Here is a 56334-nt window from a genome sequence, read left to right on the forward strand (position 1 = left end):
GTTCGGGCTGGGGTTTTCAGCGCTGATCGGGCAGGGCTATGTCGGCGTCAAGCCGCCCGCCCTGGCGAAGCCGGATCTGGGTCCGCTGGCCGATATTCCGGTGCTGGGCCGTGTCCTGTTCTCGCATGACCTGATCGTCTATCTCGGCCTTGCGCTGGTGGTCGCGGTCTGGGCCTTCCTGCGCTTCACGCGCCCCGGGCTGATCCTGCGTGCGGTGGGCGAGAACCACGATGCCGCGCATGCGCTGGGCTACAAGGTCGTGCGCATCCGGCTGGCCGCCATCGCCTTTGGCGGCGCCTGTGCGGGTCTGGGGGGGGCCTATCTCAGCCTGATGCGCGTGCCGCAATGGACCGAGGGCATGACCGCGGGCGCGGGCTGGATCGCGCTGGCGATCGTGGTCTTCGCCAGTTGGCGGGCAGGACGGGTGCTGCTGGGTGCCTATCTTTTCGGCGGCGTCGCGGTGCTGCAACTGAACCTTCAGGCTGCCGGGCTTGCCGTGCCGGTCGAGCTCTTGTCGGCCTCGCCCTATCTGGTAACGATCCTCGTGCTCGTCATCATCTCGGCCGACCGGGGCCGCGCAGCGCTGAACGCGCCCGCCTCGCTGGGACGGGTTTTCCACGCCTCGAGTTGAGGCGCCGCCAACCGGGGGGCCGATGGCCGCCCGCCACTACGGGAGAGAAAGATCCATGAACCGCAGAACATTGCTTGCCTCTGCCGCCTTCGCTTTGGGCCTTGCCGGGGCCGCCGCGGCCCAGGACCGGGTCAAGGTCGGCTTCGTCTATGTCGGCCCGATCGGCGATGGCGGCTGGACCTATGAACATGACAAGGGGCGCCTGGCCGTCGAGGCGCATTTCGGCGATGCGGTGGAAACGGTCTACCAGGAAAGCGTGCCCGAAGGCGCCGATGCGGAACGGGTGATGACGCAGATGGCGCTGTCGGGCGCTGATCTGATCTTTGCCACCTCGTTCGGGTTCATGGATCCGGTGATCAACGTCGCGCAGAAATTCCCCGATGTGAAGTTCGAGCATGCCACCGGCTACAAGCGCGCGGACAATGTCAGCACCTATTCCGCCCGCTTCTACGAAGGCCGCGCTGTGCAGGGACTGATCGCCGGGCACATGACGGAATCGAACATCATCGGCTATATCGCCTCCTACCCGATCCCCGAGGTCGTCCGCGGCATCAACTCGGCCTTCATCCATGCCAGGAAGGTGAATCCGGACGTCCAGTTCAAGGTGATCTGGGCCTATACATGGTTCGACCCTGCCAAGGAGGCCGACGCGGCAACCGCCCTCATCGAACAGGGGGCGGATGTGATCCTGCAGCACACAGACTCGACCGCGCCGCAGGCCGCAGCCGAGCGGGCGGGCAATGTCTATACCTTCGGGCAGGCCTCCGACATGATCGAATACGCGCCGAAGCCTCGAATCTCCTCGATCATCGACAATTGGGCACCCTATTACATCGAGCGGGTGCAGGCTGTGATCGACGGCACCTGGGAAAGCGTGGACACATGGGACGGCATCGCCCCGGGCATGGTCGGGATCGGCGAGATCACGGAGGCGGTGCCTGCCGAGGTCAAGGCCGAGGCCGAAGCGCTGATCGCGGCGATGGCGAGCGGAGAGTACCATCCCTTTACCGGCCCGCTGAACCGGCAGGACGGCACGCCCTGGCTGGCCGAGGGCGAGGTGGCGGATGATGGCACGCTTCTGGGCATGAACTTCTATGTCGAGGGGCTGACGGGCACGGTTCCGCAATAGGGCGGGCCGGGTCGGGGGCGCTGCCCCCGCCGCCGCTGGCGCGGCGGCTCCCCCGGGATATTTCGGGCCAGAAGAAGACGCGCGGCGGGGCTTTGGCTTTGCCGCGCGCTTGCGTTATGTGGGGGGCATGGACACGGATTTCATCGTGATCGGCGGCGGGATCGCCGGGGTGTCGGTCGGCGCGCGGCTGTCCGAACTGGGGCGCGTGGCGCTGGCCGAGGCCGAGGCGGGGCTGGGTTATCACGCCTCAGGGCGGTCGGCGGCGCTGTTCGACATGTGCCTGGGCGCGCCGCCCATCGTGGCGCTGAACCGGGCGAGCCATGCCGAGCATGCCGCAATGGGCGGCCTGTCCGGGCGCGGCCTGATGGTTGTCGGCCGCGCCGAGGATGCCGCAGCCTTCGCGCGCGATGAGGCGCATATGGCGCTGGAGCGCCTGTCGCCGGAGGAGGCGCGGGCGCGCATGCCGGTGCTGAACCCCGAGACCGTGGCCTTTGCCGGGTTCAACGCCGAGGCCTGGGATCTGGACACCGACCGGCTGATCCAGGCTCAGGCCCGCGAGATCCAGGGCAATGGCGGCACGGTCACCACCGGGGCGCGGGTTACGGCGATTGCGCGGGTTGCGACGGGCTGGCGGGTCGAGACCGCCAAGGGGCCGGTCGAGGGGCGCGTTCTGGTCAATGCCGCGGGCGCCTGGGTGGACGCGGTGGCGCGGATGGCGGGGGTGGCGCCCCTGGGGTTCACTCCCATGCGCCGGTCGATGGCGCGGCTGCCTGCACCGGGGGGCCATGATCTGCGCGGCTGGCCGATGGTGGTGGGCGCGGGCGAGCGGTGGTATTGCAAGCCCGATGCCGGGAAGTTGCTGGTCTCGCCTGCCGAGGAGGATCCGATGGCGCCCCATGACGCCTTTGCCGATGACATGGTGCTGGCCGAAGGTCTGGCGCGCTACGAGGAGATGGTGACAGAACCCGTCACCCGGGTCGAGACGAACTGGGCCGGGCTGCGAACCTTTGCGCCCGACCGGCTATTGGTGATCGGCTTCGATCCGGCCGAGCCCGCGTTTTTCTGGCAGGCGGGTCAGGGCGGCGTCGGGTTCCAGACCGCGCCTGCGGCCAGCCGCCTGGCGGCCGATCAGGTGGCCGGGCGCGCGCCCGGGATCGGGGCGGAGCTTGCCGCCGCCTTCAGCCCCGGGCGGTTCGCACGATGAGCCGGCGGTTGGACCTGCCCGACAGCGCCTCGATGGCGCGGCCCGGCGCGGATGGGCGGATGCACGCGCCGTCCGCCGCGCGCAATGCCGAGGCGATCTGCGCGGTGATCGCCGCGCGGGGGCCGCAGGCGGGCCGCGCGCTGGAGATCGCCTCCGGCACGGGCGAGCATGCGGCGCGGATCGCGGCGGCGCTGCCCGGGCTGCACTGGCAGCCCACGGAGATCGACCCCGCGCGGCGGGCCAGCATCGACGCCTGGGCCGCCCATGCGGGGCTGGCGAACATCCGGCCCGCCATCGCGCTGGATGCCTGTGCGCCGGGCTGGGGGGCGGAGCAGGCGGGGCAGGACCTGATCTTTGCCAGCAACATCCTGCATCTGATAGGCCATGCCGAGGCCGAGACTCTGGTGCGCGAGGCGGGCGCCGCGCTGGCGCCGGGGGGGGTGCTGATGATCTACGGCCCGTTCCGCCGCGACGACGGGTTCGCCAGCGCGGGGGATGCGGCCTTTCACGCCAGCCTCGTCGCGCAGGATCCGGCCATCGGCTACAAGTCGGTCGCCGAGGTCCTTGGCTGGATGCGGGCGGCGGGCCTGGAGGTCGAAGCGCCCGTCGAGATGCCTGCGAACAACCTGACCCTGATCGCCGCAAGGCCCCCCGCGGTTTGACCCGGGTCAAGGCGGGGCCGCGGGAAACCTGGTGTGAGGGACATGATTTTTGAACCCAAGGAGACAGGCATGGACTGGACTGCGAAACGCGACACGACCAAGGATCAGCTCAAGCGGCTGAACAAGGCGATCCCCGAGGCGACCAAGGCGTTCGGGGCGCTGGGCAAGGCGGTGAAGGAGGGCGGCGAGCTCGATTTCAAGACCAAGGAATTCATTGCGCTGGGAATCGCCATCGGGCTGCGCTGCGAGGCCTGCATCGTGCTTCACATGGAGGCGCTCGTGCGCGTAGGTGCAAGCCGCGAGGAAGTCGGCGACGTGCTGGCCATGGCGATCCAGATGGGCGGTGGGCCGGCGATGATGTATGCGGCCGCGGCCATGGAATGCTATGACCAGTTGATCGAGGAGAAGGCGCAGGCGGCCGAATAGGCCGCCTGTCGGCCTCCCGGCTGGCCCGGCCGGGAGGCTGCACCGTCGCTGTTGCCTGAACCGCGGGTTGGGCATACCCTTTCGCTGTCCGCAGCCCGAAGGGAACCATGCCCATGCCCCGCCTTGTCCCGACCGCCCTGCTTTTCGCTCTGGTCGCCGGGGCGGCGGGGGCGGCCGGTCATTACAGCCTTGAAGGCCGCTTTGTCGCCGGGTGGGACGGAAACGGCGATGGCGTCGTGACGCTGGCCGAGATCATGCGGATCCCGCTCGCGGTGTTCGCCCGGTTCGACCTGGACGGCAACGGCGTTCTGGACCCGCGCGAGACCGCGCGCTTCGACGCCGCAAGACAGGCCGATCTGCGGGCTGTCGGCGGCCGCACCGGCCCCGAGATCGCGCGCCTTGCCGCCGGGCTGAGGCTGAAGCGCAATGACATCGACGGCAATGGCCGGATCAGCCGGGACGAGTTCCGGCTGGGCGGTGCGGACTGGCTGGCGCTGCTGGACCGCAATGGCGACGGGGTGGTCAGCGCGGCCGATTTCGTCCCGCGCTGACCCGTCAGCCATCGGCGCGGATACGCGCGTTCGCGGGATCGTGCGGGCTATCCTCGACGATCTCGGCGGGCCAGAGGCTGTCGAACATGCGGACCTGCAACCGGGTGCCTGGCACCGCCAGATCGGGGCGCACATAGCCCATGCCGATCGACTTGCCGAAGGCCACGGAATACCCGCCCGAGGTCAGCCGCCCGACCCGCGCCGCGCCGTGATACAGCGCCTCGCGGCCCCAGGGGTCGGCATCGTCGGGTCCGTCGATCAGGAGGGTCACGCATTTGCTGCGGATGCCCGTGGCGGCCATCGCCGCCTTGCCGTGGAAGTCCTTGGACAGGTCCACGAAGCGGTCGAGCCCGGCTTCCAGCGGGGTTGCGTCGCGGCCAAGCTCGGTGCCGAAGGCGCGGTAGGATTTTTCCTGCCTCAGCCAGTTCTGCGCCCGCGCGCCGACCGGCGCCATGCCGTGCCTTTCGCCCGCCTCCATCAGCAGATCCCACAGATAGGTCTGCATCTCTATTGGGTGATGCAGCTCCCAGCCAAGCTCGCCGGTATAGGCCACCCGCAGCGCGCGGACCGGGCACATGCCCAGTTCGATATCGCGCGCGGACAGCCACGGGAAACGCCTGTTCGACAGGACCGTGGCGGGGTCGGCATCGCGCACGACATCGTTCAGGATCGCCCGTGCATTCGGCCCCGCCAGCGCGAAGACGCCCCATTGGGTCGAGACGTCGTGAATGTCGATCCAGCCGAAGTCGGCGCGCTTGTCCTCGGCGGCCTTGACCAGGAAATCGTGGTCATAGGCCTGCCACGCCCCGGCGGAGACGAGGTAGTATTCGTGCTCGGACAGCCGCACGATGGTATACTCTGTCCGCACCGTCCCCGCCGAACTCAGCGCGTAGGTCAGGTTGACCCGGCCCACCCTGGACAGGGCGTTGCAGGTGAACCAGTCGAGGAACGCGGTCGCGCCGGGGCCGCGCACCAGATGCTTGGTGAAGGCGGTGGCATCGATCAGCCCGGCGCGTTCGCGGATCGCCTTGGCCTCATAGGCGGCATGGGTCCACCAGCCGCCCCGGCGGAAGCTGCGGGCATCGTGGTCGAATGTCGCGGGCGCGTCCTCGGGGCCGTAATAATTGGGCCGCTCCCAGCCGTTGACCTGCCCGAACTGCGCGCCAAGGCGTTTCTGCCGGTCATAGGCGGGCGAGGTGCGCAGCGGACGGCAGGCGGGCCGTTCCTCGTCGGGATGGTGCAGGATGAAGACATGCTCATACGCCTCTTCGTTCTTGCGGGCGGCGTATTCGGTCGTCATCCAGCCACCGAAGCGGCGGGGGTCGAGCGCGCCCATGTCGATCTCGGCCTCGCCCTCGATCATCAGTTGCGCAAGGTAATGCCCCGCCCCACCGGCCGCGGTGATGCCGAAGCTGAAGCCTTCGGCCAGCCACATGTTGCGCAGGCCCGGCGCGGGGCCGAGCAGCGGGTTGCCATCGGGCGTGTAACAGATCGGGCCGTTGAAATCGTCCTTCAGCCCGACATGCTCGGAGGACGGGATCCGGTGGATCATCGACATGTATTCCGCCTCGATCCGTTCCAGATCCAGCGGGAACAGGTCGGCGCGGAAGCTGTCGGGGCAGCCATATTCGAACCGCGCAGGCGCGCCGCGTTCATAGGGGCCGAGAATCCAGCCGCCGCGCTCCTCGCGTACATACCATTTCGCATCGGCATCGCGCAGGACCGGGTGCTGGGGATTGCCCGCCTCGCGCCAGGCGACCAGCGCGGGGTCGGGCTCGGTCACGATGAACTGATGCTCGACCGGGATCGCGGGCGTCTTGATGCCCAGAAGCCGGGCGGTGCGCTGGGCATGGTTGCCGGTGGCGGTGACGACATGCTCGGCACTGATGACCGCCTGTTCGTCGGTCGCGACAAGGTTCCCGCCCTTCTCGGCCATCCGCGTGACGGTGACCCGCCATTCCGAGCCGGTCCATACATAGCCGTCCACCTGCCACTTGCGCTCGATCACGGCGCCGAACTGGCGCGCGCCCTTGGCCATGGCCTGCGTGACATCGGCGGGGTTGATGTAGCCGTCCGTGGGATGGAACAGCGCGCCCACCAGATCGTCCGTGCGCACCAGCGGCCAGCGCGCCTTGATCTGATCGGGTGTCAGCCATTCATAGGGCACGCCGCAGGTTTCGGCGGTGGTGGCGTAGAGCATGTATTCGTCCATGCGCGCGTCGGTCTGCGCCATGCGCAAATTGCCCACCACGAAGAAACCCGGGTTCAGGCCCGTCTCGGCCTCGAGTCCCTTGTAGAACCGGATCGAGTAGTCGTGGATATGGGTCGTGGCATAGGACATGTTGAAATAGGGCAGAAGGCCCGCCGCATGCCAGGTGCTGCCCGAGGTCAACTCGTCGCGTTCCAGCAGCATCGTGTCCCAGCCCGCCCGGGCCAGATGATAGGCGACCGAGGCACCGACGGCACCGCCGCCGACGACAAGGGCTTTGACATGGGTCGTCATGGGCCGCGACTCCGCTTGCAGCATCCGCATTGCGCCCAGTTACGCAAAATCCCAGACCTGCGGCGAGGTTCATCCGACTTCATGGGGCGCGAAAGCGACGTTGCACCGCAAGGTTCCGCCGAGCGTTCGTCGCGCCGGAGGTCACGACGACGCTCAGGCAAGGGCCGCGGTCAGCCCCCGGGACGCTATCCCTGGCTTTGGATTGGCAACGGGCTCCGACCTGCCGGTGGCAGGAAACAGGAGAACAACAGAACGGGTTCTTTTTTTGAACGGTCAAGGGGTCTTCACGACAGGCGGGGTCTGGACCAGTACGAATCGGATCGGCAGGAGGTCGTCCGAACTGCGATAAGGCAGTTCGAGTGAGCCTTGGGCCTGGATCTGCTGATCCATATTGGCAGGCCACCCCGCAAGTGCCAACCCCGCCTCCAGGCTCGGCGGCACATTCTCGCGCATCAGGAACAGGACCGTCTCGCCACCGAACTGCTGCGACGCATGGCCCAGATAGGGTGCGATACGCCAATCGGGCCGGGCCCGCGCGAGATTTCCGGCGGTGTAGAACTCGGCGACGATGGGCGTTCCGGGCATCGGCGCGATCGTGGCGATCATCTCCGGCAAGGCCGCGAAATCGACATCGCGCCGGGCGCCGGGCTTGAACCGATCAAAGACAAGGCCGGTGAAGACCAGCGCCGCGATCAGGCCCAGCACAATGTAGACGCGCCCGATCGCGCGCATGCTGACCCGCCCGAAGAGCCAGACGAACAGCCCCGGAACCGCGAGGAACGCCATCGGCAGCAACCAGCGGCCGGTGACATGGCCCATTCCGGATGCCCAGACACCGGCGAACATTGCGAGCGCGACAAAGAACGCCGCGCGCAGCAGCAGGGCGACCAAGGGGCGCCCATTCGCCTCGACCTTGTCGCGGCCGCGGCCGCGGCCGAAGACCAGCAGCAGCGCAGCCACAAGCAAGGGCAATGCCAGGATCGTCGCCATCGCCACGGCCAGAAGCGGCACGCCTTCCGGCAGGCCGGACGTGACCGGTGGCAACTCGTCAAGCTGCAACTTGCGCACGGAAGAAAAGGCAAGGTCCGGATTTCGCAGCATCCACGCATAGGGCGCCGCGACGACAGCCGCGGCAAGGGCCGGCACGATCAGGGCGCGGGCGCTGACGATCCGCGCGCGCATCGGCGCAATCGTCAGTCCCGCCGCGAAAAGTCCCAATGGCACCAGCCAGTAATTGTACTTGGCCAGTCCGCCAAGCCCCACCGCGAGACCCAGCGCGATCCAGGCCGCCCAGCCGCCGCTTCGCACCGCCCAGAGGAAGGCCGCCAGCGTCGCCGCCGAGGTGGCAAGCAGCATGTTGGAATGCGTGGTGGCGCGCTGCGCCTCCCAGGCAATGTCGGGAAGCAGAAAAAGCGACAGCGCCCCGAATGCCGCGGCACCTGCGGGCACCCAGAGGCGAAGCCCCAGGAAGACAAGAAGGAAGGACAGGAAAAGCAGGCCGTTCTTGAGAATCGACAGCGCCAGAAGCGACCGTCCGAAAAGTTCGAAAAGCCCGATCTGCAGCCAGTTGTAGAGCGGCAGTTGCGGCCCGTAGCCGAGCCGGAGATCGGGTGTCATCACCATCATCTCGGCCTCGTCCGTCTCGAACGCGCCACCGAGCAGGAGCCTGAGCGCCACATGGGCCGCGAAAAAGCTGCCCAGCGCAAGCAGGAACCACAGCGTCGCCCGCGATGCGCGCTGCAGGCCGTCTTCGGTCATGTCGGTCATGGTCACGCAGCACCTTCACATCATCGACGGCAACACAAGATCGGGCGGGCGGTGGCCGTCGGCGAAGGTCCTGATGTTGATGATGACCTTCTCGCCCATCTCGATCCGCCCCTCGACGGTCGCGGATCCCATATGCGGCAGGAGCACGACGTTCGGCAACTCGCGCAGGCGCGGGTTGATCTCGTGGCCATGCTCGAACACGTCGAGCCCCGCGCCGCCCAGATCGCCCGTGCGCAGCATCCGCGTCAGCGCGTTCTCGTCGATCACCTCGCCGCGCGAGGTGTTCACGATCACCGCATCCTTCTTCATCAGCTTGAGCCGCCGGGCGTTCAGCAGATGAAAGGTCGAGGGCGTGTGCGGGCAGTTGATCGACAGCACGTCGACCCGGCTGACCATCTGGTCGAGGCTGTCCCACCAGGTTGCTTCCAGCTCGTCCTCGATCTCGGGGCGCAGCCGCTTGCGGTTGTGATAATGGACCTGCATCCCGAAGGCGCGCGCGCGTCGCGCCACCGCCTGCCCGATCCGGCCCATCCCCAGGATCCCCAGCCGCCGCCCGCCGATCCGCCCGCCCATGAAGGCGGTCGGCGCCCAGCCTTGCCACGCACCGGCCTGCATCACCGCCAGCCCCTCGGGGATGCGCCGGGCGACCGCCAACATCAGCGCGATGGTCATGTCGGCGGTGTCCTCGGTCACCACATCGGGCGTGTTCGACACGAGGATTCCCCGCTGCCGCGCGGTCTGGATGTCCAGATGGTCGATTCCCGCCCCGTAATTCGCGATCAGCTTCAGCCGGTCGCCCGCTGCGGCCAGCATCGCCTGGTCGATCCGGTCGGTCACGCAGGGCACCAGCACATCGGCGCGTCGCATCGCCTCGACCAGCTCGTCACGGGACATCCTGGCATCGGTCTCGTTCAGCGTGACGTCGAACAATTCCTTCATCCGGGTCTCGACCGGCGCGGGCAGGCGTCGCGTCACGACAACACTCAGGCGCTGAGCGGGCATCCCCGGGGTTCCTCCTGCTTTCCAAGCCGCGGCGTCAGTGGCAAACTGTCCGAGTTCGGGGCGCGGCACAAGACCCCGGGGCAGGAACGGACAGGACAGACATGGCGCAGCGCGCAACCGGGCGGATCGCGGGATCGGCCCTCGTTATATTGTTTTGCATGATGGCTCTCGTGGCCCCCGTCCATGGCGCCGAGCGTGGGCCGGTCACCAACCTGCCGCTGCCACGCTATGTCTCGCTCAAGGCCGGCGAAAGCAATGTCCGGCGCGGACCCAGCCTCAGCCACCGGGTCGACTGGGTCTACAAACGGCGCGGCATGCCATTGCAGATCACCGCCGAATACGGCCATTGGCGTCGGGTGCAGGACCGCGACGGGGCGGGCGGCTGGATGCATTATTCGCTGTTGTCGGGCGTGCGCACCGTCCTGGTCGACGAGGACATGGTGCCGATGCGCCGGACCCCGCAGGCGGACGCCCCGGTACTGGCCCAGGCCGAACGCGGCGTCATCGCGCGGCTGGGCGCCTGTCGGCCCGACTGGTGCCGGATCTCGGCCGAGGGCAGGTCGGGCTGGGTGCCCAAGAGCACGCTCTGGGGCGTCGAGACGGACGAGATCCGCGACTAGGCTTGCGGCCCCGTGGGCAAGCTTGCTAGCAGGGGCTGAGCCCGCGCCACGGACACCGCCGATGCCGACAGCTGCCCGCCTGAACCTGTCCGCCGGGATCGCCTCGGTGATCACCGCGCTTGCGCTTGTCGCGATCAAGCTCTGGGCGCTGGGGGCGACGCAGTCGCTCTCGGTCGCTGCCTCGCTCGCGGACAGCGCGCTGGACCTGATGATGTCGCTGGGCGCACTGGCCGCGATCCTCTATGCAGCGCGCCCGCCCGACGAGGACCACGCCTTCGGCCATTCCTCGGCCGAGGATCTGGCCGCCCTTGGCCAGGCGGTGTTCATCCTCGCCTCGGCCGGTGTGATCGCCTTCGCCGCCATCGGCCGCCTGATCGCGCCCGTGCCGGTGTCGCTGAGTTCGGAAACCCGAGGCATCGTCGCGATGGTCGTCTCGATCGTGCTGACGCTGGCGCTGGTGCTCTGGCAGCGCCGGGTCGCCGCGCGCACCGGCAACCGGGTGGTCAAGGCCGACTCGCTGCATTACCTGGGCGATCTTCTGCCCAATATCGGGGCGATCCTCGCGCTCTGGGCCTCGGCCCAGTTCGGCTTCGTGCGCCTGGATGCGGCCATCGCGCTGGCCGCCGCCGCCATGCTGGCCGTGGGCGCGCTGGGCATCGGCAAGGGGGCATGGGACGCGCTGATGGACCGCGCCGCCGATCCTCACGTGATCGCCCGGATCGAGACCCTGGCCCGCACCCAGCCCGGCGTGCACGGATTTCACGATCTCAAGACCCGCCGCGCGGGCTCGCGGCTCTTCGTCAACCTGCATCTGGAACTCGATGGCGACCAGAGCCTGAACGCCGCCCATTCGATAGGCGCCGCCCTGAAACACGCCATCCTCGCCGAGTTTCCCGGCACCGATATCATCATCCATTTCGACCCGGCCCGGAAAACCGCGCCCTGAGCCTTCTTCTGGCCGGAAATATCCCCGCCGGAGGCATCCGCCGTCAGGCGGACCCGCCGCCGCAGACCGCGCAGCCCGGTCGCCGCTTCAACGCGATGATCCGCGTCTCGCCCTGAAGCGCGTCATAGATCAGCATCCGCCCGCGCAGCCCCTCGCCCGCGCCGGTCAGCGCCTTGACCGCCTCCAGCGCCATCATCGCCCCCATCACGCCCGGCAAGGGCCCCAGAACCCCCGCCTCGGCGCACGAAGGCGCCAGCCCCGGCGCGGGCGCCTGCGGAAAGACACAGGCATAGCAGGGCGTGCCGCGCGCCGGATCGTAAAGGCTGATCTGGCCCTCCCACTGGCTCATCGCCGCGGCGATCAGCGGCTTGCCCAGCTCTGCCGCGACACGGTTCACCAGATAGCGCGTCTCGAAATTGTCCGACCCGTCCAGAATCAGGTCATGTTCGGCAAACAGCGCCCGCGCCGTCTGCTCGTCCAGCCGCCGGTTATAGGGCCTCAGCGTGACAAAGGGGTTCTGAGCGGCGATCGCCTCGGCGGCGGAAAAGACCTTGGGCATCCCGATCCGGCCATCGGTATGGATCACCTGCCGCTGAAGGTTCGAGTTCGACACGATGTCGTCGTCGATCACCCCCAGATTGCCCACCCCCGCCGCGCCCAGATACAGAAGCGCGGGCGAGCCAAGCCCCCCTGCCCCGATCACCAGAACGCGCGCCTGTTTCAGCCGCTTCTGCCCCGGCCCGCCGATCTCGCGCAACACGATATGGCGGGCATAGCGGTCCAGTTCGGCGGGGCGGAACGTCCCCGGCTGGCTCGGCTCGGGCGCGGGCCGCCGCGCCCTGCGGCGCAGCGCGCCAAGCCCCGCGCGATAGGCCAGCACCACCGCCACCGCAACGCCCAGCGCGGCCCAGCCCTGCGGCGTGCCGCCCAGCGCCGCGCGCAGCGGATGCGCGGGGGGCATCGCCACCTGCACCGCCAGCACGCCCACATAAAGCGCCGCGATCATCCCCCAGCGCGCCCGGGTCGAGACCTTCATCAGCGCGCCCAGCCCCCAGAGCACCGCCGCCAGCCCGAGGACCAGCCCCATCAGCCCCGCCCCGTCGAGCCGAAGCCGCCCTCGCCCCGCGCGGTCCCGTCCAGATCGGTGACCACCGCGAACGCGGCCTGCACCACGGGGGCCACGATCATCTGCGCGATCCGGTCACCATGATGGATCGTGTAGGGCGCATCGCCGAGGTTCACCAGCAGCACGCCCAGCGGCCCGCGATAGTCGCTGTCGATGGTGCCGGGCGTGTTCGGCAGCGTGATCCCGTGCTTCAGCGCAAGGCCGGAGCGCGGGCGGATCTGCACCTCGAACCCCGGCGGAAAGGCCATGCGAAAGCCGGTGGGCGCGATCCGGCGCTCCATCGGTTGCAGGGTGACCCCCTCGGCCCGGATGTCGGGCGGCAGGTTGGCGCGGATATCGGCGCCGGCCGCGCCCGCGGTCTCATAGGAGGGCAAGGGCAGGTCGCGGTCGGCCCAGTCCTCCCACAGGATGCGCAGGGTGGGAATCATGCCAGCGCCTCGGCGATCCGCTGCGCGAGACGCTGGGCAACCTCGTCCTTGGCCAGCCGCGGCCAGGTCTCGGCGCCCTCGGGCGTGATCAGCGTCACCTCGTTCTCGGCGCCCCCCATGATGCCCGTGGCGGGGGAAACATCGTTGGCCACGATCCAGTCGCAGCCCTTGCGCGCGCGCTTGGCGCGGGCATGGGCCTCGACATCATGGGTTTCGGCGGCGAAGCCCACGACAAGCCGCGGCCGCCCCTGCCCCATGCCCGCGACATTGGCCAGGATGTCGGGGTTTTCCGAGAATTCCAGCGCGGGCGGGCGGCCCGACCCGTCCTTCTTCATCTTCTGCGGGGCCGCGTTCGTCACCCGCCAGTCGGCCACGGCCGCGGCGAAGATCGCCGCATCGGCGGGCAGCGCGGCCTGAACGGCGACCAGCATCTCGGCGGCGGTCTCGACGCGGATCACCTCGACCCCCGCGGGGGGCGGCACGGATGCAGGACCGGTGACGAACACGACCTCGGCCCCCAGCCCCGCCAGCGCGCGCGCCAGCGCCGTCCCCTGCGCGCCGGACGAGCGGTTGGCGATGTAGCGCACCGGGTCAATCGGCTCATGCGTCGGCCCCGAGGTCACGACGATGCGCCGCCCCCTGAGCGGCCCATCGGCCAGCGCGCTCTCGATGGCGGCGATGATCTCGGGCACCTCGGCCATCCGGCCCGGCCCGTATTCGCCGCAGGCCATGTCGCCCTCGTTCGGCCCGACAAGGCGCACACCATCGCTGCGCAGCGTTTCCACATTGCGCCGGGTCGCCGGGTGCTGCCACATCCGCACGTTCATCGCGGGCGCGACCAGAACCGGCGTATCGGTCGCCAGCAAGAGCGTGGACGCAAGGTCGTCCGCATGCCCCCCCGCCATCTTCGCCATCAGGTTGGCGGTGGCAGGCGCCACCACCACCAGATCGGCCGAGCGCGAAAGCTGGATATGGCCCATCTCGGCCTCGTCGGTCAGGTCGAACAGTTCGCGGTAGACGCGCGCGCCCGCCAGCGCCGACAGCGACAGGGGGGTGACGAATTCGGCCGCCGCCCGCGTCATCACCGGGCTGACCGCGATGCCGCGCTCGCGCAAGCGGCGGACCAGATCCAGCACCTTGTAGGCGGCGATCCCGCCCGAGACGATCAGAAGAATGCGTTTGTCCGCCAGCATGGACCCCGACCCCGGTTTCGCGCCTGCCCGAATGTCTAGGCCGCACCCCGGGCCGAGACAAGCTTACTCGCTGCGGAACACGGCGCAGGGGTCGGGCCGCTCGGCCGGCGGGGTGACCAGCCACAGGTCGAAGGGCGGGGCCTCTGCGGGCGGGGATTCGAACTGGCCGATGGCGATCACATGGGCTTCGGGGGCCACACGGGCCAGCGCCCGGCCCATGCCCCAATCGGTGCGCGCATGCCCGTTGCCGGTGATGACCGCGACCGGGCCCCCGGTCTCGGACAGCGCCTGTTGCGTGGCCCGGGCCAAAACGGCATCGCGCAGGCGCTGCGCCTCGACCATGCCGCCCATCATCTCGGCGGGCATGGCGTTGCAATGGGCCTCCATCTGCCCGGCCTCGCGGATGGCCTGCTCGTCCGCGGGCAGGGGCTCGGCCAGGCCATAGGCCGCGGCCTCGTCGCCAAAGACCGGCGCCGCGCCTTCGCCGACCGCGCGGCGCACCTCGTCGCGGGGAAGCGCGGCACCATAAATGGCGGCCTCGGGGGCGGCGGTGAAGATCGGGTGATACATCGCGAAATCGGGCCAGCCCGATTCGGCCCAACCCAGCACCGCCCCCAATGCCGCCGCATCGCCGCGCAGGTCGGGAACGACGCGCGCAGCCTGGTCGGGGGTCAGCATCTCGAAGACCAGCGCGGCGGGCTGAATTGCGGCCACGGCCACGGTCTGGTTGGCGTGGTGCCACGGATTGTCATGGGTCTCGCCCAGGATGACCACATCGGCGGACGGCAAAGACACCAACGCCTCCGGCGGGATTTCCCCGGCCCCGGCGGCGGTGGCGATGGCAAGGGCGGTCAGGGCGCCAGAAAGGAAAAGCTGTCTCACGAGAGGAAGTGATGCACCTCTGTGGATTGCGCTTCAAGGCTCTTGCGCATCTTGCCGAAGGCCGCGGCCTCGAGCTGGCGCACGCGTTCCTTGGAAAGACCCAGTTCGTTGCCGAGGCTTTCCAGCGTTCGTGGTTCCTCGCGCAGCTTGCGCTCCTGCACGATGAACCGCTCGCGTTCGTTCAGTTCCGACAGGGCGGTGACCAGCCAGTCGCGCAGCTGCGCGCGGTCGCGCCCGGCCTCGACGATGTCGGAGGCCTGTGCCGCGTCGTCCTCGATCGTCTCGATCCACTCGCGGCCGTCCTCATCGGTCGACTGCGTTGCGTTCAGCGAGAAATCCGAGCCCGACAGCCGCCCCTCCATCATCTCGACATCGGCCAGCGGAACGCCCACCTCGGTCGCGATCATCTGGCGCAACTGGTGGCGGTCGAGGAACTCGCCCCGGGCACTGGCCTCGCGTTCCAGCCGCGCCTGAACGCGGCGCATGTTGAAGAACAACGATTTCTGGCTGGAGGTCGAGCCGGTGCGCACCATCGACCAGTTGCGCATGACGTAATCCTGGATCGACGCCTTGATCCACCAGACCGCATAGGTCGAAAAGCGCACGCCGCGGTCGGGGTCGAACTTGTCCGCCGCCTTCATCAGCCCAAGGCTGGCCTCCTGGATCAGGTCGTTCATCGGCGCGCCATAGCGACGGAACTTGGACGCCATCGAGATCGCAAGCCGCATATAGGCCGTGATCAGGCGATGCAGCGCCGCCTCGTCGCGCTGGTCGCGCCAGGCATAGGCAAGCTGCAACTCGGTCTCGGCATCCAGCAGTTCGGCCTTCATCGCCCGGCGCGACAAGGCGGTCGCGTCATATCCATCCAGAGCCATCCGTAACCCCCCGGTTCTTGACGTTGCGTTTTTCCGGTTCCCAAAGCTTCTTTTTGATTTCTTTACGATGCTTGTCGGTGATTGGATCACATGCAATCTCGAATGGCTCAAAGCTGACACGCAAAAATTGTGTGCAGACGCACACACGATTGCGTGAGGTCGTGTCGTGCGGACCGAAACGCACAAGGCTTGGGCAGCCAGCGCCAGGTCCGGTCCGTCCGCGGCAAAACGGCCGACAGGATGATTTCTTGCGCGCGGCGGCCTGTGTTAACCCTTCGGTAACCAAGCGGGCGTAGCCGTTAACCATTCCTGAGCGCGGGAGCACAGAATGGTTGCGCGGGCCTTCACCGTGGCCTTCGAGGGCGTCGAGGCCCGGATCGTCGAGGTTCAATGCGCGGTCGCGCCCGGCCTGCCGGCCTTCTCCGTCGTCGGACTGCCCGACAAGGCGGTGAGCGAGGCGCGCGACCGGTTGCGCGCGGCCCTCGTGGCGATGGGGGTGGCGCTGCCCTCGAAACGGATCACGGTGAACCTTTCGCCCGCCGACCTGCCCAAGGAAGGCTCGCATTTCGACCTGCCGATCGCGGTGGCGCTGCTGGCCGCGCTTGACGTGATCCCGCGCGATGCGGCCGAGGGCTGCGTCGCGCTGGGCGAGTTGTCGCTGGACGGGCGGCTGGTGCCGGTCGTGGGCGCGCTGCCCGCGGCGATGGCCGCCGCCGAGGAGGACCGCGCGCTGCTTTGCCCGCGCGCCTGCGGGGCCGAGGCCGCCTGGGTCGGCGGCACGCAGGTTCTGGCCGCGCCCGATCTGGCCGCGGTGGTGCGCCATTTCACCGGGCAGGCGCCGCTGGCCCCGGCCGAACCGGGCGAGGTGGTCGAGACGGCCCTGTTCCGCGACCTTTCGGACGTCAAGGGACAGGAGCGGGCAAAGCGCGCCCTCGAAATCGCCGCGGCCGGGCGGCACCACATGCTGATGGTCGGCTCGCCCGGGTCGGGCAAGTCGATGCTGGCCGCGCGGATGCCCGGCATCCTGCCCCCGCTGTCGCCGGTCGAGGCGCTGGAAACCTCGATGATCCATTCGCTTGCGGGGCTGCTGGACGAGGGCGGCATCTCGCGCCACCGTCCGTTCCGCGAGCCGCATCACACCGCGTCGATGGCCGCCATCGTCGGCGGCGGGCGCGGCGCCAAGCCGGGAGAGATCAGCCTGGCCCATAACGGCGTGCTGTTCATGGACGAGTTCCCCGAATTTCCCCGCGCCGTGCTGGAAACCCTGCGCCAGCCGATCGAGACCGGCGAGGTGGTGGTGGCGCGGGCCAATGCCCATATGCGCTATCCCTGCCGCTTCCTGCTGGTGGCAGCTGCGAATCCCTGCAAATGCGGCTACCTGGCGGATCCCGCGCGCGCCTGCGCCCGCGTGCCCCAATGCGGCGAGGATTACCTCGGCCGTATCTCGGGGCCGCTGATGGACCGGTTCGACCTGCGCGTCGAGGTGCCGCCCGTGGCCTATGCCGATCTCGACCTGCCGGCGACCGGCGAACGCTCGGCCGCGGTCGCCGCCCGCGTCGCCGCCGCCCGCGGCCGGCAGACCGCGCGGTTCGACGGCCATCCCAGCGTCCGCGTCAATTCCGAGGCCGAGGGCGCCCTGCTCGAGGAAATCGCTACCCCCGACCCCGAAGGCCGGGAACTGCTGGCGAAGGTGGCCGAACGCTTCGGGCTGTCGGCGCGGGGCTATCACCGGGTGATCCGCGTCGCGCGCACCATCGCCGATCTCGACGGCGCCGAGACGGTGGGCCGAAACCACGTGGCCGAGGCGGTCAGCTTCCGGCTTTCGGTGGGGGAGACGTGAAGCCCGGGCCTTGGGCCTGCCGGCATCGCAAACAATCGCCCCGAAAACGGCCTATTGGTGCCACGAACGCGGGTCAGCGGGGTGGGGTCTTCGAAAGCCGGACCGGATGCCTCAACATACAGACGATATTCGACCGCGCCGCTGGCGGAGACTCATCGGAGTCGTCCTGCTGCTCTGCATCGCCAATTATGTGATGCGGCTCTTCTCGCTGTCGTTTCTGGACCATTCGGCGCTCCTGCCGGACGGAGGTGCGGGGCTCTCGGCAGAGGAGGCGGCATGGTTCGAATATGCTTGGACCACTCTGGCCCAGATCGCCCTCTCGCTGATCCTCTACGCGGTGGTGGCGTTACGCAAGGTCATGCGGCTGACCCGGTTCGGAACAGGCGGCCTGAGGCTGTCCTTCTTCAGCCACGCGGTGCTGCTGTTCGTGCCCCTCGCCGCTTGAGGTGGCATCCTGATGGTTCTGTCGGACCCAGCCTCGCTCGAGGGAACACGCGTCGCGGGGTCGGTCGCCTGGACCTGGCTGATGTTCGGACTCGCGGCGATGGCGGCGCTGCTTGGAAACCTGGGGGGCGTGATCGATCCCGAGCGCGGAGAACGCGGGTTGCGGCAGGGACGCAGAGACCAAGCCTGAGGGCCGCGAGCGCGTGGTCTATCGGCCCGGCTTCGCAGCCTCAGCCGCGCTTTGTCTCGATCGCCTCCCAGATCCCCGCGGCGAGGTTCCTTTCGTCGAACCGCTCAAGCTCTTGCAGCCCGGTCGGCGAGGTGACGTTGATCTCGGTCAGCCAGTCGCCGATCACGTCGATGCCGACGAACATCTGGCCATGGTCGCGCAGCGTCGGCCCGATGGCGGCACAGATCTCCAGATCGCGCGCCGACAGCGCCGCCCGCTCGGCCCGGCCGCCGACATGCAGGTTCGACCGCGTCTCGCCCTCGGCGGGCACGCGGTTGATCGCGCCGATGGGCTCGCCGTCGACCAGGATCACCCGCTTGTCGCCCTTCTCGACCGCGGGAAGGAATTTCTGTGCGATCAGCGGCTCGCGGCTCATGCCGGTGAACAGCTCGTGCAGCGAGGCGAGGTTGCGGTCGCCATGCTCCAGCCGGAACACGCCTGCGCCACCATTGCCGTAAAGCGGTTTCAGGATGATGTCGCCATGTTCGGCCTTGAAAGCGCGCAAGGTGGCCAGGTCGCGGGCGATGATCGTGGGCGGGATCAGCGCGGGGAATTTCAGCACCAGCAGCTTTTCGGGGAAGTTGCGCACCCAGAACGGGTCGTTCAGCACCAGCGTTTTCGGCGTCAGATGTTCCAGCAGATGCGTGGTGGTGATGTAGCCCATGTCGAAGGGCGGATCCTGGCGCAGCCAGACCACGTCATACGCGCCCAGATCGACATCCTGTTCCGGCCCCAGCGTGTGGTGATCGCCCACCACCCGGCGCAGTTCCAGCGGCCAGCCGCGCGCCATCACGCGGCCATCGTTCCAGTAAAGCCGGTCCGGGGTGTAGTAGAACAGGCTGTGGCCGCGGGCCTGCGCCTCTTCGCCGATCCGGAAGGTGGTGTCTGCGGCGATGTCGATGGCCCCGATCGGGTCCATCTGGATGGCGACCTTGAGCGGCATGGATACCCTCCCTTTTCGGCCCTTCATGGCCGAGCGGAACGGGCTTTGCAACGCCGCTCAGGCGGCGAAGGCGTTCTCGAGGATCTCGACCCGGCCCATGCCGTCCACCAGGGCCACGTCGAACCGGATATCGGTCAGCTGGCCGCGGGGTTCGCCGTCAAGGAATTCCTGCGCGGCGGCCATGATCCGCGCCGCCTGGCGAGGCGTGATCCGCTCGGCCGCGCGGGCGAATCTGCGGCTTTGCTTGACCTCGACAAAGATCACCTCGGCCCCTTCGCGGGCAATCAGGTCGATCTCGCCCGCCCGGCCGCGCCAGCGGCGGGCGGCGATCGCCAGCCCGCGCCGTTCGTAACCGCGGGCAACGCTGTCCTCGGCTGAAAGCCCCGCGTGAAATCCGACAATACCGCTCATTCCTTGCCCTCGAGCTTCAGCGCCGCGCGATAGACCTCGCGGCGCGGCAGTTCCAGCGCGGCCGCCACCTCTGCGACCGCATCCTTGACAGATCCGCGCGCCAGTGCCGCCCGCAACGCCGCCTCCATGACCTCGGGTGCCGCTGCCGCGCGCATGCCCCGGCCCACGACCACCACGATCTCGCCCTTGACCTCGCGCCCTTCGAAGGCCGCGGCCAGTTCGCCCAGCGTGCCGCGCGTCACTTCCTCGAAACGTTTGGTCAGTTCCCGGCACACCGCTGCCGGGCGCATCTCTCCCAGAGCATCTGCAAGTTCCCCTAATGTTCTGCTAACACGCCGGGGCGATTCGTAAAATACCAGTGTCGCCGCGATCCCGCCGATCTCGTCCAGCATCGCGCGCCGCGCGGCGGCCTGGGGCGGCGGAAAGCCGACAAACAGCACCCTGTCGCTGGGCAGCCCGGCCACCGTCAGCGCCGCAAGCATTGCCGACGGCCCCGGCGCGGTATGGAGCGGTATGCCTGCCGCGATGGCGTCGCGGGCCAGCGGATAGCCCGGGTCTGCCACCATGGGCGTGCCCGCCTCGCTGACGCAGGCGATCGACCTGCCCGCGGCCGCCATGGCGATCAGGCGCTCGCGCACGCCCGGGCCGGAATGGTCGTGATAGGCGATCAGCGGCCGGTCGCCCAGCGCGATGCCGTGGATCTGCATCAGGTGCCGCGCGGTGCGGGTGTCCTCGGCCGCGATGACATCGGCCGAGGCCAGGATGTCGAGCGCCCGCAAGGTGATGTCGCGCGCGGCCCCGATCGGCGTCGCGACGAAATGGATGCCGGGGGGCAGGGATATGCGCTGGATTTCCAGGCCGGGCCTCCGGGTTTTGTCTGACGTTTACTTGGGAGGCCGATCCGCATAGGCTCGGCCCGACCGAAGGGACGACGCGAGGAGTGCCCATGTTCGCCGTTTTCCGCGCCGCAAGCAAGCGGCTGGCCCTGCTGATCGCCGTGATGACACTGGTGGCTGCCTGCCAACCCGGGAGCGTCGTGGCTACCGGCCCCTCCGTGGACACCCGGAAGGCGGTTCCAGTGGCGCTTCTGGTGCCACGCGGTTCGGCCTCGGCAGGCGATCAGGTGATCGCGCGCAATCTGGAGAATGCCGCGCGGCTGGCCATCGCGGATCTGCAAGGCGTGGCGATCGATCTGCGGGTCTATCCCACAGCGGGGCGGCCCGACCAGGCCGCCGCCTCGGCGCGCAAGGCGGTCGAGGACGGCGCGAAGATCATCCTCGGCCCGCTTTATGCCGAATCCGCCAATGCCGCGGGTCTTGCGGTGGCGCCGCGGGGGATCAGCGTGCTGAGTTTCTCGAACAACACCCAGATAGCGGGCGGCAATGTCTTCGTGCTGGGCCCGACCTTCGAGAACAGCGCGAACCGGCTGGCCAGCCATGCCGTGGCCCAGGGTCGGCGCAATTTCATGGTGGTCCACGATCCCGATCTGGCGGGCCAGTCCGGTCGGTCGGCCATCGAGCGCGCCGTGGCCCGCAGCGGCGGCCGGATCGCCGGAACCGGCACCTACGAACTGTCGCAGAACGGCGTCGTCCAGGCGATTCCGGGCCTTGCCGAACGCACCCGCAGTTCGGGGGCGGACGCGGTGTTCTTCACCGCCCCGACCGCGGGCGCGCTGCCGCTGCTGGCGCAGTTGCTGCCCGAGAACCGGGTCGATCCGGCCAGCGTCAAGTTCATCGGCCTGACCCGCTGGGACATCCCGCCCTCGACGCTAGCGCTGCCGGGGTTGCAGGGGGGCTGGTTCGCCCTGCCCGACCCCGATCTGGCCCGGCGCTTCGAGGGCCGCTACATGGCCGCCTATGGCGAACCCGCCCATCCGACCGCCAGTCTGGCCTATGACGGCATCGCCGCGATCGGTGCGCTGCTGCGTCAGGGCAGTTCCGATGCGCTGACGGTTCGGGCGCTGACCCAGCCCTCTGGATTTGCCGGGGTGAACGGTGTATTCCGCCTGCGACCCGATGGCACCAACGAGCGTGGGCTGGCGGTCGCCGAAATCCGGAACAACCAGGTGATCGTGATTGACCCCGCCCCCAGAAGCTTTGCCGGTCCCGGTTCATAGCCGCGCCGCATCGTACCCGATTTCCACCCACCCCGACGACACGACACCGGATGGCCTGATCTGCCCGGCGCAGGAGATCTTCGACCGCGCTGGCTTTGCGGCGGAACTGGCCAGACTGGCCGCCGAGGGGGCCGAGCCGCGGGCCTTGCGCGACCAGATGGTGCGCCACCTGCGCGAGGCCCGGACCCGTGGCCGCGCCGCCATCTCCACGGCCTTTGCCGAACGCCCCTTCGATGCGGGACCCACGGTGCGGGCCTATACGTGGCTGACCGATTGCCTGGTGCACGGCACGCTGGGAATCGCCCGCACCCACCTGCACCCCCGCCCCAACCCGACCGAGGGCGAGCGGCTGGCCGTCTTCGCCGTGGGCGGCTATGGCCGGGGCGAGATGGCGGCCCATTCCGACGTCGATCTGCTGTTCCTGACGCCGTGGAAGATCACGCCCTGGGCCGAGAGCGTCATCGAATCGATGCTCTACATGCTGTGGGATCTGCACTTCAAGGTCGGCCATTCCTCACGCACGGTGAAGGATTGCCTGCGGCTGGGCCGCGAGGATTACACGATCCGCACCGCCCTGCTGGAAAACCGCTTCCTGGCCGGCCACGAGCCGCTGGACCGCGAGTTGAACGCCGCGCTGCGCGATGATCTCTTCGACGGCACCGAGGGCGATTTCATCGAGGCGAAGCTTGCCGAGCGGTCCGAACGCCACCGCAAGCAGGGCGGCCAGCGCTATGTGCTGGAACCCAATGTCAAGGAGGGCAAGGGCGGTCTTCGCGACCTGCAATCGCTCTACTGGATCGCGAAATACATCTACCGCGTGGACCGTGCCTCGCACCTGGTCAGGCTGGGCGTGTTCACCGAGGAGGAGTTCAAGGGCTTCCTGAACGCCGAACGTTTCCTGTGGGCCGTGCGCTGCCACCTGCACCTGATCACCGACAGGGCGATGGATCAATTGACCTTCGATCTGCAGGTCGAGGTGGCGGCGCGGATGGGCTATACCGACCATGGCGGGCGCCGTGCGGTCGAGCATTTCATGCAGCACTACTTTCGCCACGCGACCACGGTGGGCGATCTGACGCGCATCTTCCTGACCAAGCTGGAAGCCGCCCATGTGAAAAGCGAGCCGCGGCTGCTGGGGCTGTTCCGGCGCCGCCGCAAGATGCCCGAGGGCTACGAGATCGCCCAGAACCGCATGAACGTGGCCGATCCGGCGGCATTCCTGGCCGACAAGGTGAACCTGCTGCGCATCTTCGAAGAGGCGCTGAAGGCGGGCACGCTGCTGCATCCGGACGCGATGCGGCTGGTCGCGGCGAACCTGCGGCTGATCGACGACAGCGTGCGCGCCGATCCCGAGGCGCAGCGCATCTTTCTCGACCTGATGCTGAAGCACGGCAATCCCGAGCGCGCGCTGCGTCGGATGAACGAACTGGGCGCGCTGTCGGCCTTCATCCCGGAATTCGAGCCCATCGTGGCGATGATGCAGTTCAACGTCTATCACCACTACACGGTGGACGAGCACACGATCCAATGTGTCTCGACGCTGGCCCGGATCGAGCGGGGCGAACTGGTCGAGGAACTGCCCATCGCCAGCCGGATCCTCAAGGAGGGGGTCAATCGACGCGTGCTTTACGTCGCGCTGTTGCTGCACGATATCGGCAAGGGCCGTCCCGAGGACCATTCGGTGCTGGGCGCGCAGATCGCGCGCAAGGTGGCGCCGCGGCTGGGGCTGAAACCCGACGAGTGCGAAACCGTCGAATGGCTGGTGCGCTATCACCTGCTGATGTCCGACATGGCGCAGAAACGCGACCTGTCCGACCCGCGCACGGTGCGCGACTTCGCCAAGGCGGTGCAGAACAAGAAGCGGCTGGATCTCCTGACGGTGCTGACGGTCTGCGACATCATCGGGGTCGGCCCCGGCACCTGGAACAACTGGAAGGCGCAACTGATCCGCCAGCTTTACCGCGAAACCGCGACCGCGCTGGAAAAGGGGCTGGAGGCCGTCAACCGCCGCACCCGCGAGGATCAGGCCAAGCGCGCGCTTCGCGAGGCGCTGGCCGACTGGGACAAGAAGGATCTGCGCGCCGAGACCGCCCGCCACTACCCGCCCTACTGGACCGGCCTGCCGGGCGGGACGCATGCGGTCTTTGCCCGGCTGCTGCGCGATCTGGGGGATGACGAGATCCGCATCGACCTGGCCGAGGATGCCGATCACGATGCCACCCGCGTCTGTTTCGCGCTGGCTGACCATCCGGGCATCTTCTCGCGGCTGGCGGGCGCGCTGGCGCTGGTCGGCGCGAACGTGGTGGACGCGCGCACATATACCACCAAGGACGGCTATGCGACCGCCGTCTTCTGGGTGCAGGATTCCGACGGCACCCCCTACGAGGGCGCGCGCCTTCCCCGCCTGCGCCAGATGATCGACAAGACGCTGGCGGGCGAGATCCGGCCGCGCGAAAAGCTTGCCGACCGCGACAAGCTGAAGAAGCGCGAAAAGGGCTTCCGCTTCCCCACCTCGATCACCTTCGACAACGAGGGATCGGAAATCTACACCATCATCGAGGTCGACACCCGCGACCGCCCGGGCCTGCTCTACGATCTGGCGCGCGTGCTGGCCGACAGCAATGTCTATATCGCCTCGGCCGTGATCGCGACCTATGGCGCGCAGGTCGTGGACAGCTTCTATGTCAAGGACAGCTTCGGGCTGAAGCTGCATTCCCGCTCTCGCCAGGAGTCGCTGGAGAAGAAACTGCGCGCCGCCATCGAGCGGGGCGCGGAACGGGCGGGCGGGTGATGCAGCCGATCCGCCTGGTCGCGGGCTTCGTGACGGTCGGCGTCTGGACCTTTGTCAGCCGCATCATGGGATTCGTGCGCGACATCCTGATCGCGGCCTATCTGGGCGCGGGGCCGGTGGCCGAGGCGTTCCTGATCGCCTTTTCGCTGCCCAACATGTTCCGCCGCTTCTTTGCCGAGGGCGCGTTCAACATGGCCTTCGTGCCGATGTTCGCGAAAAAGCTCGAAGGTGGCGACGACGCGCTGGGATTCGCGCGCGATGCCTTTACCGGGCTGGCGACGATCCTGATCGTCTTTACCCTGCTCGCGCAGGTGGCGATGCCGTTCCTCGTGCTGGCCATGGCCGGGGGCTTCGCTGCGGACGAACGGTTCGACCTTGCGGTGGATTACGGCCGGGTCGCCTTTCCCTACATCCTGTTCATCTCGCTGGCCGCGCTGTTGTCCGGCGTGCTGAACGCGACGGGGCGCTTTGTCGCCGCCGCCGCCGCGCCGGTGCTGCTGAACCTCCTGTTCGTCGTGGCGATGGTGGTGGCGGCCCGGATGGGCTGGCCTATCGGCGACACGCTGGCCTGGACCGTGCCGGTCGCGGGGATCGCGCAGCTCGCACTCGTCTGGGTCGCGGCCTCGCGCGCGGGGTTCCGGCTGACCATCCGACTGCCCAGGATGACGCCCGAACTGAGGCGGCTGGCGATCATTGCCGCCCCTGCCGCGCTGGCGGGCGGCGTGGTGCAGGTGAACCTGCTGATCGGCCGTCAGGTCGCCAGCTTCTTCGAGGGGGCGGTGGCCTGGCTGTCCTATGCCGACCGGCTGTACCAGTTGCCGCTGGGCGTTGTCGGCATCGCCATCGGCGTGGTGCTGCTGCCGGACCTGTCGCGGCGGCTGCGGGCCGAGGACACCAATGGCGGGCGCGACGCGTTCAACCGCGCGGGCGAGATGGCGCTGGCGCTGACGGTTCCGGCCGCCGTGGCGCTGGCCGTGATCCCCGGCGCGATTGTCGGCGTGCTGTTCCAGCGCGGCGCCTTCGATGCGTCCGACACCGCGGCCACCGCGCTGGCGGTGGCGGTCTATGGCGCGGGGCTGCCTGCCTTCGTGATGCAGAAGGTGCTGCAACCGCTGTTCTTCGCGCGCGAGGATACGCGGCGGCCGTTCTACTATGCGCTCTGGGCGCTGGCCGTGAACGCCGCCCTGGCCATCGGGCTTGCGCCCTTCATCGGCTATATCGCGGCGGCCTGGGGCACCATGCTGGCGGGCTGGGCGATGGTTGCGCTGCTGTGGCGCGGCTCGCGCCGCTATGGCGCGGCGGCGACGCTGGACGACCGGTTCCGCGCGCGGATCTGGCGTATCCTCGCGGCCTCGGCGCTGATGGGCGCGGTCCTCCTGCTGACGGCCTGGGCGCTGGCGCCCTGGCTGGAGGCCGGCCGGATCCGCTATGCAGCGCTCGCCGGGCTGGTGGGGATCGGGATGCTCGCCTATTTCGGCGCGGGCCACCTTCTGGGCGCGTTCCGCCTGTCCGAGTTCCGCCGTGCGCTGCGCCGTCAGCGGTGACGGATCCGCGCCCGGACCCGGCCCCAGCCGCCCGGGCTGACGACAAAGGACATCAGGAAGCCGGTGGCGAAACCCGCGAGGTCCGCCAGCCAATCGTTGTTGCCCCCGAACAGCAGGCCGAAGACCAACTGGATCGCCAGCAGGATGCCGATCAGCGAGAAGGCGCGATACTGGTTCGTCCCGGTCCCGGCCAGCCGCACCCACAGAAGGAAGGTGAAGGCCCCGATCAGCCCGTAGACCGCCGGGAACCCGCCCACCAGAGGCGCGGGATCGTTCAGCAACAGGCCATAGGCCACCGCCCCCATGATCGCCGAGCCGAAGAACACCGCCAGAACCGCCCAGGGCCGGAAGACCTCGGCCACCATCTTGCCCAGCGCCAGGATGAAGACGACGACAAAGACCGCATGCGTCACGCCGCCATGCACGAAGGGATAGGTCACGAAACGCATCAGGTGCTGCGGCGGATAGCGCCCCTCGGCCAGCATCCAGTCGAAGACCTGCCCCGAGAAGGCATAGTCCTGAAATGCCTCCAGCCGCCAGCCCACCGCGCCCGGCCCGCCCAGGATGCCGCGCGCCCCAAGGCTCAGGACCACCTCCATCGCGATGACCGGCAGAACCAGAAGCCAGATCACCGCGGGCAGCGGATTCAGCGGATGGGCGTTCGGATCGGGGGACATGCGGCACGGGCCTCGGTTGACGGTGTTGCCCCGCATGGGTAAGCGAGCGAGGCAACAAATTCCAGACGGAGATGACCCCATGACCGAGGTGGTCCACACACCGCGCGTCTTTTCCGGCATCCAGCCCTCGGGCGGGCTGACGCTGGGCAACTATCTCGGCGCGCTCAAGCGCTTCGTCGAGACCCAGGAGAGCGGCGGCATCGAGACGGTCTATTGCATCGTCGACATGCACGCGATCACCGTCTGGCAGGATCCCGGGAAGCTGACCCATGCCACGCGCGAACTGGCCGCAGGCTTCATCGCCAGCGGGATCGACCCCGCCCGCTCGATCCTGTTCAACCAGTCGCAGGTGCCTGCCCATGCGCAACTGGCCTGGATCTTCAACTGCGTCGCGCGGCTGGGCTGGATGCAGCGCATGACCCAGTTCAAGGACAAGGCGGGCAAGAATTCCGAGAACGTGTCGCTGGGCCTGTTCGCCTATCCCGCGCTGATGGCGGCCGATATCCTTGTCTATCACGCGACCCATGTTCCGGTGGGCGAGGACCAGAAACAGCATGTGGAACTGACCCGTGACATCGCGGCCAAGTTCAACAACGATTTCGGGGTGGAGTTCTTCCCGCTACCCGAGCCGGTGATCGAGGGCGCGGCGACGCGGGTGATGTCCTTGCGCGACGGTACCAAGAAGATGTCGAAATCCGACCCTTCGGACATGAGCCGCATCAACCTGACCGACGATGCCGACACGATCTCGAAAAAGATCCGCAAGGCCAAGACCGACCCAGAGCCCCTGCCCGAGACGCTGGAGGGGCTGGAGGGTCGGCCCGAGGCGCGCAACCTCGTGAACATCTACGCCGCCCTTGCGGAACTGACGCCCGAGCAGGTGATCGCGGAACATGGCGGCCAGCAATTCGGGACGTTCAAGCCCTCGCTCGCCGATCTGGCGGTGGCGCGGCTGGCGCCGATCACTGCCGAGATGGGGCGGCTGATGCAGGACCCGGCCGAGATCGACCGCATCCTTGCCGCGGGGGCCGAGCGCGCGAACGAGATCGCCGCGCCGATCCTCAAGCGCAGCTACGAGATCGTGGGGATGGTGGGCACCGGGGCCGCCTAGACCCATGCGGCGGGCGGCGCGGGCGATCCTGACGCTGCTGCTCGCGATTTCGCTTGCGCTTTGCCTCTGGTCGGGCTGGTCGCTGGCGACCGGCTGGCCGGGCAGCATCTTCGTTGACGCCGGGGCCGCACGGATCGAGGCGGAGTTGACCCGGCAATTGGCCCGCGCCGCCGGTGACGGGCGCATGGTCGCACGGCTCGATGCGCTTCTGGACGAGGCCCCGCGCAACTGGATGGCGATCGACGCCGTGGCCGAGGAACTGGCCCGACAGAACGTGGCGCTGCCGCCCGAACTGGAGGCCCGGCGCGCAAGCCTGCGCGCCGCCGATACCGGCACGCTGAAAATGGCGGGGGCCTGCTTGCGCTGCGCCCGCAACGTGGCCGACTGCGATTTGTCCGCCGCGCTGCTCTGCGGGGCGGCGGTCCAGTTGTCGCCCGTGGGCGACGTGCAATCCCTCGCGCGCGAGGGCCGCGCCTACCTGCGCGGGGATGCGGTTGACCGCGTCGACGTTCTGCTTTCGGCCCTTGGTCTTTCGGCGGTCGTGCTGGTGCCGCTGACCGGCGGCAGCAGCAGCGCGGTCAAGCTCGGTGCGGGCCTGGCAAAGCTTGCCCACGGCATGGGGCGCCTGCCGACAGGCCTCACGCGCACGCTTGAGGACTCCGCCAGGAACGGCCTCGACTGGCAGCGCCTGGCCGACGCGCGCAGCGTCGCGGACCTCAAGGCGCTGATGCGTCCCGAGCGGCTTCGGCCGACGATTGACCTGCTGAAGGATGGCGGGCGCATGAAGACCGCCGTCGGACTCGCTGACACGCTGCACCTGCTCGACGCAGCCGAGGATGCAGGCGACCTGCGCCGCCTTGCGAACATCGCCGAGGCCGCGCCCACACGCAGCATCGCCGGGCTGGAGGTGCTGGGCAAGTCGCGCCTGCTGCGCCTTGCCACGCGACTCTCGGACGCCGCGGCGCACCTCCTGGCGGCGCTGGCCGGGTTGCTTGCATCCCTGATCGGGCTCTTCCACCAGGCACTCGTCTCTGCGGTGTTGCGTCGCCTGCGCCGCGCCGCCCAAGACTGATCCGCGGCGCTGCGCACGGGTCACGGTAGGTGCCCCGTGCAAGTGTGGCCGCATCCGTACCCCCGGGGCGGCCATGAAGCTGCGCTCGACTTCCTCGGGCGCCCCCGGGACCGAGACCGGGGGCCTCCGCGAAAGCAGCACCTGTGACAAGCTGGCGACGAGCGAGACGAAGGTCGCCTTCGCCGGCGCGACGGCGGCAAGCGCGCGCGGGTGCCGGCCGCCCGCGATGAACCCCGTTACCAGACCCGCCCATGTGGCCCAGCCGAACGGCCAGTTCTTGGGGATCTGCACGCCGACCAGGCGCGCTTGGCACGGCTCAGTCGGGCGGCGCGTTCCGCAACCCGGCAAGCCAGTCGCGCCGGGCCCCTCGGCCAGGGAGCCAGCCGAATCCGGGAGGCGAATTGCCGACCCACGCGCTTCGACCGAGTTCGTCGATCATCCTGCGCTGTTTCTCGCGGTCGATCACTATGATGTCCGTGAGACTGGGCTGTTCGGGAACGGGCGGCCGTCGCGGCCAGGCGTCTGGGCAAGTGCCGTAGTCATAGCCTGGAAAGACGACTCCGAAAGTCTCGCGCAGCCAGAGCGGGTCATCCGAGGCGGAATCGAGCCAGACGGACAATTCGGGCCGCAGCCGCGGACGGGTCGGTCCGATCCTGTCCTCGATCTGCCGGATCGCCCGCATCAGCGCAGTCGTATCGCTGGTAAAGACATCGTCATTGTCATGGTGGAAGTCCTGCCGGTATTGCCGCACAAGGGTCATCGCCTCGCCCGAAAGCGAAATGTTCCCGTCACGCCCCTCCCTCAGGTCGCTGCGCGAGAGCCCCGACACGCTAAGATAAGCGTTCACGAAATCCGCCACGAGATCGCCCTCGCAAAGGGTCGCTCGATCATAGGTCCGTATCAGGACGTTCCCGGCCCCGAAAACGTCCATGTAAGGCTCCAGGACCTGTCTGCAATTCAGCGGACCGGGCAGCGGCACCTTCCATGATGCCTTGATCTTCTGCTGAAGCCCGGACAGGTAGTGGTCGGAAGGCCGCCGCACATAGCCCGCGATCCTGATATGGTCGGCTCCGAGCGACAGGATGTCCTCCCTCAAGGCCGCGAGGCGGTCCGTGGGCAGGACGCCGAACAGCCCTTCGTTGGAGAGAACCAGGATTTCGGGCGAGGTCTTTCGCAACTGGCGGCCAAGCCGCGCGAACCAGGCCTTGCGCTGGTCATCGTGCCGCGTCTCGTCCGGAAACCGGCTGGCGCCGTCGCGCCCCAGGCTGCCGATCCCCACGAGAAGAATCCGATGCTTGCTCTTGTGCCGCGGGCTGCGCGGATAGGCGATTCCATGGGCGGCAAGGACACGCTCCGACCGGCGGAACGTTTTCTGAAGGATCGTCGTTCCGGTCTTGGGGGCACCAATATGAAGGATGACCTGCATGCCGCGTCGGGCTCCCTGGCTGATGGCGGTGACCCGTTCCCTCCTAAGGCTCCTGCCTCTGCGGCTCAATTCCCCAATTGCCGCGTCGTCGGCAGGCAGCCTCCGATGGTTTCACGAAACCGATTCCAATCCGACATGGTCCCGACTCATGTTCGGCGAATAACTTGCATGTCCGGTCGCGCCTGGCCGGTCCCCGGGGTCGTGATTCCCCAAGTCCGGCACAGTCGATCCGCCCTTGCCGCCCCGGGAATTCCGGCGAGCAGCCTTCGCCCGGCAGGCTCGCCCAACGCCCCCGGCCGCCCCGCCGGGGGCGTTTCCTTTGCGCTCTGGACGCTCCTGCGCCCCGGGTCTAGGGTGCGCCCGTATTCGCGAAAGGCGGGTCCACGAAAGGGGTCATACATGGCGACAGGCAACAACATCCGCACCTATTTCGAGGGCAGCTGGCACCGCGCGGATCTGGCCGTGATGCGCGCGGCCGATCATGGCAGTTGGCTGGGGACGACGGTGTTCGACGGTGCGCGCTATTTCGAGGGGATCGCCCCCGACCTGCTGGCCCATTGCGAGAGGGTGAACCGCTCGGCCGAGGCGCTGATGATCACGCCGACGGTAACTGCGCAGCAGATGCATGACCTGATCTGGGAGGGGCTGAAGACCTATCCGGAGGATGCCGCGGTCTATATCCGGCCGATGTACTGGGCGCTTGACGGCGATTTCCTGGGGATCGTGCCGAAGCCGGGCGCGACGGGCTTTGCGATCAGCCTAGAGGAGATCCCGATGGCCGCGCCGGGCAGCGCCACCACGCTGACCACGACGCGGTTCCGCCGCCCCACGCTGGACTGCGCGGTGGTCAATGCCAAGGCGGGCTGCCTTTATCCCAACAACGCCCGGATGCTGGCCGAGGCGCGTTCCAAGGGGTTCGGCAATGCGCTGGTGGCGGACGCGCTGGGCAATGTCGCCGAGACCGCCACGGCCAACGTGTTCATCGTGAAGGATGGCGAGGTCTTTACCCCGATCCCGAACGGCACCTTCCTGGCGGGCATCACCCGGGCGCGGCATATCGCCAATCTGCGCGCGGCGGGGATCGCGGTGCATGAGACAGTTCTGGGTTTCGACGACGTGCGCGCGGCCGACGAGGTGTTCCTGTCGGGCAACATGATGAAGGTGACGCCGGTCAGGGCATTCGATGACGTGCAGTACCAGCCCGGTCCGATGACCCAGAAGGTGCGCGAGCTTTACTGGGACTGGGCGCATTCGGGCGGCTGAGGGGGCTCTCCCGCCCCCGGCCGGCGCAGGGCTGACGCCCCGCTTGTCCGGGGTTGGGGTCGCGGGGCCTTGCGGCCGCGCGCCTCCGGCGGGGGTATTTGGGCCAAGAAATCCGGAGTGGTTTTCGGGAGGCAAGCCCGGCGCAGATGCGCGGGATTGCCAGCGCGCCGCGGCTCGGCCATTCTGGGCGGCGTTGCAAAGGGAGGGCGCGGATGCGCAAGTTCCTCGTGATCCTCGATGACAGCCGCGAATGCCTGAACGCCATGCGCTTTGCCGCGATGCGCGCGGCGCGAACCGGGGGCGGCGTGCAGATCCTGTCGGTCATTCCGCCGGAGGAATACAATCACTGGATCGGCGTGGGCGAGATCATGCGCGAGGAGGCGCGCGAGCGGATCGAGGCGCATTTCGAGGTCTTCGCCAAATGGATGCGTGACCGGCAGGGGGTCGATCCGGAACTGGTGATCCGCGAGGGCGAGCCGGTGCCCGAGATCCTGTCGCAGATCCGCGACGATCCCGAGATCGGCATTCTGGTGCTGGGCGCAGGCACCGACAAGAAGGGGCCGGGCCCCCTGGTGACGCAACTGACGAAAAGCTCCGGCACGTTGCCGGTGCCGATGACCATCGTTCCGGGCGGGCTGTCGAAGGAGGGGCTGGAGGCCGTCTGCTGACGCTCTCTGGAATCGTTCCAAACTTGACAAGCCGCCTGCCCGGGCGCATATCCCGTTCAAACCCGAGGACCGGACTCATGTTCATCCAGACCGAATCCACCCCGAACCCGGCGACCCTGAAATTCCTGCCCGGACAGGCGGTGCTGGAGGCGGGCACCGCCGATTTCCCCTCGCCCGGGGCCGAGGGGGCCGACCGGTCGCCGCTGGCGCGTCGCATCTTTGCGGTGGCAGGGGTGCGCGCGGTGTTCATGGGTCAGGATTTCGTGACCGTGACCAAGGAAGACGGCGTGGAGTGGGACCATATCAAGCCCGCGATCCTTGGCGCGATCATGGAGCATGTCCAGTCGGGCCAGCCCGCGATCATCGGCGCAGCCGCGGAGGCGCATGCCGCCCATGACGGGCCGGATGCCGATATCGTGAACCAGATCAAGCAGTTGCTTGATACCCGCGTGCGTCCGGCGGTGGCCCAGGATGGCGGGGACATCACCTTCCACGGGTTCGAGCGGGGCGTGGTCTATTTGCACATGCAGGGCGCCTGTGCGGGCTGTCCGTCCTCGACGCTGACGCTGAAGATGGGCATCGAGAACCTGTTGCGCCATTATATCCCCGAGGTCACCGAGGTCCGCCCGGTCACCGAAGAGGTGTGATGGACGTCCCCAAGGTCCTGGCCTTCGACACATCGGCCGCGCATTGCGCGGCCGCTTTGTTCTGCGCGGGCCGGATCGTCGCCGAACGGCATAAGGAGATGGGGCGCGGGCAGGCCGAGCGGCTGATGCCCATTCTGCAAGCGATTCTGGACGAAGCGGGGCTGGGCTGGGAGGCGCTGGACGGCATCGGGGTCGGCATCGGTCCGGGCAATTTCACCGGCATCCGCATCGCGGTGGCGGCGGCGCGCGGGCTGGCGCTGGGGCTTTCGGTGCCTGCGATCGGGGTTTCGGGCTTCGAGGCGATGGCCGAAGGCGCGGCGGGGCCGGTTCTGGTGGCGCTGCCGGGGCCGCGCGGCACGGTCTACCTTCAGCCGCTGGCGGATGGCATGGCGCTGGCCCCGCCCCGGCAAGCCGCGCCCGAGGAGATGGCGGATGCGCTGCCGCCGGGGGCACGGTTGATCGGGCCGGGCGGTTTCGACGGGATCGCGCCCCGGATCGCGCGGATCGCCGCCACACGGCTGGGCCGCGCGTTGCCCCGGCCCGCGCCGCTTTACCTGCGGCCTGCCGATGCCGCGCCGCCCGCAGACCCGCCGCCGGTGATCCTTCCGTGACGCCCGAGGCGCTGGCGGCGCTGCATGCGCTGTGCTTCACCCATCCCCGCCCCTGGTCGGCGGCCGAATTCGCGGCGCTACTGCCCGGACCCGGCGTCTTTCTGGTGACGCTGGGCGACGGCTTCGCCCTTGGCCGCGCCATCGCGGGCGAGGCGGAATTGCTGACGATTGCTGTTGATCCCGACGCCCGGCGCCGGGGCCTTGGCCGCAAGCTGATCGCCCGTTTCGAGGCCGAGGCGCAGGCGCGCGGCGCGAGCCATGCCTTTTTGGAGGTGGCGCTGGACAATGCGGCCGCGCGCGCCCTGTATCACGCGGCGGGCTATGCCGAGGCGGGCCGCAGGCCAGGCTATTGCACCGCCCCCGATGGCAGCCGCATCGACGCGCTGATCCTGACCCGGGCGCTGGGGCGTTGAGGCCAGAAACCGGTTGACGCCCTGTCGGGGCTCGTCGCTAAATCACGTCAACGCGGCGCCCTGCCCCATCCGCCAACCAACCGGGAGTGATTTCGATGACGCTGTTGCACAAGGCCCTTGGGGCAACCGCCGCGCTGGCCCTGTCCGCGGGCGCTGCGCTGGCCGAACCGGCCCTGATCTAAGATCTGGGCGGCAAATTCGACAAGTCCTTCAACGAGGCGGCCTTCAACGGGGCGGAACGCTGGAAGGCCGAGACCGGCGGCAGCTATCGCGAGATCGAGTTGCAATCCGAGGCCCAGCGCCAGCAGGCGCTGCGCCGCTTTGCCGAGGCGAGGCTGAACCCGATCGTGATGGCAGGCTTTGCCTTCGGCTCGGTGCTGGAGGAGGTGGCGGCCGACTATCCCGACACCGTGTTCCAGATCATCGACACCCGCGTCGATGCCCCGAATGTGCGCGCCATCGAATATTCCGAACATGAGGGCAGCTATCTGGTGGGCATGATGGCCGCAATGGCCTCGAAAACCGGCACGGTGGGCTTTGTCGGCGGCATGGATATCCCGCTGATCCGCAAATTCGCCTGCGGCTATGCCCAGGGGGTCAAGGCGGTGAACCCGGACGCGACCGTGATCCAGAACATGACCGGCACCACGCCCACCGCCTGGGCCGATCCGGTCAAGGGCGGCGAACTGGCCCGCGCCCAGATCGCGCAGGGGGCCGACGTGATCTATGCCGCCGCGGGCTCGACCGGGGTGGGCGTGCTTCAGACCGCGGCCGATCAGGGGATCCTGTCGATCGGCGTGGACAGCGACCAGAACCACCTGCATCCCGGTCAGGTGCTGACCTCGATGATCAAGCGGGTCGATCTGGCCGTCTACGAGGCGTTCACCGCGGGCGCCAATCTGGAAACCGGCTATGTCGTCCTCGGCCTTGCCGAAGACGGCGTGGGCTATGCGCTGGACGAGCACAACAAGGACCTGGTGAGCGCCGAGATGATCGCCGCCATCGAGGAGGCCAAGGCTCGGATCGTCGCGGGCGATCTGGCCGTGCATGACTACATGACCGACAACACCTGCCCGGTGAAGTAACCGGCATGGCGGGGGCGGCCGGGGGGCAGCGCGTCCCCGCCATCGAGTTGCGCGGCATCTCCAAGGCGTTCGGCCCGGTGCAGGCGAACCGCGACATCTCGCTGACGGTGATGCCCGGCACGATCCACGGCATCGTCGGCGAAAACGGCGCGGGCAAATCCACGCTGATGTCGATCCTCTACGGCTTCTACAAGGCCGATGCGGGCGAGATCCGCATCGCCGGCCGTCCCATCCAGATCCCCGACAGCCAGGCCGCGATCCGCGCCGGGATCGGCATGGTGTTCCAGCATTTCAAGCTGGTCGAGCCCTTCACCGTTCTGGAAAACGTGATCCTCGGGGTCGAGGACGGGCGGCTCTTGCGCCCCTCGCTCGCCCGGGCGCGGGGCGAGTTGAAGCGGCTGGCCGCGGATTACGAACTGCATGTGGACCCCGATGCGCGGATCGAGGATCTGGGCGTGGGCATGAAGCAGCGGGTCGAAATCCTCAAGGCGCTGTACCGGCAGGCCGATATCCTGATCCTGGACGAGCCGACGGGCGTCCTGACCCCGGCCGAGGCGGATCATCTGTTCCGGATCCTGGAAAACCTCAGGTCCCAGGGCAAGACCATCATCCTGATCACCCACAAGCTGCGCGAGATCATGGCGATCACCGACACGGTTTCCGTCATGCGCCGCGGGCAGATGGTGGCCACTGTTGCGACCGCGCAGACCAGCCCCGGCGAACTTGCGGAACTGATGGTCGGCCGCAAGGTGTTGTTGCATCTCGACAAAAAACCGGCAGCGCCCGGACGCACGGTTCTGGCGGTCGAGAACCTGCGCGTGACCGATATCGACGGGGTCGAGCGGCTCAGGGGCGTGTCGCTGACGGTGCGGGCGGGCGAGATCCTTGGCATCGCCGGGGTCGCGGGCAACGGGCAGTCGCAGCTTCTGGGGGTGCTGGGCGGCACCCTGCCCGCCAGCGGCATCGTGCGGATCGAGGGGCAGGCGATCGACCTGAGCGCGCGCAATGCGGGACAGGCCCGGCGCGCGGCGGGCATCGCCCATGTTCCCGAGGATCGCCAGCGCGAGGGGCTGGTGATGGAGTTCCTCGCCTGGGAGAACATGATCTTCGGCTATCACCACGACCCGGCCTGCCAGCGCAACCGCGCGCTGATGGACAATGCCGCGATCCGCGCGATGACCGCCGAGCGGATGGAACGCTTCGACGTGCGCCCGCCCGATCCCGACCTGCAAGCGCGCAGCTTTTCGGGCGGCAACCAGCAAAAGATCGTCCTGGCCCGCGAGATCGAGCGCAATCCCGCGCTGCTGATCGTCGGCCAGCCCACCCGCGGCGTCGATATCGGCGCGATCGAGTTCATCCACCAGCGCCTGATCGCGCTGCGCGACGCGGGCGCCGCGATCCTGCTGGTCAGTGTCGAACTGGACGAGATCCTGTCGCTGTCCGACCGCATCGCGGTGATGTTCGACGGCCGGATCATGGGCGAGCGGCGGCCGGAGGAGACAGACGAGAAGGATCTCGGCCTGATGATGGCGGGCATGCGGGGAAAGGCGGCCTGATGCGGGAGGCGATGCCGAAATGGGCCGATCTGGTGCTGATCCCGCTGGCCAGCCTGGTGCTGGCCTTTGCGCTGTCGGCGCTTGTGATCCTGGCCATCGGCGAAGACCCTGTGGCGGCGGTGCGGATGATGGTCTCGGGCGCACTGGGCTCGACCTATGCTTGGGGCTACACGCTTTATTACGCGACGAATTTCATCTTTACCGGGCTGGCCGTCGCCGTCGCGTTCCAGGCGCGGCTGTTCAATATCGGGGGCGAGGGGCAGGCGATGCTGGGCGGGCTTGGCGTCGCGCTGATCTGCCTGTCCCTGCCCTGGCCGCATTGGGCGCTGGCACTGCCCGCCGCGGCGCTGGGCGCGGCGCTGTTCGGCGCGGCCTGGGCGGCGATTCCGGCCTGGCTTCAGGCCACGCGCGGCAGCCATATCGTCATCACCACCATCATGTTCAATTTCATCGCCGCGGCGGTGCTGAACTACCTGCTGGTGAACGTGATGCGGCCCATCGGCGCGATGGACCCGGCGACCGCGAAATTCCCGCCGGGCACGCATCTGCCCAGCCTGCATGACCTGCTGGCACCCTTCGGCATCGCGTTCTCGCGCGCGGCACCGGCCAATATCACCTTCCTGATCGCCATTGCGGCCTGCGTTCTGGTCTGGCTGATCCTCTGGCGCACGCGGCTGGGCTACGAGATCCGCGCCTATGGCCAGTCGGAACCCGCCGCGCTCTATGCCGGGATACGGCCCGTGCGCATCGTCATGGCGGCGATGCTGATCTCGGGCGCGCTGGCGGGCCTGATGGCCGTGAACAACGTGATGGGCGAGGCGGAGCGCCTGGTGCTGAACGCGGTCGAGGGGGCGGGCTTCATCGGCATCGCCGTCGCGCTGATGGGGCGCAGCCACCCGTTCGGCGTGTTCCTGGCTGCGCTTCTGTTCGGTTTTCTCTATCAGGGCGGGGCGGAACTGGCGCTCTGGACCGATATCCCGCGCGAGATGATCGTGGTGATCCAGGCGCTGGTGATCCTGTTCACCGGCGCGCTGGACAACATGGTGCGGATGCCGCTGGAACGGCTGTTCCTTGCGTTGCGCCGGGGGCGGCCGTGATGGATTTCGCCACCGCCCTGCAAATCCTCGACTCGACCGTGCGGCTGGCCACGCCGCTTCTGCTCGCCTGTCTTGCGGGGCTGTTCAGCGAACGCGCGGGCATCTTCGATATCGGGCTCGAAGGCAAGATGCTGGCCTCGGCCTTCTTCTCGGCGGCGGTGGCGGCGGTGACGGGCTCGGTCTGGCTGGGGCTTTCGGCAGGCATTGCCGCCTCGCTGGTGATGGCCGCGATCCATGGCGCGGCCTCGATCAGTTTCCGCGGCAACCAGTTGATTTCGGGCGTCGCGATCAATTTCCTGGCCGCCGGGCTGACCGTGGTCATCGCCCAGACATGGTTCTCGCAGGGCGGGCGCACGCCCTCGCTGATCGGCGCCGCGCGGTTCGAGCCGATCACCCTGCCGCTGGCCGAAACCCTGCACCCCGTCCCGATCCTCGGCCCCATCTATCACGAGCTGATCTCGGGCCACACGCTGCCGGTCTATCTGGCCTTCGCGCTGGTCCCGCTGAGCTGGTGGGTGCTGAACCGCACTCGGTTCGGCCTGCGCCTGCGCGCCGTGGGCGAGAACCCCGAGGCGCTGGATACCGCGGGCGTGTCGGTGGCCGCGACGCGCTATGCCGCCGTCGCGATCTGCGGCGTGCTGTGCGGCATCGCGGGCGCCTATCTCGCGACCGCGTTGCAGGCGGGATTCGTCAAGGACATGACCGCGGGGCGCGGCTTCATCGCGCTGGCTGCGCTGATCTTTGCCAAATGGCGGCCCTGGCAGGCGATGGGCGCGACACTCCTGTTCGGCTTCCTTCAGGCGATCGCGCTGCGCTACCAGAACATCGACCTTGGCGGGGTGGTGCTGCCGGTGCAGGTGATGGACGCGCTGCCCTATGTGCTGACCGTCGTCATCCTTGCAGGTTTCGTCGGCCGCGCGATCCCGCCCCGCGCCGGGGGCACGCCCTATATGAAGGAACGCTGACGGCAAGCGAGAACCTTGCCATGCCGGGGTGGCAGGCTTTAGGGACGTTACATGCAGATCTACCTGCCCATCGCCGAGGTTTCCGTGAACGCCTTCCTGCTGCTGGGAATGGGCGGGCTGGTCGGCGTGCTGTCAGGGATGTTCGGCATCGGCGGCGGCTTCCTGATGACGCCGCTTCTGTTCTTCATCGGCATCCCGCCCGCGGTGGCCGTCGCGACCGAAGCCGCGCAGATCGTCGCCTCGTCCTTTTCGGGCGTGCTGGCCCATCTCAGGCGCAAGACCGTCGATATCCGGATGGGCACGGTGCTGATGATCGGCGGGCTCGTCGGCGCCGGGATCGGCATCGCGATCTTCAACATGCTGCGCCAGATGGGTCAGGTCGATCTGCTGGTCAAGCTGTGCTATGTGGTCTTTCTCGGGATCATCGGCGCGCTGATGTTCATGGAAAGCCTGCGCGCGATCCGGCGCTCGCGCAGCGGCAAGACCGCGCCGCGCCGCCGCCAGCGGACATGGATCCACGCCCTGCCCTTCAAGATGAAGTTCCGCACCTCGGGGCTATACATCTCGGTCATCCCGCCGCTTGCGGTGGGGGCGCTGGTCGGCATCCTGGCCGCGATCATGGGGGTGGGCGGCGGGTTCATCATGGTGCCCGCGATGATCTACCTGCTGGGCATGCCCACCAAGGTCGTGGTCGGCACATCGCTCTTCCAGATCATCTTCGTCACAGCCTTTGCCACGCTTCTGCATGCGACGACGAATTTCACCGTCGATCTGGGTCTGGCGGTGCTGCTGCTGATCGGGGGCGTGATCGGGGCGCAGATCGGCGCGCGGATCGGCGTCGCGATGAAGGCCGAACAGTTGCGCATCCTGCTGTCGCTGCTGGTGCTGGTGGTCTGCGGCAAGCTTGCGCTCGACCTGCTGCTGCAACCGGCCGAGATCTACTCGCTTTCGGCGGGGAAGTTCTGATGCGGCTGCTGCTGGTCCTTCTCTGCCTCATGGCCGCGCTGCCCGCGCGGGCCGAACGGGTGGTCGCGGGTCTCAGCCAGACACAGGTCGCGATCAATACCAGCTTTTCGGGATCCGAGATCCTGATCTTCGGCGCGGTGCGGCGCGAGGCGCCGCTGCCCGAGGGCGCGCTGCATGTCGTGGTCACCGTCGCCGGCCCCTCCGGCCCCGTCACCGTCCGGCGCAAGGCAAGGCGCTTCGGGATCTGGGTCAATACCGAGGCCGTGGTGATCGACGCGGCGCCCAGCTTTTACGCGGTGGCCAGCACCGTACCGCTTGCCCAGGCGCTGTCGCAGGATGAGGACATGCGCCACAAGGTCTCGATCCCCCGGGCGATCCGCGCCACAGGCACCGCCGCCCAGGCCGCCGATTCCGAGAATTTCATCGAGGCGCTGGTCCGCATCCGCAGCCGCGTCGGGCTTTACCAGGTGCTGCCGGGCGAGGTCGCATTGACCGAGGACACGCTGTTTCGCACCTCGATCGCGTTGCCCGCCAACCTGACCGAGGGCGATTACCGCACGCGCATCTTCCTGACACGGGACGGCGCGGTGATCGACGCCTTCGAGACCGCGATCGCGGTGCGCAAGGTGGGGCTGGAACGCTGGACCTACATGCTGGCCCATGAACGACCCCTTGTCTACGGCCTGCTGTCGCTTGCCATCGCCGTCGCGGCAGGATGGGGCGCGTCGGCCGCCTTCCGGCTGATTCGGGGCTGACGCTAGTCCGCCTCGATCCCGGAGGACAGGGTCAGTGGCGCCGCCACCGTCCCCAGATCGTCGGTCGCCAGCGGCCGGGCGGGTCGGGCAAGGCGATAGCGCGTGACCCAGATCAGCCGCGTCTCGGCGCGGGTGATCGCGACATAGGCCAGCCGTTTCCACAGGGGCTGGCCCGCCTCGCTGCGCCCCGCCCGCGCGGCGGCGTAAAGGTCGGGGCCAAAGACCTGCACCGTGTCCCACTGGGAGCCCTGCGCCTTGTGGATCGTCACCGCCGCCCCGTGCAGGAAGGCCGCGCCCATGTTCGCCGCATAGGGGATGAAGGGTTCCTCCTCCTCGGGCAGTTCGATCTTGACGATCGAGGCGGCCGAGATCTGCGGCTCCTCGGCCCCGATCACATGCAGCCGCGAAAAGCCGGGCTTGCGGCCCGGGCCCAGATAGATCACCTGCGCTCCCTTGATCAGCCCCCGCGCCTCGAGGTCGAGCCGCTTCTTGCGGTGCTTGAGCGGCAGTTCGATCCCGTCGCAGATCAGCGGCTCGCCCGGCAACAGCGCATCGGCGGGCGCGCCATGGGCCTGGCGGAAGGCATGGATCAGCCGGATCCGCGTCGCGTTGCGCCAGACCAGCACGGGCGAGCGCGCCATCAGGTCGGCATCGACCCGCGGGGCGACCACGACGCGCGAGTCGCGCGCCGCGGCGCGTTCAACCATCCGCTCGAACGCCTCGAAGTCCAGCGAGGGATCGGACAGCGCATGGGCCAGATCGAGGATCGGGTTGTCGTCCTGCTGCCGGTGGACCCGGTGCAGTTCCAGCTTCTGGTGCACGGGCAGCGCGTCGAAGACCATCTGGCCCGACTGGTTGACCGGGGCCAGCTGCGCAGGATCGCCAAAGAGGACCAGCGCGGGAAACAGCTCCTTCAGATCGTCGAACTGGCGTTCGTCCAGCATCGAGGCCTCGTCGACGAAGCCGATATCCAGCGGCTCCTCGCGCCGCTTCCAGCCGCGTATGAAGTCGCTGCCGCGAAGCCCCGCAGTCGCCAGCGCGCCGGGAACCGATTTGACGCTTTGATAGAACGCGAAGGCACGGTCCAGCGCGGCATCGGTCAACCCCTCGACCGCGGGCCGCTCGCCCTCGCCGGACAGCCATTGGGCGATCTTCTCGTATTCGGGGTCATAGACCGGCGTATAGATGATCCGGTGAATGGTCGTGGCGGGGACGCCACGGGTGCGCAGCACGCTTGCCGCCTTGTTGGTCGGAGCAAGGATCGCAAGCGTCCGGCGGTCGCGTCGCCGCCGTCCCTCGTAATCCCCCGAGACGATCTCCACCCCGGCTTCCGCCAGCGCCGCGACAAGGCGCGCCAGCAGCATCGTCTTGCCCGATCCCGCCTTGCCGGTGACCGCCAGAAGCGCCGCTTGATCCTCGACCCGCGGGCTCAGCGCCCCGGCGTCGATATCCACGCCCATGCCGCGCAGCATCACGGCCACGCGGTCATGGGCCTCGGCCTGGTCTTCGGAAAAGGTAAGGGAGGCAAGGGTCATGGGCGGAGCCTACAGGCGCCGCCCGCGGGGTGCCAGCGCGATCAGGCCGCCTCGAGGATCCGCTTTTTTGTCGGCGGGATGGCCGAAAAGGACTGCCGGAACCAGTCGAGCGAGGTCTCGCGTTCGATCCCCAGCCGATTCAGCGTGCGCGGCCAGAACGCATCGTCCCAACCCCACAGCCCGACCGCAAGCACGTCCGTCCCCTCGCCGACCTGGCCGATCACTTCGGGCGCCATGCCGAGCATCCGGTAGATGCGGATCATGCGCGCGTCGAACACGCCGACGAAATGCTCGACCGCGAAATTGGCCATGATCTCGGCCCCGCCCAGCGCCAGTGCGGCCGACACCTCGCGCCCCGCATCGGGCGCTAGGCAAAAGCGCGTGCATTCCCAGATCAGCGGGCTTTCGATGCGGACGCCCGCGGTCACATGCAGGAAATGCTCGTTCACCATGGTCCGGCCGGTGGTGGGCAGGAAGCGCATGGATCCGCCATGCCGCCCGTCGGGCTGTTCCCAGATGACATAAAGCGGGTTGAGCACGTCGTACTGGTCGTGCTCCTCGCCCTTCTCGTCCACCGAGACGTCCCAACCCAGACGTTCGTGGAACTGGATCGCCCGGTCGCGGAACATCGTGTCACGCAGAAGGGGATGCTTGTGCAGGTCGACGCCGTAGATATAACGCAGCATGTTGAGTAGCCCTTTGCCAGCCGATGACAGGGCAGAAGCTACGAAGGGGACGGTTACCAACGGCCTAAACCATCGCACGCGCTGGAACAAAACGTGAAAAAGTTGCAGATTGTTGCCCTGACCGTTGCAATCAGAGCACGATCAGCCCCGCATTGAGCGCCCGGGCCACGGCATGGGTGGTGTTGAGCGCGCCCAGCTTGTGCCGCGCGGCCTCGATATAGACCCGCAGCGTATGTTCCGAAATGTCGAGTTGATCGGCCGCCTGCGCCCTGCTCAGCCCCTTGGCCAGAAGCGTGAGAGCGCTGGTTTCCCGCGGCGAAAGTGTCGTCGACGGTGCAAGGTCGCGCTTGCCCTCGAATTCCAGGGCCTTCTTGTTGAAGTCATGCGCAATGATGATGAGATCGCGCATGTTCCCCTGAACGAAGCGCGCCCATTCCACGTCGCTGCAACTGTGGTTGGCCGTGAAGACCGCGAACTGGCCGTTGGGCCCGCGAATCGGAATGCTGAACCCCTGATTGCCGACCCCGTGCGCCAGAGCGTCGGCCAGAAGTTCCCGGGCCACGCGCCCGGACCAGTCGAGTTGCTTCCAATCGACCGGATGAAAGCGGTGAAGGCAGCCCTGAACGACGGGGTCCACCCTCACATAGCCGCGCTCCAGGTAGCGGTCGACCCATTCGGTGCTGTAGGTGCCAGCCCCGTACTGCTCTCCGACGCTGCTGACCCAGTGATAGACCACATGGGTTATGGCGAAATGGTCCCGAAGATCCTCGGTGGATTGCTGCAGATGCTCAAGCGTCGTTGCCTGTTGCAAGCGATCGAGGAACGATTCTAAGACGTCTTTCATCGCCAGATCTTACACCCAACGGCACCCTGCAGGCCCCGCTTCCCCCGACTTCCGCCCGCATGGGCTGAGCTTCCAGCGAAGAAATCTCGACCGCTGCCAGCGCCTGGCAGGTCGCAAGCTCCTCCGACAGAGCGGCCAACCCGTTCTTCCGGGCATAGTTCCTCAGATCCCCAAGAATGTCGATCAGCCACTCATGTTTCATGGTTTTCTTCCCCAAGTGGTTAATGAACCGTTAACACAAGGATAGCACGAGTTAACTTTCCACGATATTCGCGGTTTTTTTCTCCCCATAAGTAGCGAGGGGGCGCAGGGCAAGCCTTTGGTTTCGCTTGCAGCGGCCTCGTCAGCCGCCGGATGCACACCAGCAACGGCCCTGCCCGGGCCGGCAAGACCGGTCCGGGCCGAGTCGGTTTGTCCGAACGCGTTTACGTTCCGGTGTGCCTCAGGCGCTCTTGCCGGCCTCCAGCACGTCCTCGAAGGTCCGCAGACCGGTCCGCGGCGCCTGCACCAGCACCGCCATGTTGCCGGGCTTGTGCTCGTTGCGATACATCTTCATGTGCGCGGCCGGGATCTCGGCCCAGGGGAAGACCTCGGACATGCAGGGGTCAAGCCGACGCTGGCACATCAGCCGGTTCGCCGCCGCGGCCTGTTTCAGGTGGGCAAAGTGGCTGCCCTGGATGCGCTTCTGATGCATCCAGACATAGCGCGCGTCCATCGTCAGGTTGAACCCGGTGGTGCCTGCACAGATCACCACCATGCCGCCCCGCTTGACCACGAAGGTCGAGATCGGGAAGGTCGACTCGCCCGGGTGCTCGAACACCATGTCGACATTCACGCCCTTGCCGGTGATGTCCCAGATCGCCTTGCCGAACTTGCGCGCCTCGGAGAACCACTCCTTGTATTCCGGCGTGTTCACCTTGGGCAGTTGCCCCCAGCACTTGAAGTCCTTGCGGTTGATCACGCCCTTGGCGCCGAGATTCATCACGAAGTCGCGCTTCGACTCCTCCGAGATCACGGCGATGGCGTTTGCGCCCGCGGTGTTGATCAGCTGGATCGCATAGGAGCCCAGCCCGCCCGAGGCCCCCCAGACCAGCACGTTCTGACCCGGCTTCAGTTCATGCGGGTGGTGGCCGAACAGCATCCGATAGGCAGTGGCCAGCGTCAGCGTGTAACAGGCCGACTCCTCCCAGGTCAGGTGCCTGGGCCGGGGCAGCAATTGCTGCGCCTGCACGCGGGTGAACTGGCTGAACGACCCGTCCGGGGTTTCATAGCCCCAGATCCGCTGGGTCGGCGAGAACATCGGATCGCCGCCATTGCACTCCTCGTCGTCGCCGTCATCCTGGTTGCAGTGGATCACGACCTCGTCGCCCACCTTCCAGTTCTTCACCTTGTCGCCCACCGCCCAGACGATGCCCGAGGCATCCGAACCGGCGATGTGATAGGGCGCACCGTGACCGTCGAAGGGCGAGATCGGAACGCCGAGGCCCGCCCAGATCCCGTTGTAGTTCACGCCCGCGGCCATCACGAGCACCAGCACCTCGTGGCTGTCGATCGCGGGCGTCTCCACCACCTCGACCTGGAACGACTTGTCGGGCTCGCCATGGCGCTCGCGCCGGATCGCCCAGGCATACATCTTCGGCGGAACGTATCCGAGCGGCGGCATCTCGCCGATCTCGTAAAGCTCTTTCTCGGGCGCCTCGTAGGGCGTGATCGACGGGTTCGTGTCCAGAGCCATCGGGGCCTCCTTGATCGGTGAAAGGTTCTCGCCGCGCCGCAGAATCGCCGCGGACTGTCTGGTCTGATAGAAAGCGTCACGCAACATTGCAACGAAAATCCGGGCGGTATCGGTAATTTTATGTCGTCGCCGCGAGCGGCTTGCCGCGACGCAGCGAATTGACATCGCCAGATCCTTACCCTTATCTCGGCGGAAGCGAAATTTTCTTGCCAACCTGACTCCGAGGCGCGCCATGACCGAGACGATGAAAGACCGCCCCTGGCTGTTCCGCACCTATGCGGGCCACTCCACCGCCAAGGCATCGAACGCGCTTTACCGCAGCAACCTCGCCAAGGGCCAGACCGGTCTTTCGGTCGCCTTCGACCTGCCCACCCAGACCGGCTATGACAGCGATCACGAGCTTTCCCGCGGCGAGGTCGGCAAGGTCGGCGTGCCGGTGGCACATCTGGGCGACATGCGCACGCTGTTCGACGGCATCCCGCTGGAACAGATGAACACCTCGATGACGATCAACGCGCCCGCGCCCTGGCTGCTCGCGCTTTACATCGCGGTGGCCGAGGAACAGGGCGCCGACATCTCGAAACTGCAGGGCACCGTCCAGAACGACATCATCAAGGAATACCTTTCGCGTGGCACCTATATCTGCCCGCCGAAGCCGTCGCTGCGGATGATCACCGATGTCGCGGCCTATACCCGCGAGCACCTGCCCAAATGGAACCCGATGAACGTGTGTTCCTATCACCTGCAAGAGGCGGGCGCGACGCCGGAACAGGAACTGGCCTTCGCGCTGGCCACCGCGACCGCGGTGCTGGACGATCTTCGGACCAAGGTCGCGCCAGAGCATTTCCCCGACATGGTGGGCCGCATCTCGTTCTTCGTGAATGCCGGCATCCGCTTCGTCACCGAGATGTGCAAGATGCGCGCCTTCGTCGAACTCTGGGACGAGATCTGCCGCGACCGCTACGGCGTCGAGGACGAGAAATACCGTCGCTTCCGCTATGGCGTGCAGGTCAACAGCCTCGGGCTGACCGAACAGCAGCCGGAAAACAACGTCTATCGCATCCTGATCGAGGCGCTGGCGGTCACCCTGTCGAAAAAGGCCCGTGCCCGCGCCGTGCAACTGCCCGCCTGGAACGAGGCGCTGGGCCTGCCGCGGCCCTGGGACCAGCAATGGTCGCTCAGGATGCAGCAGATCCTGGCCTATGAAACCGACCTTCTGGAATACGAGGACCTGTTCGACGGCAACCCCGCGGTGAGCGCGCGGGTCGAGGATCTCAAGGCCAATGCGCGCGCGGAACTGGCCCAGATCGACGCGCTGGGCGGCGCGGTGGCGGCCATCGACTACATGAAGTCGCGCCTTGTCGACAGCAATTCCGACCGCATCGCCCGGGTCGAGACCGGCGAGACGGTCGTGATCGGGGTCAACCGCTGGACCCAGGGCGAACCCTCGCCGCTGACCGCGGGCGAGGACGCGATCATGGTGGTCGATCCGGCGGTCGAGGCCGACCAGATCGCGCGCCTGAACGCCTGGCGGGCCGAGCGTGACGCGGATGCCGTTGCCCATGCGCTCAAGGCGCTGCGCGAGGCCGCGTCGACGGGCGCCAACATCATGCCGCCCTCGATCGCGGCGGCGAAGGCGGGGGTGACCACCGGCGAATGGGGCGACGTGATGCGCAGCGTCTTCGGCCAGTATCGCGGCCCGACGGGTGTTTCCAAGAACCCCTCGAACCGCACCGAAGGTCTTGATGACATCCGCGCCGCGGTGGACGCGGTGGCCGCCCGGCTGGGGCGGCGGCCGAAATTCCTGGTCGGCAAGCCCGGCCTCGACGGCCATTCGAACGGCGCCGAACAGATCGCAGCCCGCGCCCGCGATTGCGGCATGGACATCCATTACGAGGGCATCCGCCTGACCCCGGCCGAGATCGTCGCCGCCGCCCGCGAGGGTAATGTGGATATCGTCGGCCTCTCGATCCTGTCGGGCAGCCATATCCCGCTGGTGGATAGCCTGATGAAGCTGATGCGCGAAAACGACCTGACGCATATCCCGGTCGTCGTCGGCGGCATCATCCCCGAGGACGACGCCCGCCGCCTGCGAGCGATGGGCGTGGCCAAGGTCTACACGCCGAAGGATTTCGAACTGAACCGCATCATGTTCGACATTGTCGGCCTGATCGGCCCCGAGCCCGTCGCGGCGGAATAGCCCCGGCCCGCGGCCCGGAACGGCCGCGGAGCGGGGCGTCGGGCTCAGCGTCGCGGGTCGAGCTTGCCGAACTCGCTTTCGAGATGCGCCCGCATCTTGCGCGCGCCGCCGCGCAGGGCGGCCTCGACATTGGCGTCACTATGGGTGACCGTGTGCGGCCGCAACCCCTCGGGGCGCGCCTCGATGGTGCAGCGGATGTCGTCGGGACCGCCCTTGGCGCCGTTGGTATCGACCAGATGCACCTCGACCCGCGTCAAGCGGCCCGTCAGATGCCCCAGACCGGACGTCACCATCTGTTCGGCCACCTCGGCCAACCGCTCGTCGCCATGGATGTTGGAATCGGTGTTCAGTTGGAACTGCATGTCGTCTGGCCTCCTTCAGCTGAGCCTCTCTTGTCACCTAGGCATGCCCAGGCCGGATCGCCAGCCCCCCACACGGCTGCGACCGCCTAGACGAATTCCGCCGCATCCGCCGCGACCGCCGACAGCATGTCCGACATCAGGTCGGGATCGGCCGCATGCACCCTGTTCCATGTCGGGATGAAGGGCGTCTCGGCGGGGTTTTCCAGGTAGACATTGCCCGCCTCGACGATGTTGCGGGCAAACAGCTCGATGATGTTCTCCTCGCCATGCCGGTCGAGGCTGAGCCCGTTCATCCGCGCATCGTTGTAGTAGCAATCCAGCAAATCCAGCGCCGAGCGGTAATAGGTCGCCTTGAGCGTGCGGAACACCTCTTCGGAGAACACCGTTCCGTCGGCCGCCAGCTTGCGGAAGATCGACTTGCAGATATCGACCGACATCCGCGACAGTCCCGCACTGGCATCCTCGGCCGAGACCGGCTGGTGCTTGTGGTCATAGCTGTCGGCGATCTCGACCTGGCAGACGGATCCCGGCGCAAGGTTGCGCCAGGCCTCGGACAGCACGCCGATTTCCAGACCCCAGTCGGACGGGATGCGCAGATCGGGCAGGGGCGCGGTGCGCATCGCGAATTCGCCCGACAGCGGGTAGCGGAACGAACGCAGGTAATCGAGATAGTCGCGGTCCCCGATCGTCTTTTTCAGCGCGATCAGGATCGGGCTGACCAGCAGGCGGCTGACCCGCCCGTTCAGCTTGCCCTCGCCGATCCTTGGGTAGAAGCCCTTGGCCAGTTGATAGGGAAAGTTCGGGTTCGCCACCGGATAGACCAGCCGGGCCAGCATCTCGCGACTGTAGGTCAGGATATCGCAATCATGCAGCGCCATCACCGCGCTGTCCTTGCAGGCCATCAGATAGCCCATGCAGAACCACACGTTGCGCCCCTTGCCCGGCTCGCCAGGATGCAGGTTCAGCGCGTCCAGCCGGGCATGGATCGCCTTCATCCGCGGGCTGTCCTGCCAGATCACGACATGGTTCTGCGGCAAGCGACCGAAGAAATTCACGGCATGGGCGAACTGGGCGGCATCGGCCTGGTCCAGCCCGATCACGATACGGTGCAGATAGGGCACCTCGGCCAGTTCATCGAGGATGGCGGGAAGGGCGTCGCCCTGAAGTTCCGAGAACAGCGAGGGCAGGATCAGGCTGATCTTGCGGGTCTGGGCAAAGCTCGTCAGTTCGTGGATCAGCAGATCCGGCGCGGCGAACCGCAGGTTGTGCAAGGTCGCCACATTGCCGTTCTGGTGAAAATCCGCCAAGCGCCCGATCCTCCTGCCTCAGATGCCGCGCTCCTTGATAACCCGTTCCATCGCCGCGTTCCAACCTTTCGGTCCTTCTGCGTCGATCCGCAGAATCCGCCCCCCGGCCTCGCCCGAAAGCGGCGGCAGGGACGGGCGGTGCGGATTGGCGATGACAAACCCCAGATCGGCGGCTTCCAGCATCTCGACATCATTGGGCGCATCGCCCAGCGCGACCGTGAAGGGGCGGCCATAGCGGGCGGCGATCTCGGCCATGCGGCTGGCCTTGGTCCCGCCGAAGGACAGTGTCAGGAAGCGCCCGCCCTCGCGCGCCTGCAGGCCTTGCGTGGCCAGCGCGCCGAGGAACGCCGCCTTCTGCGCCTCCGATCCACGCCAGAGTCCCGGCTCGGAAAACCGCCGCCGCGCGGCAAGCTCGGCCTCGGCCAGCGGCAGGCCGGTGCGCCGGGCGATCATCGGCACGTCCCAGTCACCAAAGCCCCGGAACGCCGCCCGCAGCGAGGCGGGCAGCCGATCCAGCGCGGCACGCAATTCGTGATAGCGCCCGCGGTCCTCGGGCGCCTCGGCGCCGGGTTCCAGAACGCCCGCGCCGTTCTCGACGATGGCGGGGTGATCCGCCAGCCCCAGGTCCGCGCGCAACGGCGCGATCTCGCCCGCCGTCTTGGACGAGGCCAGGATCACCGGCACCCCCGCCGCCCGCAAGCGTGCAAGCGCAGGATCGGCCGGGTCATGGGAATAATCCTCGTGATCCAGAAGCGTGCCGTCCAGATCGGTGAAGACAAGAAAGGGGGGACTGGGCATCGGAGGGATCCGGGCTTGTTCGCGCAGGTGGCATCCTAGCCCGGGGACAGGGCGCAAGCCACCCCGCCGCCCCTTGAAAGACGGGGCAAGGACTGTCTTATTGACCAGCGAGGGGGCGATCATGGACCGTCCGATCTTTCGCACAAAGGCCCTGAGCAAGGTCTACGACACCGGGGGCGCCAAGGTTCATGCGCTGGCCGGTGTCGATCTTGAACTCTTCGCCGGAGAGCTTGCGGTTCTGCTCGGCCCCTCGGGCAGCGGGAAATCGACGCTTCTCAACATCCTGGGCGGGCTGGACCACGCCAGCGCGGGCAAGGTGTGGTTCAAGGACATCGAGCTGACCGCGCTGCGCGAGCGGGGGCTGACGCGCTATCGGCGCGACCATGTGGGCTTTGTCTTCCAGTTCTACAATCTCGTACCGTCCCTCAGCGCGCGCGAGAATGTCCAGCTTGTGACCGATGTCGCGCGCGACCCGATGGATCCGGCCGAGGCGCTGGGGCTGGTGGGTCTGTCGAACCGGCTGGACCATTTCCCGGCCGAGATGTCGGGCGGCGAACAGCAGCGCGTCGCCATCGCGCGCGCCATCGCCAAGCGGCCCGAGGTCCTGCTTTGCGACGAGCCCACCGGCGCGCTGGACAGCAAGACCGGCGTGCAGGTTCTCGAGGCGCTGAAGGACATCAACGAACGCTTCGGCACCACCACCATCGTCATCACCCATAACGCCGCGATCCGGCGGATGGCGCATCGGATCGTGCGGTTCCAGGACGGGCGCATCGTCTCGGTCGAGACCAACGAGACCCGCCTTGCCCCCCACGATATCGACTGGTGAGCGGCATGCAGGCGCTGGACATCAAGCTCTTGCGCGACTTCCGCCGGCTCTGGGCGCAGGCGCTGGCGATCGCGCTGGTGCTGGGCTGCGGGGTCGCGATCTTCCTGACCTCATTCGGGATGTATAACGCGCTCGAAGACACCCGCGCCGCCTATTACGAGCGCAACCGTTTCGCCGATGTCTTTTCCGAAACCCGCCGCGCGCCCGCGCCGCTGGAAGCCGAGATCGCGGCGATCCCGGGCGTGGCGACCGTCGAGACCCGCGTCGTCGGCTCGGTCATCCTGGACATTCCCGGCCGGACGCAGACCGCGGTGGGCCGGGTGATCTCGCTGCCGAACGGGGGGATGCCGCAGCTCAACATCCCGCTTCTGCGCGCGGGCCGCCTACCCGCCCCCGAGGCAACCGACGAGGTTGCCGTGAACGAGCCATTCGCACGGGCCAACGGCTTCGTGCCCGGCGACAGCTTTCACGCCAACCTGAACGGGCAGAAGCGGCAGTTGACGATCACCGGCACGATGCTGTCGCCGGAATTCATCTACACGATCGGGCCGGGCCAGATGATGCCCGACAACGCCGCCTTCGGCATCCTGTGGATGCCCGAACGCGCCGCGGCCGCCGCCTTCGACATGACCGGCGCGTTCAACTCGGTCGCGCTGAGCCTGACGCGCGACGCGCAGACGGCCGAGGTGATCGACCGGCTGGACGACCTGCTGGACCCCTATGGCGGCTTCGGCGCCTATGGGCAGGAAACGCAACTGTCCAACAGCTTCATCGACGCCGAGATCATGCAGCTCAGGACGCTGGCAATGGTGCTGCCTCCCGTCTTCTTCGGCATCTCGGCCTTTCTTGTGAACATGGTGCTGGCCCGCATCATCGCGCTGGAACGCAGCGAGATCGGGCTGCTCAAGGCCGTGGGCTATTCCGATGCCGAGGTATGCCAGCATTACCTGATGCTGGCCGGGCTGGTGGCGCTGTCGGGCATCGTGCTGGGCTTTGGCGCGGGCAGCTGGCTGGCGCATGCGCTGGCCCGGCTTTACGCGGATTTCTTCGACTTCCCCTATCTGATCTTCCGCGTCTCCTATGACGCCTACGCGATTTCGGCCGCCATCGCGCTGGGCGCGGCGGGTCTGGGTGCGCTGCGCTCGGCGCTGGCCGCGGCCCGGCTGTCGCCCGCCATCGCGATGCAGCCGCCCGCCCCGCCGCGCTACAGCCGCGGCCTGTTCGACCGGGCGCTTGGGGCGCTGCGGCTGTCGCAACCCGCGATGATGGTCTTTCGCTCGATCCTGCGCTGGCCGGTGCGGGCGGGGCTGACCACGCTGGGCCTTGCGCTGGCGGTCGCGGTGATGGTCGCCGCCACCTTCACCGACGACGCGCTGGACGAGATCCTGGACGTCGCCTTTTCCCAGTCGAACCGGCAGGACACGATGCTGCTGTTCGCCGAGGATCGGCCGGTTTCCGTGCTCGAGGAGGTCCGCCGCCTGCCCGGCGTGCTGGTGGTCGAGGGCCATCTCTACCTTGCCGCGGAACTGCGTCACGGCCCCCGGTCCAAGCAGGTCGCCATCGAGGCCCGCCCGCCCGAAAGCGATCTGTCGCGCGTGATCGACGGCACGGGCCGCGTGGTCGCGCCGCCGCCCGGCACGATCCTGCTGGCCGACCGGCTGGCCGCGCAACTGAACGTCCAGCCCGGCGACGTGATCGAGGTGGAGTTCCTGACCAACCGGCGCGAGACGTTCCAACTGCCGGTCGCTGGGCTGGTGACGCAGTATTTCGGCCTTGGCGCCTATATGGATTTCGATACGGTCAACACCCTGTTCCGGCAGGCGCCACGGGTCTCGACCGCAAGCCTGCTGATCGACGAGGGACACGAGGACGCGCTGCATGCGCGGCTGAAGGAGATGCCGGGGCTGGCGGGCACCATCATGCTGACCGAAAGCCGCCGGGCCTTCGAGGACACCATTGCCGAGAACGTCGTGATCATGACGACGATCTACGCGACCATCGCCATCCTGATCACCGTGGGCGTGGCCTATAACGGTGCGCGGGTGCAATTGTCCGAACGCGCGCGGGAACTGGCCAGCCTGCGCATCCTGGGCTTCAGCCGGGGCGAGGTTTCGGCGATCCTGATGGGCGAAACACTGGTGCTGGCGCTTGCGGCGCAGCCGCTGGGCTGGGTGCTGGGCTGGGCCATCGCCTGGTCGATGACCGAGGGCTTCACCTCGGATCTCTACGCGATACCGCTGGTGCTGAAACCCGCGACCTTCGCGCAGGCCAGCCTTGTGGTGCTGGTCGCCTGCGTCGTCGCGGTGCTGGTGGTGCGGCGGCGGCTGGACAATCTGGATCTTGTGGCGGTGATGAAGACGCGGGAGTGAGGCATGAAGGTTCCGGCACGCAACATCATCCTGATCGGGCTTGGCGCGGCGCTGGCGGGCGGGTTGATCTATACCGCCTTCCGCACCGAACCGGTGCCGGTCGATCTGCACATCGTCACAAGCGGGCCGATGCAGGTCACCGTGAATGCCGATGGAAAGACCCGCATCCGCGACATCTACGAGGTCGCCGCGCCCCTGACCGGCACCGCGCTGCGCTCGCCCGTCGAGGTGGGCGAGCGGGTGGTCCGCGGCGAAACCGTGGTCGCCATCGTCGAGCCGACTGCGCCCAGCCTGCTGGACACCCGCTCGCGCGTGCAGGCCGAGGCCGCCGTGCGCGAGGCGCAGGCCGCGCGCGCACAGGCCGAGAGCGGGCTGCGGAAGGCCGACGAGGACCTGAACTATGCCGAAACGCAGTTCGAGCGGGCGCAGACGCTGGTCGAACGCGGCGTGGCCACCTTTACCCGGCTCGAGGACGCGACCCAGCAGCTTGCCATCGCCCGGGCGGCCCGCGATGCCGCCGCCTCGGGGCTGGCCATGGCGGATGGCGCGCTGGAACGCGCCCGCGCCGCGCTGATCGCGCCCGCGGTGGACGGACCGGGCGCTCCGGCGGGTGAATGCTGCGTGCAGATTCACGCCCCCATCGACGGCATGGTGCTGGAAATCGACGTGATCTCGGAACGGCCGGTCACAATCGGCACGCGGCTTCTGTCGGTCGGGCGGCCCGACGACCTGGAAATCGTGGCGGACCTTCTGTCCTCGGACGCGGTGCGGCTGCAACCCAGCGCGCGGGCAATGGTCGAACGCTGGGGCGGCGGCGCGACGCTGGAGGCCCGGCTGCGCAAGGTCGAGCCCGTGGCCCGCACCAAGGTCTCGGCGCTGGGGATCGAGGAACAGCGGGTCGATGCCCGCTTCGACATCCTGACCGCGGCCGAGGACCGCGCCGGACTGGGCGAAGGCTTCGCCGTGTTCCTGCGCATCGTCGAATGGCAGGCCGAGGACGCGCTTCAGGTGCCGCTTTCGGCGCTGTTCCGCCGCGATGGCGGCTGGGCGGTGTTTGCCGTCGAAAACGCCACCGCGAAGTTGACCCCGGTCGAGATCGGCCGCCGGGGCGAAACCACGGCCGAGGTCCTGGACGGGCTCGAACCGGGGCTTGCGGTCGTCACCCACCCCTCTGACCGGATCGGCGAGGGAACGGCGGTCGTGGACCGCGCCACGCTTGAATGACCGCCGATATGTGATTCGATGACAGCCCGGTGACAACAGGCAGCGGGCGATTGCCGCGCGGCTTTCGGACCCGGATCGCGGCTGTTTCGGGCGCCGCGGCGCTCTGCTATAGGGCGTCGCGGGGGCGCGGCATGCGCCCGGACCGGCGAGGTGTCACGCGATGATGAACTGGCCCGCGGGCGGGTCCGATCCGCTGCTCGAAGCATTGCAATCCGACCATCTGCCCGATCTGGGCCATGTCGACATGGCGGGATTGCTGGGCGACCCGCGGCTTGGGCGCAGGGCGCTGGTCTCGTCCTTCGGGGCGGAAAGTGCCGCTCTTCTGCATTTCGTCGCGCAGCTTTTCCCCGACATGCCGGTGCTGTTCATCGACACCGGCCGACACTTTGCCGAAACGCTGAGCTATCGCGACCTGCTGGCCGAACGGCTGGGACTGAACCTCGTGAACATCCGGCCCGATCCCGCGACACTGGCCGGCGAGGATCCGGACGGGCGGCTTCACGCGCGCGATCCGAACATGTGCTGCACCCTGCGCAAGACCTTTCCGCTGGCCGATGCGCTGGAAGGGTTCGACACCTGGATCTCGGGGCGCAAGCGCTACCAGGGCGCGACAAGGGCCGCCCTGCCCGTGATCGAGCGCGACGGCAGCCATCTCAAGGTGAACCCGCTGGCCCTCTGGACCGAGGCCGATCTGGCGGCCTATTTCGCGGCGCATGACCTGCCCCGCCACCCGCTGGTGGATCGCGGCTATGCCTCGATCGGTTGCGCCCCCTGTACGCGGCCCGTGCGCAATGGCGAGGCGCTGCGCGCCGGCCGCTGGGCCGACAATCCCGACAAGACCGAATGCGGCATCCATCTGGGCCCCGATGGCCGTTTCGTGCGCGGGCGTCCCGGGCGGGGCTGAGAGCCCAGCACGGCGCAGGGCAACCCCGAAAGCGGGCGCAAAAACCTGACCGCGGCAAATATGAATCTTTGACATAGCTCCGCCTTGTTGCGTATACACGCGCATACACATGCAAGAATGCGAATGTCATAGGAGGAGACCGATGGACCACCCGGATCGAATCGCCCTGTCGCGGCGCGGGTTTCTCGGTATGGCGGCCGGGGGGATGGCACTGGCCGGAACGGGGGCGCCCGCGCGGGCGCAAAAGATCCCCACCTCGGCGCGGATCGTGATCCTGGGCGCGGGCGCGGCCGGGACCACCATGGCACGCCGCCTTGTCGAGCGGCTGGACGGCGCAACGATCACCATCGTCGATGCACGCAAGCGTCACCTCTACCAGCCCGGCTTCACGCTGATCGCGGCGGGGCTGAAACCGGCAAACTACGCGGTGTCCTCAACGGCGGAATGGCTGCCCAAAGGCGTCGAATGGATCGAGGAGGCCGCGGCCGAAATCGACCCCGAGGCGAACCGGATCGTCACCGCGGGCGGCAAGACCGTCGCCTATGACTTCCTGATCCTCGCCACGGGGCTGAAACTCGACTGGGACGCGGTCGAGGGCTTCGACATGAACCTCGTCGGCACCAACGGGATCGGCGCGGTCTATGCCGGACCGGAACAGGCCGCCGCGACTTGGGGCGCGATGAACCGCTTCACCGACGAGGGCGGAAAGGCCGTGTTCTTCCGCCCCGCGACCGAGATGAAATGCGCGGGCGCACCGCTGAAATACACCTTCCTCACCGACGATTATGCGCGCCGCAAGGGCAGCCGCGGGCGGGTGGAAGTCCACTACCACGCCCATGCGGGGGCGCTGTTCTCGGTGCCGATCGTGAACGAGAAGGTGCGGATGCTGTTCGACGACCGGGGCGTGAAGACCCAATACAACCACGTCATCAAGGCGATCGACCCGGGGAAGAAGATACTCACCTT

Annotated in this window: 52 protein-coding genes and 1 pseudogene (2 of these 53 cut by a window edge); 33 read left to right on the plus strand and 20 right to left on the minus strand. The window is 67.9% G+C overall.

Annotated features, from left to right (window positions below):
* The 6 genes from NHN26_RS08250 to NHN26_RS08275 all read left to right on the plus strand — a co-directional run.
* Positions 1-631 carry the 3' portion of an ABC transporter permease gene (locus NHN26_RS08250; RefSeq protein ID WP_253089016.1) on the plus strand. Its footprint begins 302 nt before the window's first position, so only the last 631 of its 933 coding nucleotides appear in the window; its start codon lies beyond the left edge, outside the window; its stop codon occupies positions 629-631.
* Between the two features lie 55 nt (positions 632-686).
* Complete coding sequence (locus NHN26_RS08255; RefSeq protein ID WP_253089017.1) at positions 687-1760, plus strand: BMP family ABC transporter substrate-binding protein; 1074 nt, start codon at positions 687-689, stop codon at positions 1758-1760.
* 127 nt (positions 1761-1887) lie between these two features.
* Positions 1888-2964 (plus strand): NAD(P)/FAD-dependent oxidoreductase, encoded by a 1077-nt coding sequence (locus NHN26_RS08260; protein WP_253089018.1) that lies wholly within the window; start codon positions 1888-1890, stop codon positions 2962-2964.
* Complete coding sequence (locus NHN26_RS08265) at positions 2961-3626, plus strand: DUF938 domain-containing protein (RefSeq protein ID WP_253089019.1); 666 nt, start codon at positions 2961-2963, stop codon at positions 3624-3626. Before NHN26_RS08260 ends, NHN26_RS08265 begins: the two co-directional genes overlap by 4 nt.
* A 69-nt stretch (positions 3627-3695) precedes the next feature.
* Positions 3696-4052: a carboxymuconolactone decarboxylase family protein gene (locus NHN26_RS08270; RefSeq protein ID WP_253089020.1), complete on the plus strand. Its 357-nt coding sequence runs from the start codon at positions 3696-3698 to the stop codon at positions 4050-4052.
* Between the two features lie 113 nt (positions 4053-4165).
* The gene (locus tag NHN26_RS08275; protein ID WP_253089021.1) at positions 4166-4603 is read left to right on the plus strand and encodes an EF-hand domain-containing protein; all 438 of its coding nucleotides are present in this window, start codon (positions 4166-4168) and stop codon (positions 4601-4603) included.
* Positions 4604-4607: 4 nt separating this feature from the next.
* Here the strand turns inward: NHN26_RS08275 and NHN26_RS08280 are convergent, their stop codons facing one another.
* From NHN26_RS08280 to NHN26_RS08290, 3 genes are all read right to left on the minus strand, one after another.
* Entirely contained in the window at positions 4608-7106 is a 2499-nt protein-coding gene (locus tag NHN26_RS08280; protein WP_253089022.1) for a GcvT family protein, read from the minus strand.
* Positions 7107-7379: 273 nt separating this feature from the next.
* The gene (locus NHN26_RS08285; RefSeq protein ID WP_253089023.1) at positions 7380-8873 is read right to left on the minus strand and encodes a glycosyltransferase family 39 protein; all 1494 of its coding nucleotides are present in this window, start codon (positions 8871-8873) and stop codon (positions 7380-7382) included.
* Between the two features lie 15 nt (positions 8874-8888).
* Positions 8889-9875: a 2-hydroxyacid dehydrogenase gene (locus NHN26_RS08290; RefSeq protein WP_253089024.1), complete on the minus strand. Its 987-nt coding sequence runs from the start codon at positions 9873-9875 to the stop codon at positions 8889-8891.
* Positions 9876-10033: 158 nt separating this feature from the next.
* On the opposite strand from NHN26_RS08290, the gene NHN26_RS08295 reads away from it, so the two are divergent.
* Positions 10034-10495 carry an SH3 domain-containing protein gene (locus NHN26_RS08295; RefSeq protein ID WP_253089025.1) on the plus strand — a complete coding sequence of 154 codons (462 nt, stop codon included), beginning with the start codon at positions 10034-10036 and terminating at the stop codon, positions 10493-10495.
* A 61-nt stretch (positions 10496-10556) separates the two neighbouring features.
* A complete protein-coding gene (locus tag NHN26_RS08300) occupies positions 10557-11441 on the plus strand; it encodes a cation diffusion facilitator family transporter (protein ID WP_253089026.1) in 885 nt (294 codons plus the stop codon).
* 43 nt (positions 11442-11484) lie between these two features.
* Here the strand turns inward: NHN26_RS08300 and NHN26_RS08305 are convergent, their stop codons facing one another.
* The 5 genes from NHN26_RS08305 to NHN26_RS08325 all read right to left on the minus strand — a co-directional run bounded on the left by NHN26_RS08305 (position 11485) and on the right by NHN26_RS08325 (position 15945).
* The gene (locus NHN26_RS08305; RefSeq protein WP_253089027.1) at positions 11485-12528 is read right to left on the minus strand and encodes a HesA/MoeB/ThiF family protein; all 1044 of its coding nucleotides are present in this window, start codon (positions 12526-12528) and stop codon (positions 11485-11487) included.
* Positions 12528-12995 carry a dUTP diphosphatase gene (gene dut, locus NHN26_RS08310; protein ID WP_253089028.1) on the minus strand — a complete coding sequence of 156 codons (468 nt, stop codon included), beginning with the start codon at positions 12993-12995 and terminating at the stop codon, positions 12528-12530. The genes NHN26_RS08305 and dut overlap by 1 nt, the downstream gene beginning before the upstream one ends.
* Positions 12992-14188, minus strand: a complete 1197-nt coding sequence (gene coaBC, locus NHN26_RS08315) for a bifunctional phosphopantothenoylcysteine decarboxylase/phosphopantothenate--cysteine ligase CoaBC (RefSeq protein ID WP_253089029.1) — start codon at positions 14186-14188, stop codon at positions 12992-12994. Before coaBC ends, dut begins: the two co-directional genes overlap by 4 nt.
* Before the next feature lie 63 nt (positions 14189-14251).
* Positions 14252-15070, minus strand: coding sequence for a ChaN family lipoprotein (locus tag NHN26_RS08320; RefSeq protein ID WP_435594185.1), 819 nt, complete (start codon positions 15068-15070; stop codon positions 14252-14254).
* Positions 15067-15945: an RNA polymerase factor sigma-32 gene (locus NHN26_RS08325; RefSeq protein WP_253089030.1), complete on the minus strand. Its 879-nt coding sequence runs from the start codon at positions 15943-15945 to the stop codon at positions 15067-15069. Before NHN26_RS08325 ends, NHN26_RS08320 begins: the two co-directional genes overlap by 4 nt.
* 328 nt (positions 15946-16273) lie before the next feature.
* Between NHN26_RS08325 and NHN26_RS08330 the strand changes: the two genes are divergently transcribed.
* From NHN26_RS08330 to NHN26_RS08340, 3 genes are all read left to right on the plus strand, one after another.
* Positions 16274-17785 carry a YifB family Mg chelatase-like AAA ATPase gene (locus tag NHN26_RS08330; RefSeq protein WP_253089031.1) on the plus strand — a complete coding sequence of 504 codons (1512 nt, stop codon included), beginning with the start codon at positions 16274-16276 and terminating at the stop codon, positions 17783-17785.
* 193 nt (positions 17786-17978) lie between these two features.
* The gene (locus NHN26_RS08335) at positions 17979-18230 is read left to right on the plus strand and encodes a hypothetical protein (RefSeq protein WP_253089032.1); all 252 of its coding nucleotides are present in this window, start codon (positions 17979-17981) and stop codon (positions 18228-18230) included.
* A 12-nt stretch (positions 18231-18242) separates the two neighbouring features.
* On the plus strand, positions 18243-18419 hold the full coding sequence (locus NHN26_RS08340) for a hypothetical protein (protein WP_253089033.1): 177 nt from the start codon (positions 18243-18245) through the stop codon (positions 18417-18419).
* Between the two features lie 40 nt (positions 18420-18459).
* On the opposite strand, the gene gshB is transcribed toward NHN26_RS08340, so the two are convergent.
* Genes gshB through rsmI form a run of 3 tightly spaced genes read right to left on the minus strand, consistent with a single transcriptional unit; the run spans position 18460 to position 20669 of the window.
* The gene (gshB, locus tag NHN26_RS08345; protein WP_253089034.1) at positions 18460-19401 is read right to left on the minus strand and encodes a glutathione synthase; all 942 of its coding nucleotides are present in this window, start codon (positions 19399-19401) and stop codon (positions 18460-18462) included.
* A 57-nt stretch (positions 19402-19458) separates the two neighbouring features.
* Positions 19459-19812, minus strand: coding sequence for a YraN family protein (locus NHN26_RS08350; RefSeq protein WP_253089035.1), 354 nt, complete (start codon positions 19810-19812; stop codon positions 19459-19461).
* Positions 19809-20669 carry a 16S rRNA (cytidine(1402)-2'-O)-methyltransferase gene (gene rsmI / locus NHN26_RS08355; RefSeq protein WP_253089097.1) on the minus strand — a complete coding sequence of 287 codons (861 nt, stop codon included), beginning with the start codon at positions 20667-20669 and terminating at the stop codon, positions 19809-19811. The genes NHN26_RS08350 and rsmI overlap by 4 nt, the downstream gene beginning before the upstream one ends.
* Before the next feature lie 89 nt (positions 20670-20758).
* Between rsmI and NHN26_RS08360 the strand changes: the two genes are divergently transcribed.
* From NHN26_RS08360 to murJ, 3 genes are read left to right on the plus strand one after another with little or no spacing between them, the layout of a single operon-like run.
* Complete coding sequence (locus NHN26_RS08360; RefSeq protein ID WP_253089036.1) at positions 20759-21928, plus strand: penicillin-binding protein activator; 1170 nt, start codon at positions 20759-20761, stop codon at positions 21926-21928.
* A 19-nt stretch (positions 21929-21947) separates the two neighbouring features.
* Positions 21948-24719 (plus strand): [protein-PII] uridylyltransferase, encoded by a 2772-nt coding sequence (locus tag NHN26_RS08365; protein WP_435594186.1) that lies wholly within the window; start codon positions 21948-21950, stop codon positions 24717-24719.
* Positions 24719-26263 carry a murein biosynthesis integral membrane protein MurJ gene (murJ, locus tag NHN26_RS08370; RefSeq protein WP_253089037.1) on the plus strand — a complete coding sequence of 515 codons (1545 nt, stop codon included), beginning with the start codon at positions 24719-24721 and terminating at the stop codon, positions 26261-26263. Before NHN26_RS08365 ends, murJ begins: the two co-directional genes overlap by 1 nt.
* Here murJ and NHN26_RS08375 read toward each other — a convergent pair.
* Positions 26254-26940 carry a rhomboid family intramembrane serine protease gene (locus NHN26_RS08375; RefSeq protein WP_253089038.1) on the minus strand — a complete coding sequence of 229 codons (687 nt, stop codon included), beginning with the start codon at positions 26938-26940 and terminating at the stop codon, positions 26254-26256. The genes murJ and NHN26_RS08375 overlap by 10 nt on opposite strands.
* A gap of 79 nt (positions 26941-27019) precedes the next feature.
* On the opposite strand from NHN26_RS08375, the gene trpS reads away from it, so the two are divergent.
* Positions 27020-28051: a tryptophan--tRNA ligase gene (gene trpS / locus NHN26_RS08380; RefSeq protein ID WP_253089039.1), complete on the plus strand. Its 1032-nt coding sequence runs from the start codon at positions 27020-27022 to the stop codon at positions 28049-28051.
* A gap of 4 nt (positions 28052-28055) precedes the next feature.
* The gene (locus NHN26_RS08385; RefSeq protein ID WP_253089040.1) at positions 28056-29123 is read left to right on the plus strand and encodes a hypothetical protein; all 1068 of its coding nucleotides are present in this window, start codon (positions 28056-28058) and stop codon (positions 29121-29123) included.
* Positions 29124-29439: 316 nt separating this feature from the next.
* On the opposite strand, the gene NHN26_RS08390 is transcribed toward NHN26_RS08385, so the two are convergent.
* A complete protein-coding gene (locus tag NHN26_RS08390) occupies positions 29440-30549 on the minus strand; it encodes a hypothetical protein (RefSeq protein ID WP_253089041.1) in 1110 nt (369 codons plus the stop codon).
* A gap of 399 nt (positions 30550-30948) precedes the next feature.
* Between NHN26_RS08390 and NHN26_RS08395 the strand changes: the two genes are divergently transcribed.
* From NHN26_RS08395 to NHN26_RS08445, 11 genes and pseudogenes are all read left to right on the plus strand, one after another.
* Positions 30949-31812: a branched-chain amino acid aminotransferase gene (locus NHN26_RS08395; protein WP_253089042.1), complete on the plus strand. Its 864-nt coding sequence runs from the start codon at positions 30949-30951 to the stop codon at positions 31810-31812.
* A 212-nt stretch (positions 31813-32024) separates the two neighbouring features.
* Positions 32025-32480 (plus strand): universal stress protein, encoded by a 456-nt coding sequence (locus NHN26_RS08400; RefSeq protein WP_132694071.1) that lies wholly within the window; start codon positions 32025-32027, stop codon positions 32478-32480.
* A gap of 77 nt (positions 32481-32557) precedes the next feature.
* Complete coding sequence (locus tag NHN26_RS08405; RefSeq protein WP_132694072.1) at positions 32558-33127, plus strand: NifU family protein; 570 nt, start codon at positions 32558-32560, stop codon at positions 33125-33127.
* Positions 33124-33738, plus strand: coding sequence for a tRNA (adenosine(37)-N6)-threonylcarbamoyltransferase complex dimerization subunit type 1 TsaB (tsaB, locus tag NHN26_RS08410; protein ID WP_253089043.1), 615 nt, complete (start codon positions 33124-33126; stop codon positions 33736-33738). Before NHN26_RS08405 ends, tsaB begins: the two co-directional genes overlap by 4 nt.
* Positions 33735-34151: a GNAT family N-acetyltransferase gene (locus NHN26_RS08415; protein ID WP_253089044.1), complete on the plus strand. Its 417-nt coding sequence runs from the start codon at positions 33735-33737 to the stop codon at positions 34149-34151. The genes tsaB and NHN26_RS08415 overlap by 4 nt, the downstream gene beginning before the upstream one ends.
* Positions 34152-34246: 95 nt before the next feature.
* A pseudogene (locus NHN26_RS08420) lies at positions 34247-35236 on the plus strand (BMP family lipoprotein).
* Positions 35237-35241: 5 nt separating this feature from the next.
* Positions 35242-36792, plus strand: a complete 1551-nt coding sequence (locus NHN26_RS08425; protein ID WP_253089045.1) for an ABC transporter ATP-binding protein — start codon at positions 35242-35244, stop codon at positions 36790-36792.
* Positions 36792-37889: an ABC transporter permease gene (locus tag NHN26_RS08430; RefSeq protein ID WP_253089046.1), complete on the plus strand. Its 1098-nt coding sequence runs from the start codon at positions 36792-36794 to the stop codon at positions 37887-37889. Before NHN26_RS08425 ends, NHN26_RS08430 begins: the two co-directional genes overlap by 1 nt.
* The gene (locus NHN26_RS08435; protein ID WP_253089047.1) at positions 37889-38854 is read left to right on the plus strand and encodes an ABC transporter permease; all 966 of its coding nucleotides are present in this window, start codon (positions 37889-37891) and stop codon (positions 38852-38854) included. Before NHN26_RS08430 ends, NHN26_RS08435 begins: the two co-directional genes overlap by 1 nt.
* A 51-nt stretch (positions 38855-38905) precedes the next feature.
* Entirely contained in the window at positions 38906-39820 is a 915-nt protein-coding gene (locus NHN26_RS08440; protein WP_253089048.1) for a sulfite exporter TauE/SafE family protein, read from the plus strand.
* Positions 39817-40575 carry a TIGR02186 family protein gene (locus NHN26_RS08445; protein ID WP_435594187.1) on the plus strand — a complete coding sequence of 253 codons (759 nt, stop codon included), beginning with the start codon at positions 39817-39819 and terminating at the stop codon, positions 40573-40575. The genes NHN26_RS08440 and NHN26_RS08445 overlap by 4 nt, the downstream gene beginning before the upstream one ends.
* Before the next feature lie 2 nt (positions 40576-40577).
* Here the strand turns inward: NHN26_RS08445 and NHN26_RS08450 are convergent, their stop codons facing one another.
* From NHN26_RS08450 to ccrA, 4 genes are all read right to left on the minus strand, one after another.
* The gene (locus NHN26_RS08450) at positions 40578-42110 is read right to left on the minus strand and encodes an AAA family ATPase (protein WP_253089050.1); all 1533 of its coding nucleotides are present in this window, start codon (positions 42108-42110) and stop codon (positions 40578-40580) included.
* 41 nt (positions 42111-42151) lie between these two features.
* Entirely contained in the window at positions 42152-42796 is a 645-nt protein-coding gene (locus tag NHN26_RS08455) for an acyl-homoserine-lactone synthase (RefSeq protein WP_253089051.1), read from the minus strand.
* A gap of 130 nt (positions 42797-42926) precedes the next feature.
* Complete coding sequence (locus tag NHN26_RS08460) at positions 42927-43640, minus strand: helix-turn-helix transcriptional regulator (protein WP_253089052.1); 714 nt, start codon at positions 43638-43640, stop codon at positions 42927-42929.
* Between the two features lie 442 nt (positions 43641-44082).
* Positions 44083-45375 carry a crotonyl-CoA carboxylase/reductase gene (gene ccrA / locus NHN26_RS08465; RefSeq protein ID WP_253089053.1) on the minus strand — a complete coding sequence of 431 codons (1293 nt, stop codon included), beginning with the start codon at positions 45373-45375 and terminating at the stop codon, positions 44083-44085.
* A 232-nt stretch (positions 45376-45607) separates the two neighbouring features.
* On the opposite strand from ccrA, the gene NHN26_RS08470 reads away from it, so the two are divergent.
* Positions 45608-47575 carry a protein meaA gene (locus tag NHN26_RS08470; protein WP_253089054.1) on the plus strand — a complete coding sequence of 656 codons (1968 nt, stop codon included), beginning with the start codon at positions 45608-45610 and terminating at the stop codon, positions 47573-47575.
* Positions 47576-47619: 44 nt separating this feature from the next.
* Here NHN26_RS08470 and NHN26_RS08475 read toward each other — a convergent pair whose 3' ends face one another.
* The 3 genes from NHN26_RS08475 to NHN26_RS08485 all read right to left on the minus strand — a co-directional run bounded on the left by NHN26_RS08475 (position 47620) and on the right by NHN26_RS08485 (position 50042).
* Positions 47620-47937: an HPF/RaiA family ribosome-associated protein gene (locus NHN26_RS08475; RefSeq protein ID WP_132694085.1), complete on the minus strand. Its 318-nt coding sequence runs from the start codon at positions 47935-47937 to the stop codon at positions 47620-47622.
* Between the two features lie 86 nt (positions 47938-48023).
* Entirely contained in the window at positions 48024-49244 is a 1221-nt protein-coding gene (locus tag NHN26_RS08480) for a glycosyltransferase family protein (RefSeq protein WP_253089055.1), read from the minus strand.
* A gap of 18 nt (positions 49245-49262) precedes the next feature.
* Complete coding sequence (locus tag NHN26_RS08485; protein ID WP_253089056.1) at positions 49263-50042, minus strand: HAD-IIB family hydrolase; 780 nt, start codon at positions 50040-50042, stop codon at positions 49263-49265.
* Between the two features lie 121 nt (positions 50043-50163).
* On the opposite strand from NHN26_RS08485, the gene NHN26_RS08490 reads away from it, so the two are divergent.
* The 5 genes from NHN26_RS08490 to NHN26_RS08510 all read left to right on the plus strand — a co-directional run.
* Positions 50164-50871 (plus strand): ABC transporter ATP-binding protein, encoded by a 708-nt coding sequence (locus NHN26_RS08490; protein WP_253089057.1) that lies wholly within the window; start codon positions 50164-50166, stop codon positions 50869-50871.
* 5 nt (positions 50872-50876) lie between these two features.
* The gene (locus NHN26_RS08495) at positions 50877-53240 is read left to right on the plus strand and encodes an ABC transporter permease (RefSeq protein WP_253089099.1); all 2364 of its coding nucleotides are present in this window, start codon (positions 50877-50879) and stop codon (positions 53238-53240) included.
* A 3-nt stretch (positions 53241-53243) separates the two neighbouring features.
* Entirely contained in the window at positions 53244-54464 is a 1221-nt protein-coding gene (locus NHN26_RS08500) for an efflux RND transporter periplasmic adaptor subunit (RefSeq protein ID WP_253089058.1), read from the plus strand.
* Positions 54465-54624: 160 nt separating this feature from the next.
* Positions 54625-55368: a phosphoadenylyl-sulfate reductase gene (locus tag NHN26_RS08505; RefSeq protein WP_253089059.1), complete on the plus strand. Its 744-nt coding sequence runs from the start codon at positions 54625-54627 to the stop codon at positions 55366-55368.
* 142 nt (positions 55369-55510) lie between these two features.
* Positions 55511-56334 carry the 5' portion of an NAD(P)/FAD-dependent oxidoreductase gene (locus NHN26_RS08510; protein ID WP_253089060.1) on the plus strand. Its footprint extends 496 nt past the window's final position, so the window shows 824 of its 1320 coding nt (coding positions 1-824); it begins with the start codon at positions 55511-55513; the stop codon falls past the right edge of the window.

Source organism: Rhodovulum tesquicola (assembly GCF_024128855.1).
GTDB classification, from domain to species: Bacteria; Pseudomonadota; Alphaproteobacteria; order Rhodobacterales; family Rhodobacteraceae; genus Rhodovulum; species Rhodovulum tesquicola.

What these genes read in the sequence shown, in the direction of transcription:
- NHN26_RS08255 (WP_253089017.1), top strand. Translation starts at nt 687, where the DNA reads ATGAACCGCAGAACATTGCTTGCCTCTGCCGCCTTCGCTTTGGGCCTT.
- NHN26_RS08260 (WP_253089018.1), top strand. Translation starts at nt 1,888, where the DNA reads ATGGACACGGATTTCATCGTGATCGGCGGCGGGATCGCCGGGGTGTCG.
- NHN26_RS08265 (WP_253089019.1), top strand. Translation starts at nt 2,961, where the DNA reads ATGAGCCGGCGGTTGGACCTGCCCGACAGCGCCTCGATGGCGCGGCCC.
- NHN26_RS08270 (WP_253089020.1), top strand. Translation starts at nt 3,696, where the DNA reads ATGGACTGGACTGCGAAACGCGACACGACCAAGGATCAGCTCAAGCGG.
- NHN26_RS08275 (WP_253089021.1), top strand. Translation starts at nt 4,166, where the DNA reads ATGCCCCGCCTTGTCCCGACCGCCCTGCTTTTCGCTCTGGTCGCCGGG.
- NHN26_RS08280 (WP_253089022.1), bottom strand. Translation starts at nt 7,106, where the DNA reads ATGACGACCCATGTCAAAGCCCTTGTCGTCGGCGGCGGTGCCGTCGGT.
- NHN26_RS08285 (WP_253089023.1), bottom strand. Translation starts at nt 8,873, where the DNA reads ATGACCGACATGACCGAAGACGGCCTGCAGCGCGCATCGCGGGCGACG.
- NHN26_RS08290 (WP_253089024.1), bottom strand. Translation starts at nt 9,875, where the DNA reads ATGCCCGCTCAGCGCCTGAGTGTTGTCGTGACGCGACGCCTGCCCGCG.
- NHN26_RS08295 (WP_253089025.1), top strand. Translation starts at nt 10,034, where the DNA reads ATGATGGCTCTCGTGGCCCCCGTCCATGGCGCCGAGCGTGGGCCGGTC.
- NHN26_RS08300 (WP_253089026.1), top strand. Translation starts at nt 10,557, where the DNA reads ATGCCGACAGCTGCCCGCCTGAACCTGTCCGCCGGGATCGCCTCGGTG.
- NHN26_RS08305 (WP_253089027.1), bottom strand. Translation starts at nt 12,528, where the DNA reads ATGGGGCTGGTCCTCGGGCTGGCGGCGGTGCTCTGGGGGCTGGGCGCG.
- dut (WP_253089028.1), bottom strand. Translation starts at nt 12,995, where the DNA reads ATGATTCCCACCCTGCGCATCCTGTGGGAGGACTGGGCCGACCGCGAC.
- coaBC (WP_253089029.1), bottom strand. Translation starts at nt 14,188, where the DNA reads ATGCTGGCGGACAAACGCATTCTTCTGATCGTCTCGGGCGGGATCGCC.
- NHN26_RS08325 (WP_253089030.1), bottom strand. Translation starts at nt 15,945, where the DNA reads ATGGCTCTGGATGGATATGACGCGACCGCCTTGTCGCGCCGGGCGATG.
- NHN26_RS08330 (WP_253089031.1), top strand. Translation starts at nt 16,274, where the DNA reads ATGGTTGCGCGGGCCTTCACCGTGGCCTTCGAGGGCGTCGAGGCCCGG.
- NHN26_RS08335 (WP_253089032.1), top strand. Translation starts at nt 17,979, where the DNA reads ATGCGGCTCTTCTCGCTGTCGTTTCTGGACCATTCGGCGCTCCTGCCG.
- NHN26_RS08340 (WP_253089033.1), top strand. Translation starts at nt 18,243, where the DNA reads ATGGTTCTGTCGGACCCAGCCTCGCTCGAGGGAACACGCGTCGCGGGG.
- gshB (WP_253089034.1), bottom strand. Translation starts at nt 19,401, where the DNA reads ATGCCGCTCAAGGTCGCCATCCAGATGGACCCGATCGGGGCCATCGAC.
- NHN26_RS08350 (WP_253089035.1), bottom strand. Translation starts at nt 19,812, where the DNA reads ATGAGCGGTATTGTCGGATTTCACGCGGGGCTTTCAGCCGAGGACAGC.
- NHN26_RS08360 (WP_253089036.1), top strand. Translation starts at nt 20,759, where the DNA reads ATGTTCGCCGTTTTCCGCGCCGCAAGCAAGCGGCTGGCCCTGCTGATC.
- murJ (WP_253089037.1), top strand. Translation starts at nt 24,719, where the DNA reads ATGCAGCCGATCCGCCTGGTCGCGGGCTTCGTGACGGTCGGCGTCTGG.
- NHN26_RS08375 (WP_253089038.1), bottom strand. Translation starts at nt 26,940, where the DNA reads ATGTCCCCCGATCCGAACGCCCATCCGCTGAATCCGCTGCCCGCGGTG.
- trpS (WP_253089039.1), top strand. Translation starts at nt 27,020, where the DNA reads ATGACCGAGGTGGTCCACACACCGCGCGTCTTTTCCGGCATCCAGCCC.
- NHN26_RS08385 (WP_253089040.1), top strand. Translation starts at nt 28,056, where the DNA reads ATGCGGCGGGCGGCGCGGGCGATCCTGACGCTGCTGCTCGCGATTTCG.
- NHN26_RS08390 (WP_253089041.1), bottom strand. Translation starts at nt 30,549, where the DNA reads ATGCAGGTCATCCTTCATATTGGTGCCCCCAAGACCGGAACGACGATC.
- NHN26_RS08395 (WP_253089042.1), top strand. Translation starts at nt 30,949, where the DNA reads ATGGCGACAGGCAACAACATCCGCACCTATTTCGAGGGCAGCTGGCAC.
- NHN26_RS08400 (WP_132694071.1), top strand. Translation starts at nt 32,025, where the DNA reads ATGCGCAAGTTCCTCGTGATCCTCGATGACAGCCGCGAATGCCTGAAC.
- NHN26_RS08405 (WP_132694072.1), top strand. Translation starts at nt 32,558, where the DNA reads ATGTTCATCCAGACCGAATCCACCCCGAACCCGGCGACCCTGAAATTC.
- NHN26_RS08425 (WP_253089045.1), top strand. Translation starts at nt 35,242, where the DNA reads ATGGCGGGGGCGGCCGGGGGGCAGCGCGTCCCCGCCATCGAGTTGCGC.
- NHN26_RS08430 (WP_253089046.1), top strand. Translation starts at nt 36,792, where the DNA reads ATGCGGGAGGCGATGCCGAAATGGGCCGATCTGGTGCTGATCCCGCTG.
- NHN26_RS08435 (WP_253089047.1), top strand. Translation starts at nt 37,889, where the DNA reads ATGGATTTCGCCACCGCCCTGCAAATCCTCGACTCGACCGTGCGGCTG.
- NHN26_RS08440 (WP_253089048.1), top strand. Translation starts at nt 38,906, where the DNA reads ATGCAGATCTACCTGCCCATCGCCGAGGTTTCCGTGAACGCCTTCCTG.
- NHN26_RS08450 (WP_253089050.1), bottom strand. Translation starts at nt 42,110, where the DNA reads ATGACCCTTGCCTCCCTTACCTTTTCCGAAGACCAGGCCGAGGCCCAT.
- NHN26_RS08455 (WP_253089051.1), bottom strand. Translation starts at nt 42,796, where the DNA reads ATGCTGCGTTATATCTACGGCGTCGACCTGCACAAGCATCCCCTTCTG.
- NHN26_RS08460 (WP_253089052.1), bottom strand. Translation starts at nt 43,640, where the DNA reads ATGAAAGACGTCTTAGAATCGTTCCTCGATCGCTTGCAACAGGCAACG.
- ccrA (WP_253089053.1), bottom strand. Translation starts at nt 45,375, where the DNA reads ATGGCTCTGGACACGAACCCGTCGATCACGCCCTACGAGGCGCCCGAG.
- NHN26_RS08470 (WP_253089054.1), top strand. Translation starts at nt 45,608, where the DNA reads ATGACCGAGACGATGAAAGACCGCCCCTGGCTGTTCCGCACCTATGCG.
- NHN26_RS08475 (WP_132694085.1), bottom strand. Translation starts at nt 47,937, where the DNA reads ATGCAGTTCCAACTGAACACCGATTCCAACATCCATGGCGACGAGCGG.
- NHN26_RS08485 (WP_253089056.1), bottom strand. Translation starts at nt 50,042, where the DNA reads ATGCCCAGTCCCCCCTTTCTTGTCTTCACCGATCTGGACGGCACGCTT.
- NHN26_RS08490 (WP_253089057.1), top strand. Translation starts at nt 50,164, where the DNA reads ATGGACCGTCCGATCTTTCGCACAAAGGCCCTGAGCAAGGTCTACGAC.
- NHN26_RS08495 (WP_253089099.1), top strand. Translation starts at nt 50,877, where the DNA reads ATGCAGGCGCTGGACATCAAGCTCTTGCGCGACTTCCGCCGGCTCTGG.
- NHN26_RS08500 (WP_253089058.1), top strand. Translation starts at nt 53,244, where the DNA reads ATGAAGGTTCCGGCACGCAACATCATCCTGATCGGGCTTGGCGCGGCG.
- NHN26_RS08505 (WP_253089059.1), top strand. Translation starts at nt 54,625, where the DNA reads ATGATGAACTGGCCCGCGGGCGGGTCCGATCCGCTGCTCGAAGCATTG.